62 protein-coding genes, 2 tRNA genes, 1 other RNA gene and 1 riboswitch (2 of these 66 cut by a window edge) are annotated in these 55,442 nt (G+C 48.8%); of the genes, 17 read left to right on the top strand and 48 right to left on the bottom strand.

Annotated features, from left to right (window positions below):
- From FMR86_RS13660 to FMR86_RS13645, 4 genes are all read right to left on the bottom strand, one after another.
- Positions 1–176, bottom strand: the 5' end (the start) of a protein-coding gene (locus FMR86_RS13660; protein ID WP_163351959.1) for a SpoIIE family protein phosphatase. Its footprint begins 976 nt before the window's first position; only the first 176 of its 1,152 coding nucleotides appear in the window; it begins with the start codon at positions 174–176; its stop codon lies off the left edge, out of view.
- Between the two features lie 167 nt (positions 177–343).
- Positions 344–2,797 (bottom strand): PAS domain S-box protein, encoded by a 2,454-nt coding sequence (locus FMR86_RS13655; protein WP_163351958.1) that lies wholly within the window; start codon positions 2,795–2,797, stop codon positions 344–346.
- A gap of 11 nt (positions 2,798–2,808) precedes the next feature.
- Complete coding sequence (locus FMR86_RS13650; RefSeq protein ID WP_163351957.1) at positions 2,809–3,156, bottom strand: PAS domain-containing protein; 348 nt, start codon at positions 3,154–3,156, stop codon at positions 2,809–2,811.
- Between the two features lie 282 nt (positions 3,157–3,438).
- Entirely contained in the window at positions 3,439–3,741 is a 303-nt protein-coding gene (locus tag FMR86_RS13645) for a Nif11-like leader peptide family natural product precursor (protein ID WP_163351956.1), read from the bottom strand.
- Between the two features lie 181 nt (positions 3,742–3,922).
- Between FMR86_RS13645 and FMR86_RS13640 the strand changes: the two genes are divergently transcribed.
- From FMR86_RS13640 to FMR86_RS13615, 6 genes are all read left to right on the top strand, one after another.
- Positions 3,923–5,701 carry a sulfatase-like hydrolase/transferase gene (locus tag FMR86_RS13640; protein WP_163351955.1) on the top strand — a complete coding sequence of 593 codons (1,779 nt, stop codon included), beginning with the start codon at positions 3,923–3,925 and terminating at the stop codon, positions 5,699–5,701.
- Positions 5,701–6,858 carry an anaerobic sulfatase maturase gene (locus FMR86_RS13635; protein ID WP_163351954.1) on the top strand — a complete coding sequence of 386 codons (1,158 nt, stop codon included), beginning with the start codon at positions 5,701–5,703 and terminating at the stop codon, positions 6,856–6,858. The genes FMR86_RS13640 and FMR86_RS13635 overlap by 1 nt, the downstream gene beginning before the upstream one ends.
- Positions 6,859–6,964: 106 nt before the next feature.
- Positions 6,965–7,291, top strand: a complete 327-nt coding sequence (locus FMR86_RS13630) for a Nif11-like leader peptide family RiPP precursor (protein ID WP_163351953.1) — start codon at positions 6,965–6,967, stop codon at positions 7,289–7,291.
- Between the two features lie 22 nt (positions 7,292–7,313).
- Positions 7,314–7,640, top strand: coding sequence for a Nif11-like leader peptide family RiPP precursor (locus FMR86_RS13625; protein ID WP_163351952.1), 327 nt, complete (start codon positions 7,314–7,316; stop codon positions 7,638–7,640).
- A gap of 100 nt (positions 7,641–7,740) precedes the next feature.
- Entirely contained in the window at positions 7,741–8,037 is a 297-nt protein-coding gene (locus FMR86_RS13620) for a Nif11-like leader peptide family RiPP precursor (RefSeq protein WP_163351951.1), read from the top strand.
- Between the two features lie 12 nt (positions 8,038–8,049).
- Positions 8,050–9,888: a mechanosensitive ion channel family protein gene (locus tag FMR86_RS13615; protein ID WP_163351950.1), complete on the top strand. Its 1,839-nt coding sequence runs from the start codon at positions 8,050–8,052 to the stop codon at positions 9,886–9,888.
- Between the two features lie 88 nt (positions 9,889–9,976).
- Here the strand turns inward: FMR86_RS13615 and FMR86_RS13610 are convergent, their stop codons facing one another.
- The 28 genes from FMR86_RS13610 to FMR86_RS13485 all read right to left on the bottom strand — a co-directional run bounded on the left by FMR86_RS13610 (position 9,977) and on the right by FMR86_RS13485 (position 37,138).
- Positions 9,977–10,267: a Nif11-like leader peptide family RiPP precursor gene (locus FMR86_RS13610; RefSeq protein ID WP_163351949.1), complete on the bottom strand. Its 291-nt coding sequence runs from the start codon at positions 10,265–10,267 to the stop codon at positions 9,977–9,979.
- 36 nt (positions 10,268–10,303) lie between these two features.
- On the bottom strand, positions 10,304–11,677 hold the full coding sequence (locus FMR86_RS13605) for a TfuA-like protein (RefSeq protein ID WP_163351948.1): 1,374 nt from the start codon (positions 11,675–11,677) through the stop codon (positions 10,304–10,306).
- The gene (locus FMR86_RS13600) at positions 11,674–12,918 is read right to left on the bottom strand and encodes a YcaO-like family protein (RefSeq protein WP_163351947.1); all 1,245 of its coding nucleotides are present in this window, start codon (positions 12,916–12,918) and stop codon (positions 11,674–11,676) included. The genes FMR86_RS13605 and FMR86_RS13600 overlap by 4 nt, the downstream gene beginning before the upstream one ends.
- A gap of 32 nt (positions 12,919–12,950) precedes the next feature.
- Positions 12,951–13,283, bottom strand: a complete 333-nt coding sequence (locus FMR86_RS13595; protein WP_163351946.1) for a Nif11-like leader peptide family RiPP precursor — start codon at positions 13,281–13,283, stop codon at positions 12,951–12,953.
- Between the two features lie 12 nt (positions 13,284–13,295).
- The gene (locus FMR86_RS13590) at positions 13,296–14,510 is read right to left on the bottom strand and encodes an ABC transporter substrate-binding protein (protein ID WP_163351945.1); all 1,215 of its coding nucleotides are present in this window, start codon (positions 14,508–14,510) and stop codon (positions 13,296–13,298) included.
- Positions 14,482–16,674 (bottom strand): NHLP bacteriocin export ABC transporter permease/ATPase subunit, encoded by a 2,193-nt coding sequence (locus FMR86_RS13585; protein ID WP_163351944.1) that lies wholly within the window; start codon positions 16,672–16,674, stop codon positions 14,482–14,484. Before FMR86_RS13585 ends, FMR86_RS13590 begins: the two co-directional genes overlap by 29 nt.
- Positions 16,675–16,682: 8 nt before the next feature.
- Positions 16,683–18,866: an NHLP family bacteriocin export ABC transporter peptidase/permease/ATPase subunit gene (locus FMR86_RS13580; RefSeq protein WP_163351943.1), complete on the bottom strand. Its 2,184-nt coding sequence runs from the start codon at positions 18,864–18,866 to the stop codon at positions 16,683–16,685.
- A gap of 3 nt (positions 18,867–18,869) precedes the next feature.
- The gene (locus FMR86_RS13575; RefSeq protein ID WP_163351942.1) at positions 18,870–20,156 is read right to left on the bottom strand and encodes an NHLP bacteriocin system secretion protein; all 1,287 of its coding nucleotides are present in this window, start codon (positions 20,154–20,156) and stop codon (positions 18,870–18,872) included.
- Between the two features lie 658 nt (positions 20,157–20,814).
- Positions 20,815–21,036 carry an HD domain-containing phosphohydrolase gene (locus tag FMR86_RS13570; protein ID WP_239057243.1) on the bottom strand — a complete coding sequence of 74 codons (222 nt, stop codon included), beginning with the start codon at positions 21,034–21,036 and terminating at the stop codon, positions 20,815–20,817.
- 277 nt (positions 21,037–21,313) lie between these two features.
- Entirely contained in the window at positions 21,314–21,481 is a 168-nt protein-coding gene (locus FMR86_RS20430; protein WP_203544899.1) for a hypothetical protein, read from the bottom strand.
- A complete protein-coding gene (gene rhuM / locus FMR86_RS20855) occupies positions 21,478–21,564 on the bottom strand; it encodes a RhuM family protein (RefSeq protein WP_373682483.1) in 87 nt (28 codons plus the stop codon). Before rhuM ends, FMR86_RS20430 begins: the two co-directional genes overlap by 4 nt.
- 43 nt (positions 21,565–21,607) lie before the next feature.
- A complete protein-coding gene (locus FMR86_RS20420; protein ID WP_203544893.1) occupies positions 21,608–21,844 on the bottom strand; it encodes a hypothetical protein in 237 nt (78 codons plus the stop codon).
- Positions 21,845–21,849: 5 nt separating this feature from the next.
- Positions 21,850–22,701, bottom strand: a complete 852-nt coding sequence (locus tag FMR86_RS13560; RefSeq protein WP_163351940.1) for a Fic family protein — start codon at positions 22,699–22,701, stop codon at positions 21,850–21,852.
- Positions 22,702–22,899: 198 nt separating this feature from the next.
- A complete protein-coding gene (locus FMR86_RS13555; protein WP_163351939.1) occupies positions 22,900–23,721 on the bottom strand; it encodes a thioredoxin domain-containing protein in 822 nt (273 codons plus the stop codon).
- Between the two features lie 73 nt (positions 23,722–23,794).
- A complete protein-coding gene (locus tag FMR86_RS13550) occupies positions 23,795–25,108 on the bottom strand; it encodes a protein-tyrosine phosphatase family protein (RefSeq protein WP_163351938.1) in 1,314 nt (437 codons plus the stop codon).
- Positions 25,109–25,141: 33 nt separating this feature from the next.
- Positions 25,142–26,368, bottom strand: coding sequence for a type II secretion system F family protein (locus FMR86_RS13545; protein WP_163351937.1), 1,227 nt, complete (start codon positions 26,366–26,368; stop codon positions 25,142–25,144).
- A gap of 23 nt (positions 26,369–26,391) precedes the next feature.
- Entirely contained in the window at positions 26,392–27,984 is a 1,593-nt protein-coding gene (locus FMR86_RS13540) for a GspE/PulE family protein (protein WP_163351936.1), read from the bottom strand.
- Between the two features lie 14 nt (positions 27,985–27,998).
- Positions 27,999–29,600 carry a secretin N-terminal domain-containing protein gene (locus FMR86_RS13535; RefSeq protein WP_163351935.1) on the bottom strand — a complete coding sequence of 534 codons (1,602 nt, stop codon included), beginning with the start codon at positions 29,598–29,600 and terminating at the stop codon, positions 27,999–28,001.
- A 39-nt stretch (positions 29,601–29,639) separates the two neighbouring features.
- The gene (locus tag FMR86_RS13530) at positions 29,640–30,536 is read right to left on the bottom strand and encodes a PDZ domain-containing protein (RefSeq protein WP_163351934.1); all 897 of its coding nucleotides are present in this window, start codon (positions 30,534–30,536) and stop codon (positions 29,640–29,642) included.
- A gap of 3 nt (positions 30,537–30,539) precedes the next feature.
- A complete protein-coding gene (gene pilO / locus FMR86_RS13525) occupies positions 30,540–32,132 on the bottom strand; it encodes a type 4a pilus biogenesis protein PilO (protein WP_163351933.1) in 1,593 nt (530 codons plus the stop codon).
- Positions 32,129–33,472 (bottom strand): PilN domain-containing protein, encoded by a 1,344-nt coding sequence (locus tag FMR86_RS13520; RefSeq protein ID WP_163351932.1) that lies wholly within the window; start codon positions 33,470–33,472, stop codon positions 32,129–32,131. Before FMR86_RS13520 ends, pilO begins: the two co-directional genes overlap by 4 nt.
- 13 nt (positions 33,473–33,485) lie before the next feature.
- Complete coding sequence (locus FMR86_RS13515; protein ID WP_163351931.1) at positions 33,486–34,478, bottom strand: general secretion pathway protein GspK; 993 nt, start codon at positions 34,476–34,478, stop codon at positions 33,486–33,488.
- A 5-nt stretch (positions 34,479–34,483) separates the two neighbouring features.
- A complete protein-coding gene (locus tag FMR86_RS13510) occupies positions 34,484–35,083 on the bottom strand; it encodes a prepilin-type N-terminal cleavage/methylation domain-containing protein (RefSeq protein WP_163351930.1) in 600 nt (199 codons plus the stop codon).
- Positions 35,055–35,480, bottom strand: a complete 426-nt coding sequence (gspG, locus tag FMR86_RS13505) for a type II secretion system major pseudopilin GspG (RefSeq protein WP_163352044.1) — start codon at positions 35,478–35,480, stop codon at positions 35,055–35,057. The genes FMR86_RS13510 and gspG overlap by 29 nt, the downstream gene beginning before the upstream one ends.
- Positions 35,480–35,956: a PDZ domain-containing protein gene (locus FMR86_RS13500; protein ID WP_163351929.1), complete on the bottom strand. Its 477-nt coding sequence runs from the start codon at positions 35,954–35,956 to the stop codon at positions 35,480–35,482. Before FMR86_RS13500 ends, gspG begins: the two co-directional genes overlap by 1 nt.
- Positions 35,953–36,369, bottom strand: a complete 417-nt coding sequence (locus FMR86_RS13495; RefSeq protein WP_163351928.1) for a prepilin-type N-terminal cleavage/methylation domain-containing protein — start codon at positions 36,367–36,369, stop codon at positions 35,953–35,955. The genes FMR86_RS13500 and FMR86_RS13495 overlap by 4 nt, the downstream gene beginning before the upstream one ends.
- Entirely contained in the window at positions 36,359–36,847 is a 489-nt protein-coding gene (locus FMR86_RS13490) for a prepilin-type N-terminal cleavage/methylation domain-containing protein (protein WP_163351927.1), read from the bottom strand. The genes FMR86_RS13495 and FMR86_RS13490 overlap by 11 nt, the downstream gene beginning before the upstream one ends.
- A gap of 15 nt (positions 36,848–36,862) precedes the next feature.
- Positions 36,863–37,138: a hypothetical protein gene (locus FMR86_RS13485; protein WP_163351926.1), complete on the bottom strand. Its 276-nt coding sequence runs from the start codon at positions 37,136–37,138 to the stop codon at positions 36,863–36,865.
- 436 nt (positions 37,139–37,574) lie between these two features.
- Between FMR86_RS13485 and FMR86_RS13480 the strand changes: the two genes are divergently transcribed.
- Together FMR86_RS13480 and FMR86_RS13475 are read left to right on the top strand one after the other, a co-directional pair.
- Positions 37,575–39,887 carry a thaumatin family protein gene (locus FMR86_RS13480; protein ID WP_163351925.1) on the top strand — a complete coding sequence of 771 codons (2,313 nt, stop codon included), beginning with the start codon at positions 37,575–37,577 and terminating at the stop codon, positions 39,885–39,887.
- Positions 39,888–40,097: 210 nt separating this feature from the next.
- Complete coding sequence (locus tag FMR86_RS13475; protein WP_163351924.1) at positions 40,098–40,319, top strand: Nif11-like leader peptide family natural product precursor; 222 nt, start codon at positions 40,098–40,100, stop codon at positions 40,317–40,319.
- Positions 40,320–40,432: 113 nt separating this feature from the next.
- On the opposite strand, the gene FMR86_RS13470 is transcribed toward FMR86_RS13475, so the two are convergent.
- The 3 genes from FMR86_RS13470 to ffs form a co-directional block, all read right to left on the bottom strand.
- A complete protein-coding gene (locus FMR86_RS13470; protein WP_163351923.1) occupies positions 40,433–40,846 on the bottom strand; it encodes a MauE/DoxX family redox-associated membrane protein in 414 nt (137 codons plus the stop codon).
- Positions 40,846–41,316, bottom strand: coding sequence for a rhodanese-like domain-containing protein (locus tag FMR86_RS13465; protein ID WP_163351922.1), 471 nt, complete (start codon positions 41,314–41,316; stop codon positions 40,846–40,848). Before FMR86_RS13465 ends, FMR86_RS13470 begins: the two co-directional genes overlap by 1 nt.
- Before the next feature lie 148 nt (positions 41,317–41,464).
- An RNA gene (gene ffs / locus FMR86_RS13460) (signal recognition particle sRNA small type) lies at positions 41,465–41,560 on the bottom strand.
- A gap of 225 nt (positions 41,561–41,785) precedes the next feature.
- Here ffs and FMR86_RS13455 point away from each other — a divergent pair.
- Entirely contained in the window at positions 41,786–42,187 is a 402-nt protein-coding gene (locus tag FMR86_RS13455; protein WP_163351921.1) for a cupin domain-containing protein, read from the top strand.
- A gap of 126 nt (positions 42,188–42,313) precedes the next feature.
- On the opposite strand, the gene ribB is transcribed toward FMR86_RS13455, so the two are convergent.
- Both ribB and FMR86_RS13445 read right to left on the bottom strand, forming a co-directional pair.
- Entirely contained in the window at positions 42,314–42,967 is a 654-nt protein-coding gene (ribB, locus tag FMR86_RS13450; RefSeq protein WP_163351920.1) for a 3,4-dihydroxy-2-butanone-4-phosphate synthase, read from the bottom strand.
- Positions 42,968–43,070: 103 nt separating this feature from the next.
- A riboswitch (FMN riboswitch) is annotated at positions 43,071–43,225 on the bottom strand.
- Between the two features lie 111 nt (positions 43,226–43,336).
- On the bottom strand, positions 43,337–43,888 hold the full coding sequence (locus FMR86_RS13445) for a hypothetical protein (RefSeq protein WP_163351919.1): 552 nt from the start codon (positions 43,886–43,888) through the stop codon (positions 43,337–43,339).
- Positions 43,889–44,427: 539 nt separating this feature from the next.
- Here FMR86_RS13445 and FMR86_RS20415 point away from each other — a divergent pair.
- Positions 44,428–44,601 (top strand): hypothetical protein, encoded by a 174-nt coding sequence (locus FMR86_RS20415; RefSeq protein WP_203544891.1) that lies wholly within the window; start codon positions 44,428–44,430, stop codon positions 44,599–44,601.
- 73 nt (positions 44,602–44,674) lie between these two features.
- Here FMR86_RS20415 and FMR86_RS13440 read toward each other — a convergent pair whose 3' ends face one another.
- Complete coding sequence (locus tag FMR86_RS13440; protein WP_163351918.1) at positions 44,675–45,007, bottom strand: hypothetical protein; 333 nt, start codon at positions 45,005–45,007, stop codon at positions 44,675–44,677.
- Complete coding sequence (locus tag FMR86_RS13435; RefSeq protein ID WP_163351917.1) at positions 44,982–45,824, bottom strand: hypothetical protein; 843 nt, start codon at positions 45,822–45,824, stop codon at positions 44,982–44,984. The genes FMR86_RS13440 and FMR86_RS13435 overlap by 26 nt, the downstream gene beginning before the upstream one ends.
- A gap of 200 nt (positions 45,825–46,024) precedes the next feature.
- Here FMR86_RS13435 and FMR86_RS13430 point away from each other — a divergent pair.
- From FMR86_RS13430 to FMR86_RS13420, 3 genes are all read left to right on the top strand, one after another.
- Positions 46,025–46,101, top strand: a tRNA-Pro gene (locus tag FMR86_RS13430).
- A 117-nt stretch (positions 46,102–46,218) separates the two neighbouring features.
- Complete coding sequence (locus FMR86_RS13425) at positions 46,219–46,476, top strand: type II toxin-antitoxin system Phd/YefM family antitoxin (protein ID WP_163351916.1); 258 nt, start codon at positions 46,219–46,221, stop codon at positions 46,474–46,476.
- Positions 46,476–46,739 (top strand): Txe/YoeB family addiction module toxin, encoded by a 264-nt coding sequence (locus FMR86_RS13420; RefSeq protein ID WP_163351915.1) that lies wholly within the window; start codon positions 46,476–46,478, stop codon positions 46,737–46,739. Before FMR86_RS13425 ends, FMR86_RS13420 begins: the two co-directional genes overlap by 1 nt.
- Positions 46,740–46,799: 60 nt before the next feature.
- On the opposite strand, the gene FMR86_RS13415 is transcribed toward FMR86_RS13420, so the two are convergent.
- Together FMR86_RS13415 and FMR86_RS13410 are read right to left on the bottom strand one after the other, a co-directional pair.
- Entirely contained in the window at positions 46,800–47,069 is a 270-nt protein-coding gene (locus tag FMR86_RS13415) for a hypothetical protein (RefSeq protein WP_163351914.1), read from the bottom strand.
- A 155-nt stretch (positions 47,070–47,224) separates the two neighbouring features.
- Positions 47,225–47,314: transfer RNA gene (locus FMR86_RS13410), tRNA-Ser, on the bottom strand.
- A 198-nt stretch (positions 47,315–47,512) separates the two neighbouring features.
- Between FMR86_RS13410 and FMR86_RS13405 the strand changes: the two genes are divergently transcribed.
- The 3 genes from FMR86_RS13405 (at position 47,513) to FMR86_RS13395 (ending at position 49,027) form a co-directional block, all read left to right on the top strand.
- Positions 47,513–47,941 (top strand): hypothetical protein, encoded by a 429-nt coding sequence (locus tag FMR86_RS13405; RefSeq protein ID WP_163351913.1) that lies wholly within the window; start codon positions 47,513–47,515, stop codon positions 47,939–47,941.
- A 1-nt stretch (position 47,942) separates the two neighbouring features.
- Positions 47,943–48,299, top strand: coding sequence for a hypothetical protein (locus FMR86_RS13400; RefSeq protein WP_163351912.1), 357 nt, complete (start codon positions 47,943–47,945; stop codon positions 48,297–48,299).
- A 161-nt stretch (positions 48,300–48,460) separates the two neighbouring features.
- The gene (locus tag FMR86_RS13395; RefSeq protein ID WP_163351911.1) at positions 48,461–49,027 is read left to right on the top strand and encodes a flavodoxin family protein; all 567 of its coding nucleotides are present in this window, start codon (positions 48,461–48,463) and stop codon (positions 49,025–49,027) included.
- An 83-nt stretch (positions 49,028–49,110) separates the two neighbouring features.
- On the opposite strand, the gene FMR86_RS13390 is transcribed toward FMR86_RS13395, so the two are convergent.
- Entirely contained in the window at positions 49,111–49,776 is a 666-nt protein-coding gene (locus tag FMR86_RS13390; protein ID WP_163351910.1) for a Fic family protein, read from the bottom strand.
- Positions 49,777–50,051: 275 nt separating this feature from the next.
- On the opposite strand from FMR86_RS13390, the gene FMR86_RS13385 reads away from it, so the two are divergent.
- The gene (locus tag FMR86_RS13385; RefSeq protein ID WP_163351909.1) at positions 50,052–51,470 is read left to right on the top strand and encodes a carbon starvation protein A; all 1,419 of its coding nucleotides are present in this window, start codon (positions 50,052–50,054) and stop codon (positions 51,468–51,470) included.
- A 100-nt stretch (positions 51,471–51,570) separates the two neighbouring features.
- Here FMR86_RS13385 and FMR86_RS13380 read toward each other — a convergent pair whose 3' ends face one another.
- The 6 genes from FMR86_RS13380 to FMR86_RS13355 all read right to left on the bottom strand — a co-directional run.
- Positions 51,571–52,023: a helix-turn-helix transcriptional regulator gene (locus tag FMR86_RS13380; protein WP_163351908.1), complete on the bottom strand. Its 453-nt coding sequence runs from the start codon at positions 52,021–52,023 to the stop codon at positions 51,571–51,573.
- Positions 52,024–52,025: 2 nt separating this feature from the next.
- Positions 52,026–52,256 (bottom strand): DUF4160 domain-containing protein, encoded by a 231-nt coding sequence (locus FMR86_RS13375; RefSeq protein WP_163351907.1) that lies wholly within the window; start codon positions 52,254–52,256, stop codon positions 52,026–52,028.
- 146 nt (positions 52,257–52,402) lie between these two features.
- A complete protein-coding gene (locus FMR86_RS13370; RefSeq protein WP_163351906.1) occupies positions 52,403–52,912 on the bottom strand; it encodes a hypothetical protein in 510 nt (169 codons plus the stop codon).
- A 1-nt stretch (position 52,913) separates the two neighbouring features.
- Complete coding sequence (locus FMR86_RS13365; protein ID WP_163351905.1) at positions 52,914–54,107, bottom strand: AAA family ATPase; 1,194 nt, start codon at positions 54,105–54,107, stop codon at positions 52,914–52,916.
- 94 nt (positions 54,108–54,201) lie between these two features.
- Positions 54,202–55,083, bottom strand: coding sequence for a F0F1 ATP synthase subunit gamma (locus tag FMR86_RS13360; protein WP_163351904.1), 882 nt, complete (start codon positions 55,081–55,083; stop codon positions 54,202–54,204).
- Positions 55,070–55,442 carry the 3' portion of a F0F1 ATP synthase subunit alpha gene (locus tag FMR86_RS13355; protein WP_163351903.1) on the bottom strand. The gene runs 1,154 nt beyond the window's last position, so 373 of the gene's 1,527 nt are visible here — the last part of the coding sequence; its start codon lies off the right edge, out of view; the stop codon is at positions 55,070–55,072. Before FMR86_RS13355 ends, FMR86_RS13360 begins: the two co-directional genes overlap by 14 nt.

Raw genomic sequence — 55,442 nt, 5'->3', positions numbered from 1 at the left:
ATGTCCGGCATTTTGAGGTCTGAAACAACTACGGGGTAAGGCCCTTTTTCCCGGAACAGCTGCAACCCTTTCTCCGGGTGATCGGCCACATCAATTTTGAACTCTTTCCGTAAAAGAGAACGAAAAGAATTCAAAATATTTACGTCGTCATCCACAAAAAGAATTTTCGGTTTCATCGCTGTAGACCCCGGTAAGGAAAATATTATGAAGCTTGGTCATGATATTAATACAAACAGGCCGGAAAGGTCTATTAAATAAATGTTTTTTTAGATCTAAGTCGATATTCAAAACAACACATGAAAAACATCAAAAATCGATAATTAAATATATCAGTCAATTATGTTCATTGGGCCAGCGGCAGATTGATTAAAAATGTGGTTCCCATTCCGGGAGTGGATTCAATATCTATTGTCCCGCCATGTTTAACGGTAACAATATCGTGAACAATAGCGAGCCCTTGCCCGCTGCCCTCTCCCACTTTTTTGGTCGTATAAAAAGGCTCAAATACTTTATCCCGGATTTCTTCAGGTATTCCGGTTCCGTCATCAGTTATACTGATATTGACCATATCTTCCGTCACATATGTGGAGATTGTTATTTTCCCTGTTTTTCCGGTCCCTTCATATTTATCCCGGATGGCATGGGCCGCATTGACTATCATGTTCAGCAAAACCTGATTGATGCTGCCTTGAAAACAACTCACCAGCGGGATATCCTGCAGTTGGAAATCCATCTGCGCATAATATTTCCATTCATTGCGGCAGACGGTGGCAGTGGTTTTGATAAGCTGGTTGATGTCGGCAGGCTTTTTGGCATCCTGCCCGGGATGAGCGAAATTTTTCATGGCCTGAACAATATCAGCTACCCGGCTGACTCCTTCCTGCGCACGGTCACAGGATTCAGGAATTTCTTCGATGAGATAATCAAGATCGTCGTCTTCTGCGGCTTCATCCCGAGCCCCCAATAACTCCGGAAAGAGTGCGGCCTTACGGCATTCTTCAAGAATGCGGCTGTCCAGCTCATGGATTTTCAGAAAATCAACAAAAGCTTCTTTTTGAAAAAGCACAGAATTGCCCACATACTGGATGGGAGTGTTTATTTCATGGGCGATACCGGAAGCCAGCCTGCCGATGGATTCTAATTTGCGGGCCATTTCCAGCTTACTCTCAAGGGCCTTGCGTTCGCTGATATCGAAGAGAATTACTGCGAGATGGGGACGACTTTTGATGGTTATGGGCAGCACATGCCGAGTAACGGGGATAGGGCTGCCGTCCGGCCCGACGATAACAGTTTCAATGGTCGCATCCCCCTCGTAAGAACGGGGGCAGACTTCATCAAGGTGCTCTCCCTGTGATGAGAAAATGTCATCGCAATTACCACCCAGAATTTCATGACGCAAAAATCCGAACATGGTTTCAGCAATTTCATTGGTCTCGGCAATGGTCCTCTGCTCAATATCAATAATCAGGAAAGCTGCGGAAATACCATCAAGCAACGAACGCAGCAGCTCTCGGCTCTGCCTGATCTCCGCTTCGGCCTTTTTGCGTTCGGCAACCTCCGTGGTTAATTCTTCGGTCTTGCGGGTCAGGTCGGCAGTGCGTTCATCCACCAGCTGCTCCAACTGCTCATTGAGCATATGCAGCCTTCTTTCCTGTTCCTTGCGCTCGGAAATGTCACGCACAATGGCAGTGAACATTACCGCATCCTGGGTGCGGATTTCATTGATTGACAGATCGATGGGAAAACGCGAGCCGTCCTTGCGCACGGCCTCAATCTCCCTGCCAATGCCGATAACTTTGGCAACACCTGTTTTCAGATATTTTCGGATAAAGCTGTCATGGTTGGGTCGAAGTTCCGGGGGAACCAAAACCCGAACATTCAGTCCGTTCAGTTCACCGGAATTATAGCCGAAAATCTTTTCAGCCGCAGGATTCACGGACAATATCCGTCCCTTGGAATCTGCGGTGACAATGGCATCAATCACACCGTTAAACAGGGCGGAAAGCTTGGCTTCACGATCTTCAAGTGATTTTTGAGCAAGTTTTTTTTCGGTGATGTCGCTTTTGATGGCAATAAAATTACTGACCCTGCCCTGCACATCCAGCACCGGAGTTATGCTCTGTTCTTCGTAATATATTTCACCGTTTTTACGACGATTGATAAGCTCTCCGGCCCATGATTTCCCGGAAAGTATCGTAGACCACAACTCTTGGTAAAACGCCGGAGATTGTTTGCCTGATTTGAGGATTTTCAAAGTCTTGCCGTAAACTTCATCAAAGCTGTATCCGGTCATGGAACTGAAAGCTTTGTTAGTCCAGTGCACACGGCCCAGATTGTCCAGAATAACAATGGCATCGGCTGCGGCGGCAAGAGCAGCACCTTGGATACGGTATTCAGATAATTCCTTTTCCTGCGAGGAATCACGGGCAATGATAATAGTTGTGGGCGGGCCGTCAACGGTCTCCAAATACTGGACTTTGACTACAAACGGCGTTTTCTCCGATCCAAAGGTATAATTGCCCTGCTGCGAAATACGGTTGCGCAGGGCCACAGATAGAGGATGGGCCTCAGTCGGCAGTTCCTGACCGCGCTGGCAGAGAGGGAAAAGATCGGTCACGTCCTTGCCCATGATAAAAATACGCTTCAACCCGATCAGGCTGGCAAAACTGTCATTGCACCATTTGGCCTTGCCTTTTTCATCAGTCCAGAGAATAGCTTCATCAATGGAACTTAAAACAGCTTCCAGCCTGCCGATGACCGAACGGAGTTCCGCAATTAGCTGATCCCTTCCTTTCATAAACGCCGACCTTAACTGCGCGGGACAATACGGGCTGCAAAACGTTGCTTACCTTCGATCAGGCCGCTGAGGATAAAATGTTCGGCAAGTGTAGCTGATCCGTCCTTATGTTCGATTTCAAGGTCAAGAGTCTGACCCAGCAAAGAAGCCTTCCCGGTGGACAGGAAGGCCGAAAAGCCCAGTTGGTGGGCATCGCGCAGGGCTGAAGGAATAATTGCGGTAAGCGGTCTTCCGGCCAGATCCGCTTCCTGCCAGCCGAACTCTCTGCTGAAAGGAGTGTTTATCTTCACAATGATCCCGTCTGATCCGGCAATGACTACCGGTTGCTCTGTAATGGCGATCAGTTCTTCGAAGGTCATGACTGACTCCAATTATGAGAATGTTTTATAATTGAATTAAACATGCCACAAAGACGAGATTCATGACAAGGGGATAAATATTTAATCAAGCAGAATGGGCTAAACAAGCTGTTTTATAATTAGCATCCCACTTTAATGAATCAGTTGAGCTAACACTCAAAAAAACAGCTAACTCAACCTTTGCATCAAATAAATAAAGACTGCCGAAAACTACCTAAAACTACCGAATTTTGTACGCAGATTTGCGTACACTTTGCGGGCAGACTAAAATGTCTCGCTTTATCAATAAACGGCATTAGCATAAGCCATTGCCACAGAATTTCCTATTGTCCTGTATCGAGGATCCTCACATAGAGGATTCTTAGTAAGATCTTCTCCCCCGGAGATCAGGTCAAGGTCATCGTCAGACAACTCATCTGTTAAAGATTTTGCCGCTTCATGCAGTTCATTTTCATTGAACTCAAAACCATGCTCTGCTGCCATTTTCTGCCATGGGATAAAATCGGTTATGGCCTTGGCCTTCTTTGCCAGCTCCTTATTTTCGCGCAGCATCTCAAGCCATTTTCTAGCAGAATCAACACTCATATTTTCTTCTCCTTCAAGTTTATTTTTGTCTTTAGACAAGAAGGTAACACAACTTCAAAATGAAGCTTGAATATTTTTTTCCTCAAAAGGCCCTGCACATTAAAAAAATTCCCCTTGAACTGACTCAGCATACGGACTAAAAAAAAGAATCCTGAAAAATTCAATTTAACGGGGATAAACCATGGGAAACAAAAAATCAGAAGCATCCAGACGAAATTTCATAAAGATGGCCGGAGTCGGTCTGCTAGCATCCACCCTGCACGCATCAGCCGGAAAAGCCCATGCCGAGCCGGTCTCTGCTCCAAAGCAGCCGGACTCTCCTCATAAGATTGCCGGAAAAGGATATAACGTTGTTCTGATCGTCACTGATCAGGAACGGCACTTCAAGCAGTGGCCGCAAAGCGCGGAACTGAGTACCCGTGAAAAAATCAAAAGCGCAGGTGTCAGCTTCGAGAATCATTACAACTGCTCTAACATGTGCACTTCCTCGCGCTCGGTCATGTATACCGGACAGCACGTGCAGCATACAGGCATGTTTGACAATACCAACCTGCCCTGGCAGCCGGACATGTCCACGGAACTCCCCACCATCGGGGATATGATGCGCAAGCTCGGTTACTACACCGCCTACAAGGGCAAGGTCCATCTTTCCGAAGCAATCACCCCGGAAGCAAACAAAGAGCACAAACTGATGACCGATGCCATGGAGCCGTACGGTTTTTCCGATTTCAATCCCACCGGAGACCACTATGGAAAGACTCTGGGCGGTTACACCCATGACATGAATTTTGCCGGGGATGCCGCAAACTGGCTGCGCTCAAAAGGTGCGCCCCTGAACGAAAAGGGACAGCCGTTTTTTCTGGCCGTAAACATGATCAACCCCCATGATGTGATGTATTTCGATACCGACGCAGCAGGGCAGGACGAACAGCTGACCAGTAACGGCAAGCTGGTTGATCCCATCAACAGAGCACCGGAGAACTCGGTATACCAGGAAAAACATAAGGACTTTCCGCTGCCGAATAACCTTTACCAACCCGTCAGGGAAAAGGGACGACCCAACGCGCATTACGAATATCATTACGGATGGGACTATCTGGTGGGGACGATCCCGGATACGGACGCCCACTGGACCCGTTACCGGGATTACTACCTGAACTGCCTCAAGGACGTGGACATGCAGATCGGCACCGTCATTGATGAACTGGAAAGGCAGGGTATGAGGGAGAATACGGTTATAATCTTTACTGCCGATCACGGGGAAATGGGCGGCAACCACAACCTGCGCGGCAAGGGACCGTTTTCCTACGAAGAAAACATCCATGTGCCCATGTTCATCATCCACCCGGAAATCAGGGGCGGGCAATCCACTGACGCTATCACATCACATCTGGATCTGGCTCCCACCATTCTCAATCTGACCGGAGCCAAGGAAAAGGAAATAGATAAAATAACCTCTTCTCTTCCGGGCGAAGACATGACCCCGGTGCTTGCCGATCCGGGCAAAGCCAAAATCGACAGCGTCCGTTCCGGGGCATTGCATTGCTTTAACATGATCCTGACCGTGGACGGTAATTTCATTCGGAAAACCGCAGAATGCTATGATAAAGGCATCAATTGGATGCGTGAAAAGAACATCAAACCCGATCTGACAAAACGGGGCAATATCCGCATAATCTTTGACGGCAGGTACAAATTTGCCCGCTACTTTTCACCCCTTAAGCGCAACACTCCGCAGACATGGGCAGAACTGACCGGGCTCAATGACCTAGAACTTTACGACCTCAAGAACGACCCGCAGGAAATGCACAATCTGGCAACCGTTCCGGAAAAGAACAAAAGCCTTATCCTGCGCATGAATAAAAAATTAAATGACCTGATTGCGAAAGAGGTCGGGAAAGACGCCGGCCCGGAACTTAAAGATTACGAAAACTGGGCTGTGACCGACTTAAACCACTGATGCCGTATTCCATAATTGCCAAACCTGTCGGGCCGCGCTGCAATCTGCGCTGTACCTACTGCTATTATCTGGAAAAGGACGTTCTTTTTGCGGAATCATCCGCCGGTCCCAACTCCCGGATCATGTCCGGTGAAATACTTGAAAATTACATCCGGCAGATGTTTGAATCTCCGGGCAACCACCCGATAGAATTTGTCTGGCAGGGGGGCGAGCCGCTGCTGGCTGGAATCCCCTTTTATGAAAACGTGATCCGTATTCAGTGCCGCTATGCCGGGACTCGGCCATTCTCTAATGTAATCCAGACCAACGGCACGTTGCTTGATGATGAGTGGGGGAACTTCATGGCCCGGCACAGGATTCTGGCCGGAGTAAGCCTTGACGGGCCGGAAGAGATTCATGACACCTACCGGGTGGATACGCAGGGGAACGGTTCATTCAAGCGGGTCATGAACGGGCTGGATGTACTGCGCAAGCATGGTGTGGATTACAACATCCTCGCCACCATCAACAGCGCAAACGCTCCCCATCCTCTGAAGACGTATCAATTTTTGAAGGATCAAAGTCAGGGATTCCTGCAATTTGTGCCTGTGGTCAAAGAGGATAAGAATTCCTCGTCCGGGGTGACTCCATGGAGTGTCACAGCACAGCAGTTCGGAGAGTTCTACGTGGCGATTTATGATGAATGGGTTCGCAATGATGTGGGAAATATTTTCGTACAGCTCTTTGATGCCACCCTCGGCAATCATTTGAATGCCCCGCCCCCGGTTTGCTACTACGCGGAGAATTGTCCCAAGACCGGACTGCTGGAACACACCGGGGATGTCTACGCTTGCGATCACTTTGTTTCCCTGGAATTCAAACGGGGCAACATACTTCGACAATCCCTCGCTGAAATGCTGGGTTCTGAAGAACAAACAGCATTCAGGTGCATGAAATCAGAACTACTTCCGCAGGAATGCCGGGATTGTTCCATACTCTTTGCCTGCAAGGGAGAATGCCCCAAGAACCGCTTCCTTCCTGCTGAAAATGGGACCAAAAACTATCTTTGTGCCGGGTATAAAAGTTTCTTTGAACACAGCGCGCCCACCATGCGTAAAATGGCAGGACTGGTGCGATCTGGCAGGTTGGCTCAGGAAATTATGAAGTCGCACCTTTAATAAACTTTTCCAACAACTTAATAAACTTATAATAAAAAGTACTTCCTTTTGTGCGTTTTTTTGATAACAGTGGAGAGACTAAAACTTCTCAACTGGAGGGACATCTATGTCTATAGAAGCAGCCAACGGCTGGATAATCAAAATAAATGAAGATGACGTACTTCGCCAGCAGGCTGATAAAATTGAAAATTTTGATGACTGGCAAAAGCTGGCCCGTGAGCAGGGCTTTGAATTCAGCAAGGAAGAAATGGAAAAAGCCATTGCTAACGCTTCAGGAGAACTGGCTGATGATGATCTGGATAATATCTCCGGCGGCGAGACTAAATATACTCCGGGAATAAACATCAGTAATTTTCATGCACCCGGAATATCCATCGGTGGTGGCGGGTCCGGCATGGATATGAATATGGATATGGGCGACTTGGATAAATAATTAAAAATAAAAGGATAAATCTATGTCTACTGAATCTGCAGCACAATGGCTGGCGAAACTTCACGAAAATAATGATCTGCTTGAAAAAGCGAAATCAGCAACAAATGCTGACGCATGGATTGCGTTGGCAAAAGATAACGGATTTGAATTCAACATTGCTGAAATAAATAGCATCGTCTCGGCCTTGCAGGATGAACTTTCTGATAATGATCTCGATTCCGTGGCCGGGGGTAATTACGCACCAGTTGTTATTGGCGGCAGCATTAACGTCAATGGCAAAAAGATTGCAGGTTCTGATGTTAAAAATTCGGTATTTACAAACAGCACATTCAACCCGTTTGATTGCTAGCGACTTCCCCCGAGGGCCAGCTTTGCAGGCTCTCGGGAAGCGGGCTGGATACTCGATGTATGAGTTCAATTGAAACTTTTGAATTAAAGGAGAATTTACCATGTCACAGGAGAACGCAAAAGCATGGATTTTAAAAGTCCAGAAAGACGAAGAACTGAAATGTAAAATCGAAACGATTCAAGAATTTGAGGCACTGCCGAAAGTCGCCCGCGAACACGGTTTTGAATTCAGTCTGGAAGAGTTCAAAAGTGCTGCGGCTGAGTGCATGGGCGAACTTTCTGATGAAGATCTTGATTCGGTTTCCGGTGGAAAACAACCGGAAATAATGTGGCAGGCAGCGCATGTACAAGGAATCAATGCATTGATGAATACAGGAGAGTCCGTGGGAGACGACTAAACGAGAAATATCATGAAAAAATATTTTCCTGCCATAATTCTGTTTTCTCTTTTGATTTGCGCTGTGCCCGCGCTCAGTAAGTCCACTCCAGTGCAGTCCATACAGGATTCACTGAGCGCACTGGAAAATTCCAAAAAATCCATTCTCGCAGGAAATGATAAGGAAAAAGCCGACGCAATCATATTGAAGCACCGGGCCATACTGAAAAAAATATTTGATACAATAAAAAGCGAACAGCAGCTTCACGCTGATCAGTTCAGCCGTGTAGATTCGATCAAGCATCTTGAAGACAAAATCCATATTCATGAGATGCGCGAAGAGAGCGCGGCAATAAATCATGATAAAATTAAACTCGCCACAGACAGGATTCATGACCGGATCTGGAGTTTCCTTTCATTTCTGGTCAATGCGAGAAATACGTATGTCTGCCAAGAACAGATCCTCAATAATATTGAAGGACAGCGGCAGTGGCTTAAAAAAATAAATGTTCCCGCAAACCCTGACTCTGCATCTGACCGGGAATTAAACAATTCCCTCCTAAATTATAAATCTGTGGCGGATACTTTTTCGACTATCCTGAAATACACGCAAGACAATATTGACGGACTGGCGACCACCAGTTGGACCCACTATTTTAACATAAAAACACTACTGAAAAGCATCAACACTTCCTCGGATCAGATAAAAAACATCAACAACCTCATGACTCCCGTCAATTTAAGTGTTGGGAAGATGGTTCTTGCTGCTTTGGTCTTTCTGTTATGCCTGCTCTTATCACTTTTTCTTAAAAAAATGGAAAACAGAGTTGAGGAATATATCATTAGCAATGACCGCTCATTTGAGCGAAACCATATTTTCTTTAAAAAAATACACAAGCCATCCAAGCATATAGTTTTTTTCTTCATCAGCCACATGATCTTTCTGGTGCTGTTCTTTGACACCCCTTTTGAAAAATATATCAATATAGCCTGCTATACTGTTTACTCTGCCCTATTTCTCTATCTCATTTCCAACGTAATCGATGTCATGGCCATTATGCACATTGACCGGCTGGACCGTTCTGACAAGGGACTCCGGGAAGAATTCATCAATCTGACCATCAGGGCCGTAAAGGTCATCGCATTAATCGCCGTAGTCATTACCGGCCTTGATCAGTACGGGATTAAGGTCACCACCATCCTTTCCACCCTCGGTATCGGCGGATTGGCTGTGGCTCTTGCGGCCAAAGATTCTCTGGCCAATTTTTTTGGCGGGCTGGTCATTCTTATGGACGATGTTTACCGGCAGGGGGATTGGATTGAAGCGGGCGATGTGGACGGAACCGTCGTGGAACTGGGAGTGCGCAGCACCACCGTGCGCAGCTTTTCCAACGCCTTGATCACCGTGCCCAACTCCAGCATCGCGGGGCAGCATGTGATCAACTGGAGCAGGCGGGAAGTTGGCCGCCGTATCAAAATAATCATCGGAGTCGGCTGTGACAGCGATATGGCCGACATGAAAAATGCTATTGAAGACATCCGCTGCCTGCTTAAGGTACATCCGGGCATAGCCCAGCCAGCAGACGGAGCACAGTGCGAAAACCCGAAAATGGCCAAGCTGCTTACCCATACCGACCTGAAAGGAGTAAAAAACAGCCAGATGGTCTATTTCGACAGCTTCGGCAACTATACTTTCAACATCCTTGTTTATTGCTTCACCAAAACAACTGACTGGAATGAATGGCTGAATATTAAGCAGGATCTTCTTTACAAGATCAATGATGTCGTGGGTGAAAACAACCTGACCATGCCCTATCCGACACAGGTTGTTTTGAAACAGGAGATTGAAGCAGCGGGCGGAGGCGGTGAATAGACTTGGAGCAAAAAAGATTAACTTTCAGGACTGACTCAACCATAAAATTTTATTCCGCCGGAGCTAACTCCGGCGGCCAGGTTCCCCCCTACATTGCAGCAGCAACAGAACTGGCAGCAGCAATGAAGGCTTCTGTCTTGGCCCTTTTATTTGCCTCTTTCATGGCGATACTTCCCCCGGCTACGGCATCCAGATCATCATCAGACAGTTCGTCATCAGCTTTAAATGCGTCCTCGATTTCTTCTTTGCAGAACTCAAAGCCATGCTGCCTGGCCAGGGCCTGACGGTCTTCAAATGACCCTGCTGCTTCGGCTTCCCTGCGCAATTCCTCGTTTTCATGAAGTTTTAAAACCCATTGTGTAGCTGCTTCTGCGGACATAATTTTCTCCATCCGGCCCGAAACCGGCGTTAAAATTTAGGAATCATTTCCAGTGTCTTTGCCATCGCCCAATACAAGCTCACGCATATATTCCCGCGCAAACCGGGACTTATATAATTCCATGCTGAAGGACGAACCTGAAAGCCCGTACTCCTGAATCTGCACCCGATAATCATATTCCCACGGAATCCCTGTCTGCACAAGGTGCTCGCGGAATAAACTTCCTGTCTCGATCTGTTCTATCTTATCAGGCAGTTTTACTTTCTCTTCGATCAATCTGTTCCTTAACGCTACTTTATCCGCTATTTGCGGATAGTCCCCGCGCATTTTCAATTCTTCCAATACCGCTCTGGTATTCCGACTGGCCGGTTGCTTGACCTGCATCAACCAGCGGTGAAGCTGATGACACACAGCCCGCTCGGCCATCATTTCGCTGAACTGCTCTACGGTAAGGTCGTTTTTCTTCATCCATTCAGCAAAATCCTGATCATCATTAAGCTTTCTACGTCTGCGAAAACGTTCTTCCTCAATGCTTTCAAGTTCGGAATCACTTTCAACACCCAGCTCATGGGCAAACAGCATGACCAGCTTCCTGTTCAGTGCGTTGAAATTGATTTCGTTAAATCCGGGATGATGCAAAGCGGCATAATCGACAATTTCAGAACGGCTGACCCGGCCTTTGGCTTTTGGCAGCAGGGTAAAACGATCCTGCACACATTGAGTCAATCCTGCTCCCTTCCACTGCCGGTCAGTCCCCTTTTCAACCGGCAGCGGATTGCGCAGGCTTTCAACCAGCTTCAATGCATCCAAAGCCTGCTGATCCACATACCCCTGCCCAAGCCACGCATTGAATCTATCAGAAAATTCAGCCTCTGAAATCCGGGCAAAATCATGAAGAACCCTGTCCCATGTGCGATCCTGATAAAAAATGGATGCCGCGGCTGCTTCCATATCAGCACGGTTGCCCTCATCAATAATACCGTCATGCACTGCCGCCGCAAGTGTTGCGCGAACATTCACCATGGGTTCGCCCAGACGGATGTATTGTTCTGCATCACATTTCCAGCTACAGGCAGCCTCCCCGTAATCAAGGAAATCCTGCTCTTTCAGCGTTTCGTAAATTCTGCCGACCCCGCGCATACCGCAGGCAGCAAGCTCCACTGCCCGCACAGCTCCAATGTGGGATGATCCGTAAACAGGAATTCCGGCATCAAGGGCCAGCATTATTTCGCGATACCAGACAACCTGCCCGTCCCAGACACCGTCAATCAATCCTATGGCGCTGGGCTTTAAATTCTCAATTACTCCCAGAATGTCGCCTTGTCCGGCAGGAGGGAGATAAACAGCGTCCAGAATTTTCGCGGCCTCCTGAACATTCAGGCTTGGACCGCAGAAGATTACCGGTTTCATGCCGACACCTCCCGCACATATTCATAAGCCCGTTTTCCGAAGCAGGAATATGTCATGTCATGACAGCCCTCCAGTCCGGGCACAATGACCCTGACCACCGGCACATCGGACTCGGACGGGGTCATATCCAGAACAATAACCTGCTCAAACCCTTTGGCCTTCAGAATATTGACCATTGTTTCAATGTCCCCGTGAAAGGACTCCCCGGAACGATCAGCATACATGTTGCCGTCAGTCGTCGGCTCAATGTTTAGATATTCTTCCTTACGTTCCAGTGAGTCTGAAATTTTATTGAACTGATAGTCGTCCGGGAAAAAATTTTCGCGTACCCCCTGCATGGCTTCCGAGCGTCCCAGCACGGATTCGGTCATTGACCTGAGCATGGCTGTTTCCGGGTTCAGGTTGGCCCCGTAGCCCATGGCCATGCCTGTATGGGTTTGCTTTTTATCAAATATCTGGCAGGTGTATGTGGGGATTTTCAAATCATGGGCAGTGCAGTCAAAAAGCATGCACTCCACCCCGGCAGTCCGGAATTTCTCCAAAACATCCCGAACCAGCGGATAAGGGATGGTCTTGAGATCAACCCTGTACAGAGGATGTTTCACGCCCCGCAATGCGGAGAGCAGCCCGTGGCAGGCCAGGGCGTCACGTTCTATTACCTCGGTCAATCCCTGGGCCACGGTCTCGGCAAAATGCACCCCGGCGGCAAGGCCGTTGGAACTGGACTGGAAAACATACATGGAACTTTCGTTGATCCGGCCCGTAAGCAGGGTCGCCTGTGACAATGGAACCGCTACTTCCTGTTTGGAAACAATATCCCAGCCAAGGGTCCAGCGCAGTTTCAGGTCTTTATGAAAAAAGGACTCCCGGCACAAGAGCAATTGATCTTCGGGGATGACCGTATGTTCAGCTTCCACTTCCCTGTAGGTTCCGTAAAACCAGTCCAGTTGGGTTTCAGTTCCGGCGTAGCGTTCGATGTTCTCCATGGCAGCCGAAACCATAGCCTGTTTTTTGCTAAGCCCCTTGCCGAAGGAAACGGAAAGCAATGTTGACGCGGGTCGCACCGCTATGGCCACCGGTATGCCGATGCGGTCCATATTCGTGAAATTCGACAGGCTGGTCACACCGATGCGTTTAAGCGTCGGGCGGATCAGCTCCAGCACCTGTTCGGTCTCCATGTATCGGGGAGTTTCCCGCCCGGAGTTTTTCCGGGCGGAATACTCCTTTCCTCTATAATTCATTAAAAAATTTCTCCTGCCGAGGATGCGTTTTTCTACAATGCCGCGACAATCACTTCAGCTGCATCGGGAGCAAAGCCGGCAAGCTTTCGCGCGATGCTGCCTCCATGATGGTGTACGTTTATTATCGAAGCAGGCTGCTGGTCACTGTTCGTTGCACCGCCTGAGACAGCACCCAAATCATCATCCGACAATTGCCCCAGACATGCGGATATGGCGTACTCGATATCTTCCCTGCTGAATTCAAAACCATGTTTTGCTGCGAGATTCTGCCTGGACTCAAAGTTTCCCGCAGCTTCGGCCTCTTTGCGCAATTCTTCATCTTCATGCAGCTTCAAAATCCAATTCATTGCGTTTTCTTTAGACATGATCCCTCCTGCTTAATTGATGTTGTGGACCAAGTACTCGGTCCGGTTCCCGGATTGTTTCCTGAAATATATCTTTGACGGACTGAAATTGCCGTGGCGGTCAAACCTGAATTTACCGGCCAATCCCGTAAAATGTTCATCTCCGTGCAGAAGCCGGGCAAGTTTTTCAGGATCGGTGGTCCCGGCTTTTGCAGCGGCCCATGAAAATAGTTTCACCGCGTCATATCCGATTCCGGCCTGCGAAGTTGGCGGTGTACCGTTTTTCCTTGTATAGTCCTGCACGAACTTTTTCACCAATCCGGTTTGTGACTGTGGATTGAAATAAGTACGCACATAAATGGTTTCATCGCCTGCGGCTTTGAAAATTTCCGGTTCATCAAGGGCCGAAGTTCCCAGCACCGGAGCCTTGAGATTCATTTCATCAATCAATCGCAGCACCGGCTGGGCGTACTGCGGTACGCCGAGCAGCAGTATGGCTCCCTCCTTGACCTGGTCCCGCCAGAGTTCAAGGTCGCGTTTGATCTCATTTTCAGTGTTGACCACGTTGTAAATCATGCGCTCAAGAATCGTTACGCCCGCATTCTTGGCTGCGTTCTCAAACCTGTTGGCCATATCCCGGCCATATTCATCATCGCTTTGCAGGATGATGATGTTTTTGAAATGCTTCTTGGCGCAGAAACGGGCAAGGAATTCAACCGTTCTCAAGTCGTCAGGGACAATTTTAAAGGCCTTGTCGAACCCCTGCCGGGTGATCCGGGTATGGCTTGATACGGTGCAAAAATGGAGCAGTCCGTAATATTGCAGCAGCACAGCGGAAGGCATGCCTACCTCCGGGGTAAAGCGACTTACAGCTGCGCTGACCAAAGTGTTGTCGGCAACTGATTGCGAGGCTTCAAGAGCATCTTTGGCAGTATTTTTGATGTCGTTTTTTTGCAGCATTATTTTGCGGCCCAACAGCCCTTTGCCGGAATTGATTTCTTCCAGCGCGAGGCCCATTCCCTTGAGCATGGGACCGCCCGGACCGCTGAAGTCGCCGATCATGGACAGTTGGATGGGACCGTTATCCTGCGCCAGTTTTTGCGCCCGTTCACGGGCCGGATCGGAATCCGAGCAACCGGAGGCTACAAGCAGCACCGCACAGCTGAGGATCGCCGCGCACAGGCTTAAAATTTGATTTATGGAAACGGCTATGAAAAAATCAAGCGATTTGTCGTTTAACCAGTTCATAATAGGCCCCTTTTCGGCTCATGAGTTCATCGTGTGTCCCAACTTCAACAATCACGCCTTTATCCAGCACTGCTATGCGGTCCGCTTCCCGGATGGTGGAAAGCCTGTGGGCTATGACCAGCCGTGTGACATCAAGTCCGGCAAGGCTGTCGGAAACAATCTGCTGGGTTTCATTGTCCAGCGCGCTGGTGGCCTCGTCCATGAACAGGATGGACGGCTTCTTGACCAGAGCCTTGGCGATGAGGATTCGCTGCCGCTGACCGCCGGACAAAGTCCCCGCACCGGGGGACACCGCAGTATGGATGCCCATGGGCATGGCTTCAAGATCCTTGCTTAGGCCGACCATTGTGACGGCCTGTTCAGCCTGTTCCAGCCCCAGTCCGCTTGAACCGACAATATTTTCATAGATGCTGCCCTGCATGAGCGAACCGTCCTGCAGCACCACCCCGATCTGACGTCTGACTTCGCGCAAGTCCAGTGTGTCGAGGTCCTTGCCGTCGTAGAAAACAACTCCGGCTTCAGGCTTTTCAAACCCCAGCAGTATACGCAGCAGGGTTGATTTACCGGACCCTGATCCACCCACCACAGCGAGAAATTCACCGGGATGGATTTTGAGATCCAGCTCCTTGAGCACCAGCGGACTTTCCGGTTCATACCTGAAAGAAATCTTGCTGACTTCAATTGAGCCGGACAGGAGGCCGGGATCATTCTTGGATTCATCAATTTCGGGCAATGCTTCAAGGATGGGCTTGGCCCTTTCGTAAAGGGGAACAACATCCATAAGCGAAGGCAGGCTCGAGGCAAGGTGCAGCATGGCCCCCAGCAGAGAACCGAATGCGGCATGGAAGGCCAGAAAATCGCCGGGAGGCATGGTTTTCAAATCTTTTGTAAAATACCACCAGAAAATCACCGCCCAGATCAGCAGCGGAAAGGCCGCATTGAAGCAGGCCAGAAGAGCACCCACAAATCCGGCCCGGTAATCCATACGCGAGTCTTCGGCATAGATTTCTGCCCACTTGGCAAAGGCCCGGTCTTCGGCTCCGGTGACTTTGAGTTTGGCCACCCCGGTGATGAATTGCAGGACCAGTCCGGTCATTTTGCCGGAAAGATCATATCTCTCACGCTGGTAACGAATCGTGTAGACTCCTGCCACAGCGCAGACCGCAGAACCTAAAAGGACCATGACCAAGGCCACCAGAGCGAGTTTGGGGCTATAGTAGAGCATGAGCCCGAAGCTGAAAATGGAAAAGAACCCGGACAGCAGGGAGTTGACCGCCACCCCGGACAATATCTGCCTGATGGAGTTGATGCTCATGCTGCGGTTGGCAAGGTCCCCGGCGGTGTATTTCCTGAAAAAGGGCACCGGCAGGGCCGGGATACGGTCCCAGATTCCGGCCTGGGTGGCGATATCCATACGCCCTTCCAACCGGACCAGCGCTACGGCTCTGGTCATCTTGAAAAATCCCATGCACAGGGCACAGCAGGCGAGGATTAAACCGATCTGAAGAAGCTGACTGCGTGATGTTTCCGGGATGACCGTGCTGACTATATATCCAGTCATGACCGGGGTCAGCAGGCCGAATATGGCTGAAAGGCATCCGGCGGTAATGACCATGCCCAGATCGCCTACACAGCCCTTGATTGCATAGGAAAACAGGGAATAAATATTAAGCGGCTTATGCGGAAAAGGACGGTAAAACATGTAGGCCGGACCGGAGAGGGACGCGGCGATCTCTTTTGAAACCCTGACCCTTTCCCCTGAATCAGGATGAACAAGCTCATAACTGCGTCGGGACAGCGGCAACAGGGTCACAGGTTTGTTGCCGTCTTCCAGAAAAGCCAAAAGCGGACCGTTGTCCTTTGTCCACCAGTTCCCTTTCAAAATAACGTGCCGATAACGGAAACCGCCGCAACGAGCCAAATCATCCAGCCGCACATCATCGGTAATTTTCTCAGCAGGATATTCAAAATTAATCCCGGCAGCTTCTGCGGTCATGGTGGCGGCTTTGACCAAAGGGGGAGCAGACTCATCCATGACCCGACCGGACTTTTTCCCGCCCTTTAGAACCGAAGCAAGTTCCCCCACAGCAGAGTCCAGCCTGCTGCGGTCCTGCGCTTTTCTGTGAGCCAGCCTTTCTTCGCGATTTTTGTTGTCAAAATTCATATCCGACCTCAACTCCTGTTCACCAGTCGGGCGAAGAAGCCGTCCCTGTCCATTAATTCCGCATAGGTTCCCCGTTCCATTTCCCTACCGCCCTGCAAAGCGACAATCAGGTCCGCATCGCGGATTGTAGAGAGACGGTGGGCTATAATCAGGCAGGTACAACCCCGCTTGCGGATATTTTGGTCGACTAGCTTTTCCGTCTCAGCATCAAGCGCGCTGGTGGCCTCGTCCATGATCAGCAGCTTGGGATTGCCCACCAGAGCCCGCGCGATTTCAAGGCGTTGTTTCTGGCCGCCGCTTAAATTGCTTCCGCCCTCTGAAAGCTTGGCCGCATAGCCGCCCGGCCTTGCGGTAATCACCTCATGAATACACCCGTCCTTGGCCGCGCGGACCATCTGTTCTTCGGGAACGCTGGCATCCCACATGGTCAGGTTATCGCGCACCGTTCCTTCGAACATTGAAATATCCTGATCCACAAGGGCCACACTGTCCGTGAAAACGTCCCGTCCGTACTCTTCAATGGGTATCCCGTCGAGCAGGATTTGCCCGGACCACGGACTTTCAAGCCCGGTGACCAGCTTGGCAAGGGTGGATTTGCCGGATCCGGAACCGCCCACAAGGGCAATCCTTGAGCCCGCAGGCACATCAAGGCTGAAATTTGTGATCAGCGGCGGTCCAAGTTTGGAATAGCCGAAAGTGATATCCTTGAACTCCAGCCGTCCGCGCACATCCGAGACACCGGGGCCTTCCGGTTTCTCCTCATTGGCAAGCTGTTTGCTCAAAAATGGATCGCATGGATTGGAGAACACATCTTTCAAACGGGTCAGGTCCGCACCTACGCTTTGCAGCTGCCCCCCAAGGCCGACCATGCTTTGTACCGGCCCCATGAAACCGTGCATCAGAGCCTGAAAAGCCACCAGCATACCCACGGTCATCTGCCCGTCCATGACCAGCAGGGCACCGACTCCAAGGATTGCCGCGCTGTTGATATAGCCCAGCACGCTTGGAATCACTGAAATCAGCTGGCTGGTCAGGGCCAGTTTTTGGGAACTGTTGACTGTTTTGGCCTGATATCCGGCCCATTGGTTGAAAAAGTCGTTCTCCTGTCCCGAAGCCTTCAGGGTTTCAATCTGCTGCAATCCGCTCATGGAAATACCCATGAGCTTGCCGCTGTCCTGACTGAGCCGCAAACTTAAATCCTTGCGCTTGCGGGATACGATTTTCAGCAGGATCAGGTTGAAAGCGGCAATGACCATACCCAGCAGGGTCAGCGGAACACTGTAAAAAAGCATTACCAGCAGGAAAAATGAAGCGGTCATCATTCCAAGCACAGTGCTGCCCAGTTGTCCGCCCAGCAAACCGGAAAGTTTTGTGTACAGGCTGAATCTGCTTTGAATATCGCCGGGCATGCGCTGATGGAAAAAATCCATGGGCAACCGCAGAATATGACGGAAAAGCTTTGCCGAACCGCTTAAGGCCAGTTTGGTTTCAAGCTTGAGCATGGACATCTGTTGCAGCCAGGTAAGCCCGGTTTGCAGCATGGCGGCAAGGAACATGCCCAGCAGCAAGGGCGGCAGCCAGTCCTTGGAAATTCCCATCAGGATTTTATCCACAAAGACCTTCAGAAATATGGGCATGAGCAATCCGGGAACAACCATAAACAGTGCGGCCAGCAGAATATAAAGCGCAGCTTTGCGGCTTCCTTCCAGAAGCTTGGACAATCCCTGAATCACGCTGGGGCTACTGCCCCCCTTTTTAAAAGAATCAGTGGGATTAAATGTCAGCACCACCCCGGTGAATGACTGGTCCAATTCCTCGCGGGTAACAGTACGAGGACCGCTGGCCGGATCATTCAGAAAGACCGTATCGCCCTTGATGCCTTCAAGAACTAGAAAATGGTTGAAATTCCAGAACAGAATCATGGGCAGGGACATATCAGTCAACCCGTCCACCCCTTTTTTAAAACCACGGGCCTCCAATCCATAAGTGCGGGCCGCCTTAAGCACATTAGAGGCCTTGCTGCCGTCCCGTGAAACCCCGCAGGCCGTGCGCAATTCTTCAAGAGGCACGATCCTGCCGTAAGCCCCGAGGATTATTCCCAGTGCGGCGGCTCCGCATTCCACGGCCTCCATTTGGATTACTGTTGGGGTCTTTACTCTGGCCTTTTCCCACGGCCCTTCAATTAAAGCCATGGCTTAAATGGAACTCCCAATGCTGTAATCCTCACCAAGAACATATTTCCTGAACATGGGGATGAGCAGTTCAGCCGGAGGCGTGCGTTCCACCACAACCTGCCCGGCGCAGATGGTTCCGGCATCAAATTTACGCAGCGGTCCTTTTGAGGAAGTCCATTTGAAACCGGAATAGGTGTCAGGGTCGGGCACCAGTGCCATGTGAACTTCCACGGGAGCATCTTTTTTGGAAAGTTTTTCGGTCAATTCATTGTTCTGCAATACGCTCTGTATCTGGGAATGGGAGACCGGGAACTGGGATACATAAGTGATAATGCCGATGATGTTGCCGTACTTTTCCGCCTGAACCGAAGAAGGGGAAAGCATGGCTTTCATGCCCACTTTGATACGGCTTCCCAGTGCGGGAGGAAAGAAAGTCACTGCCTCAAGGTAACTGACGTTGGAACTCAAAACTTCAAGGGTCATGATCTTGGAACCGGGATCTACCAGCTGTCCGGTCTGCACTTCCACCCCAATAACCCGTCCGGCATAGGGACTGACCGCCACATTGGTCTCACGGAGTTTCCCGGTCAGGGAGACAAGGTCGCCTCTGGCCTGCGCCAACTGCTGCTCAATGTTCAGGCTGTCGGATTTGTTGGTGTTTTTCAGCTTGAGTAATTCGATATCCAGTTGTTTGAGCTTGTTGATATTTTTACGGATACTTTCGCGGGCCTGACTGAGCTTCTCTCTTGCATCCTCAACTTTTACAGAAACGATAAGCCCTTGCCGCTCCAGATTTTCAAGTGAGTCCAACCGTTCCTCAAACCACTTGACCTGCTTTCGCAGGTAATTGTTGGTTTGGCGCAAATTTTTGCGCTGCTGGCTCAAGGATTTGGTATTCAGGGAAAGGTCTTCGGCTCCAAAATTCAAGGATTGTTCGTAACGCCTTTCAAGCAAAGTGATCTTTTCTTTGACCGAGTGAATGCGGTCCAGAAGTTCCGGCTGCCTTATGCTGGCCACCACCTGCCCCATGTCCACGATATCGTTTTCCCGGAAGAAAAGATCCTGCACCTCGCCCTTGCCCTGCGATTCAATAGTGAAGGCCCCGCCCTGACGGATCAGGATGCCTTGCCCGACCACCTTGGTCTCAATAGTCCCGGTAAAACCCCAGACCACGGCACAGATAACCAGCACCCCAAGGGCCAGTAGACTCAACCAGCCTGCAGGGGAGGTCACAGTCAAAAGCTGGTCCAACCGTTCCGGTGAGGAAAGTCGTTCCAGTGCTACTTTGCGGAATATTTCTTTACTCATAAAATTATTAACCTAAATAGTTCAACTTGGAATTTTCCATCCTGCTTATTGCTTACCAAAAAAAAACATAAAAGGAAGTATTTTTATTATAAATTATTAAGTTACAGGAGACTGAACGACCTCTTCTTATACAGCGTTTTTCCCAGCACGAATATGCGTACACTTTGCGGACAACTCTCAGCTAAGATTTAGGCGTCACGAACAGCACCGAACTTCCCATTGAGCAACGGAAGCAGAGTTATCCAAAAATTTCGTTCTTTTTTGACTAAAATATATTTGCGAGATAATTAAAAACGATAGCCCTTATGCGTAAATGCCCGTGAAGACCATCTTGATATCATGGGCCCGACTGAGCGCGATGTGGCCTTGGCTCTAAAGGATAAGGAAGAATGGAACAGTCCCGTGGACACTAACCGAGCCACAAGAGCCTCACAATGCGATAACACACTGTAAGGCTTAACTTTTTACTGAAGACAACGATCGGAATTGAACCCACGCCCTACTGGTTACGAATTGTCCGGTGGAAAATATTTTAAAAGCAATTCGTTCCTTCTTTGCATCAAGTAACAATTATTTACTATAACCATTGATCCACCAATTGTACCGGATTCAATTGCATATCCTTCGGAGCTGAAAGCCAGAGCTAAACTTCTTGCACCTACGCGAATCCGTTCATTTCCAATTCCCGAATATCTTCTTCACAAGCCAAAAACGCATTCTTATATACACGTTTATGGGTTAAGGCGTCATAAACATCAGCCACAGCCACTATTCTGGCGCAGATGGGGATATCTTTCACGGAAATGCCGTTGGGATAGCCGGTTCCATCATATTTTTCATGATGGTTAAGCGCGATATCGGCAGCTGTAAACCTGCTCATTTTTTGTACTGTAGTGCTTGCATTCATAAGAAATGTTATTTTCTAAATTTGCAGACTTGCCATCAATTCCAAATTGCAAACCGCTTGCAGCGAGCCTCATTGGCATATTAACTAACGAGCTAAGTACAACCCCGGTAAGTCCTTCAAAACCTTTTTCACCCGTCGGCTTTATCAACTCTAATATTTTTTTTATAGTTCTTATGTCATTCATTTCTAAAATGTTAACCATTTAAAAAAATAACAAAACTGCAATGAAAAGAATATCCTTCTCCGCAACCTACCCCTTATCCAAATCCCTAAGCAATCGATCAAAGTCCGAAACAAAAAGTCTGTCCTGAATGATGCGGTATTTCTCAAATTCCGTTTCAGCATGGACTTTGCCGTCTGGACTCTTGGCCCACGAGGTCAGCCCCATATGCTCTTTCTCACTGTCGGCCCTATTCATATAATCAATTCTGTGGCAGTATGGCCGTGAATGGCGAAATGGAGCTTATTCTGAACCTTGGCAAAAAAGGCCGTGGTGGTCATTGTAGAAAGCCACATCGCGGCCAACGTTACGGTTTCCCTCAGTTTAAACTATCCGGAATTTCCGGATAGTTGCCTCTTCACTAAGTTCATTGGAAGAATAGATATTTTTCAAGTGCTCGTTGACGGTGCGCACATCCACGTCGAAAAGCTGCGCCATAAGCTTCTGGCTAAGCCAGATTGATTCATTCTCAAAACGGACTTCAATGCTGTCTTCGCCTGCTTGGGTGGTGAAGATCAGAAATTCTGCGGTGCTGTTTCTTATCTGTAATGATTTAGGCATCGCTCTTACTTATTGCCATTCTCTTCCAAAATTTTTACTACCGATTCCTGAGTTTCCCGCAAGGATTGTGAAACGAACAAGCAGAAAGATGCCAGCCCTCCCTTGTCTGCCTGTTGCAGGCACTCAATATAATCCTGACGGTTTTCATTGTTGATAACGGCAGGAAGATAGCCGTTTTTCATGAGCAGCAGGTTCATTAAAAGCCTTGCCCCGCGTCCATTTCCATCATCAAATGGATGGATACGTACAAAATGATAGTGCGCGATAGTGGCCGTAATCAGCGGATGAGTTCCGTTTCGCTCCTGCGCGGCAATCCATTCAAAAAGCTGATCCATTTCAGCCGCAACCTGTTCCGGCGCAACATAAGTATGAATCTCGCCGCTTGGCGTCAAAACATGATTGGGATGCTTTTTATATTCCCCGGCATGGGCTTTTTTCTTGGAACTCTGCCCGTCAGGTGTCTGCGCTGCTGTGTAGCTGACTCCATTCAGGATCAGGGCATTAATTTCCTTCATAAACCCGGTAGAAAGCGGCCTACCATTTTTGATGGTGTCCTGAAACAGATCAACGGCCTCAGAATGATTTCTGGCGTCCAGAAAATCCTTAAGCGGCTTGCCTTTAACCGTAAGGCCTTCGCGCAGAAAGAAAAGCGTTTCGCTAGGGCTCAAAGTGCTGCCTTCAATGGCGTTAGAATTGTAAGTCCAGTCCACCTTCAGCTTGAACTGGATCACATTCCACAAGTCACCTTCTAAGGGGCGTTTATCGTCGATGACTTTCTGTAGACGATCATTCTCGGCAAGGCTGGCCGTTAAGTCTGCGGAGTTGGGAATTATATATGTGGGAATATTCTGCAGCATTTCATGCTCCTGTTTTGTCTACTTTTATCGTAGCGGAGATAGGAGTCAAGGGTTAGAATTTTTGACAAAATAAAAGGGCATAGCTTACTGAAAAAATACGGAGCCTAGAAGTGGATGAAACGAAAAGCCCCGCATGGGGGCATACCACACTGTGGGGCTTTACTTTTCTTGGGCCAATGATCGGACCCACCGCAGACACTACATCTGATTCAAGCAATCTTCACAGATTTCACCATCCGGTGCTTCTGCACTCTTTGGATTGGCCTTCTCCAGAATGTAGTCAACGGTCTCTTCGAACCTCTCCACAGGGACATAGCCGCGTATGGCAACGCCGTTGACAAGAAATGTAGGTGTCCCGTTTATCTTGAAATTTTTGGCTTCCTGTTCATCTGAAATCAGAAATGCCCTGACCTGCTCAGAATTGATGCTCTTCTGGAGTTGCCCACGATCAATACTGATTTCTGCCAGAATGTTATTCAGTACTGTACCGGATTTATCTTCATAAAGAGCTTTCTGACGTGCAAAGGCCAGATCATGAAACCTGTGAGCCTTATCTTTATCAAGCCGGGCGATGGCTTCAAAAAACATCGCCAGTTCGCGGGAATTTTTGTGCAGGGGCAGATGTTTGAAAATAAGTCTGTACTTTTCAGGCTGCTCGGTTGCCAACTTGCTGGCCACGTTTGCACCTTTGCTGCAATAAGGGCAAAGAAAATCCGAATACTCAACAATGGTTACCGGGGCATCAGCATTGCCCAGCATTATTCTTTCAGCCTGAATTTCGGGCTGCATGGGATTTTTGATTTCAGATTCGAATTTCGCCAGCCGTTCATTTTTTTTCTGCTCCTGAACGCCCTTATCCACAATTGCCAGCATGGCAACACTGTTTTCATCCAAAACATCAAGTACTATCTGAGGATCTTCGCGAAGGGCTTCCCGAAGCTGATCCTTAAAATTCTGCTTATTAGCACAACCGGAAAACAGGACCACAACCGACAAAATCAAAATGACTTGTTTCAGCATAAAACCCTCTTCAAAATATTACTCACTCATACGGCCCGCCATGCTCAAGCGGACCGTATGAGTGAGAATAAGGTTAATAAGATTTTCCGTTATTTGGACAATCGCACTTTGTACTGTTCCAAGGATAATAGTTAAGCGGAGGAAACTTTGAGGGAGCCGGAAAATCACACCCTGTCCGGCAAGCATTATCGCCTGATTTAGTAGTGTCATTGCAGAATTTAATCAATGGCAGCAGCCAGGCACCATGCGGGTCTTGCGTGGAGCCATGCGGAGTAAGGCGATGCTGTTTCCCCTGATTATCAAAAACAGTTGTCCCATAATTATATGCATCCGTAGGATTCATTTTTCTGTAATCAAGCAAATGAGAGATCGCGACATCCCCGGTGCGGTCGCAACCTGAAATGCAATGTATATAAATCAGGTAAGGGATCTTGTTCTTGCTATCCAGCATGGTTGCTATTTTAGAGACCAACTCTTTTAATCTTTGGGAATCTTCGACTACAGGCCGAATATTCCACCATAAAAGCGACCCGGTGATGGTTGTTCCATTCCCGCCGGGAAGTGGAATGTTCTTACGGGTGATAAGAGTATCCGCCTTTGGAATTGCCGTGGAGTTGCTGACCGTAGAATTGAAAAACCTGTACTCGGCATTTAGAACATATCCGTTGCTGGGATTGCCGCTTGCAGGATCTTGGCTCAAAACAGAATTGATAAGGCTTATGTCAACAAATACAAATTCTTTCGGAAAATTACCATCGCCCACCTGAGTTTTGTAGCGTTCTTTAAGAACAGCTAAAAGTCCCGGAAAATCAAAATGCTCCTCATTATCCTTAACTACAGTCGGATTGGGCCCACGGAAAAGAAGATTGGGATTGGTTGCATTTCCGGTCTTGTCCAACAGGTAGGCCTGCCAATAATTCTGCTCTTCAGGGTTAACGTGGGTAATAGGCAGGGCATGGAAATAATTATCAGATGGAGTCTGAAGATACTGGCACCCCATACATGGTGCTGCAGTATAAGGTGATGTGCATGCAGAATCTATTTTCCATAAATAATCACTATATGTATTCACGGTACAATTAAAATTCTGCCCCATATTTCCACTTGTAAGCATGATGCGATATGTTGCATTCAGCACCATATTGGTAGCATTATCGGATGGGGGCTGATTTCCTCCGAAATATTCCCTGGTATTCGGAACAATTGCTCCGTTCTCCAACTTCCAGATAGTCACATCCGTGTAATCTTTATAAGTACCGTTTGAGACTCCCGGCAGGGTAACACGATAAGATTCAGCAACAGATTGCGGCACATTGCAGATCAAAATGCTTGCACATAAGACCATTAAAAATAAGGCGAATTTTCCACTGTTCTGACAACTAATCATTCTCCCCTCCTGAACCTTACAATTTGTAAAAATTTATCCCGCCATAAGCTGCATCTGAAAAACCGGCAGCAGGATTGCCATAACAATAAAACCGACCACCGCGCCCATTACCAGAATCATGACCGGTTCGAGCATAGAGGTGAGATTCTTGACCAGTTGGTCTACTTCTCGTTCGTAGTGCTCCGCTATCTTTCCCAACATTGTATCCAGTGAACCGGATTCTTCACCCATAGAAATCATCTCGGTAACGTATGGCGGAATAACTCCGCTTTCCTTGAGCGGGGTGGCCAGCTTACTGCCCTCACGGACTTCGGATGTCGCCTTTTCAACAATTTTTGATATGGCAACATTCCCGGTTACCCCGGCACTGGACTGCAGCGCGGACAGGAGTGGAACGCCTGAACCGAGTAAAGTTCCCAATGTGCGGCACCAGCGGGCCATGCTGACCTGAATGACCAGCGGACCGAAGGCCGGGATCCGCAATTTTCCCGTATCAATACGCATCCGGCCGTTGGGTGTGGAACCTATCTTTTTCCATGTGGGAATAATTATTACCAGAGCAAGCGGCAGCATCCACCATGTCTGTTGCAGGACATCGGAAATATCAATAAGTATGCGGGTGGCAACGGGCAGCTTCTGGCCCATGCTGGAAAACATCTGGGCAAAACGAGGAACAACCAGCAGCATCATGGTAATAATGGCACCAACCATGGCCACAAGCATAATCACCGGATAGATCATGGCCCCGGAAACTTTGGAACGCAGGTCCTCCTGCGCCTCACGCATGAAGGCCAACCGGTCCATAGCCTGATCAAGCATACCCCCGGCCTCCCCTGCCGCCACAAGTGAAATATAGAGTGTATCGAAATATTTAGGAAAATCAGCTAAGGCCCGCGACAAGGGCATACCCTCTCGCACGCGGGAGTTTATGGTTGTGATGACCTCTCCCAACAAGGTCCCTGCATTCTGGTCCTGCAAAAAAGATAAGGCCCGTACAAGGGGAAGACTGGACCCGAGCAAAGTGGCAAACTGGCGGGTAAAAGAAGTTACCTGCTTATAGCTGATCCTACCGCCGAAAATGGACTGCCCCTTGGGACTTGCCTGCGATGACTTGCCCGGTGCACTGTCCTTGCGTTCCACCCGCAATACTTTCACTCCCTGTCCGGCAAGTTCGCGCTGCACAGCAGAACCATCAGCAGCTTCCACTTCCCCGGAAAGCTGTTTGCCGTCTTTGACCGCCGTATAAATGAACGTTGCCATGGGTGCTCCAGTTAACGGTTTTCCTAATTATCCTGAGCCATGCGATAGACTTCCTCTTCCGTAGTCAGTCCCCTTGCGGCTTTGGCAAGGCCGTCCTGAAGCAGGGTGCGCATGCCCTCCTTCTGGGCCTGCGCACCGATTTCAGCAGCACTGGCTTCATTTTGAATCAGGGTCTGGATGGCCGGGGTATTGACCAGAATTTCAAAAATGCCCAGCCGGCCCTTGTATCCGGAACCGTCACAGATTTCGCAGCCCACGGCCTGCCATTTGCCGTCCGCTCCCTGTTTCTTGCAATTAGCGCACAACCGACGCAGAAGACGCTGAGCCATAGCCCCGGCAAGGGTCGGTGCCACAAGATAAGGAGCAATGCCCATCTCCACCATACGGGTAACTGCCGTCGGGGCATCATTGGTATGCAGGGTGGACAGAACAAGGTGTCCGGTCAAAGAAGACTGCACCGCGATTTCAGCGGTTTCCAGATCACGGATCTCCCCGACCATAATGATATCCGGGTCCTGACGCAGGATAGACCTCAGGGCGGCGGCAAAAGTCAGCCCCACCTTGGAGTTGACCTGAATCTGGTCAATGCCGCGCAACTGGTATTCCACCGGGTCTTCCGTGGTAATAATCTTTAGTTCCGGTGATTTGATGTAATTCAGCGAGGCGTATAGTGTGGTTGTCTTACCGGACCCGGTAGGCCCGGTGACCAGTATGGCCCCGTGGGGCCTGTGCACAAGGGATTTCCATGTTTCAAGCATCTCCGGTTCAAAACCCACATCGGCAATATCAACCTTGATGGAAGATTTATCCAGAATACGCATGACCACACCTTCGCCGAACACTGTGGGGGTTGAAGCTACACGAATATCGTAATCTGACTGCTCCATTTTCAGGCGGATACGTCCATCCTGCGGAATACGCCGCTCGGCAATATCCAGATTGGACATGATTTTGATACGGGAAATGATTGCGGCCTGATATTTTCTCTGAACGGTATTAACCACGTGCAGAATGCCGTCCACCCGGAAACGGATTTCCAAGCCGTCTTCATAAGGTGAAATATGGATATCCGATGCTCCCTGTGAGATAGCGTCGCGAAAGGTGTTGTTGACCAGCCGGATAACGGGCGCGGCCTGCGCCATATCGCGCAGGTCTTCAACATCATCCATGGAATCTAGGTCATCGTCCAGACTGGTGAAAACACCTTCCATGCCCTCGCCCGAGTAGGCTCGCTCCAAGGCATCCACAAGGTTATCCGCAGGTGCAAAGACCATGTGGACCTCCATCTCCAGAGCCTGTTCCATCTCGGATATGGCCGTACCCATAAAAGGCGTTGCTACGGCAACCCGGACCTTTCCGTCTTCTTCCCTGGCCAGCGGCAGCAGCAGATGATTCTTGGCGAAACCTTCCGGCACCAGCTGAACCAACCCCGGCTCGGCCAAATAGGTTTTATCCAGCTCCATCCATTCCATGCTGAGGAACTCCGCCGTACTCCTGAGCGCGTCCTGCTCCGATTCACCGGCCTGCCGGACCCGCTGCCACCATCCCCTGATCCTGTCCGGAGAAGACAGGTCATGCGGTGTAGCCGGAAGGAGATTTATTTCATTTTCCTGCATAAAACTTTCCGGGGCTAAAGGTCGAAAACAAGACCGAATTCATCCACAGCCATAGGACTCTGGGAGGTGCGCATCCCGGTCATGGCATCAGCCTCGTCCGGGGAGGCGATCACGTATGGAGTAAGAAACAGCAAAAGTTCAGACTTTTCAATTTTATCTTCCTGAGCACCGAACAGAGGGCCTAATATAGGCATATCCTTCAGGTAGGGTGCTCCCTTTTTGGTTAAGTCGCCGTCGGCAGCCATAAGCCCGCCGATAACCAGAGTCTGGGCATCTTTGACCAGTACTGTTGTGGAAGCCGCACGGTCGGTTGATTTCCACTGATCCGGATCGGTATCATCCGTTTGCAGACTGGATAGGGTCTGGTCAATTTTAAGGGTTACATCGCGGTTTTCAGCGATGGTGGGTGTGATATCCAGCTGCATGCCGAATTTACGGTGGTCATAAGTTTTAATAACATTCTGCTGCGAAGTCATTGAGGTCTGGGTCAACTTAAGAATGGGAATTTCCGTACCTACTGAAATACTTGCCTTCTGGTTATCAAGGGCGACTATATGGGGCGCAGAAACAACACGGGCGTTCTCATTCGAGGCAAAAAAATTCATCATCGCCTGAAAATTATCCCCATTGACGATGGAAAAATTCAGTGCTTCCTGTGTGCCGCCAAGCATGGCAGAGCTAAAAGCCCTCCCGAAATCAAGAGAGCCACCGGCGGATGTCCCTTGTGAATTGACGTTGAACATCCACTCAAAACCGAGCTTGGTGTCATCCGTCAAAGAAACTTCTACAAGATAAGCTTTGATGGAAACCTGCATGGTACGCACATCAAGCTTGCCCACGATTTTAGTGATATCCTTATGGATGCTTTCCGGGGCAAGTACAATCAATGAATTTGTCTCGGTCATTGCCAGAATTTCCACTGTGCCCTGCCCGTTTTTTGCAGCCTGCTGTGTATAAAGCTTGGTCAGCATGGGGGCCACGGTTTTGGCTTCAATGTATTGCAGTGAATAAGTCTTCGAGGTCGGCAGAGAGCCGGGCTTATCGATCTGCCTGATCAACATTTTGAGCTTGCGCACATTGGCAGCTGTATCGGTAAATACAATATAATTATTTGATTTACCGGAAAAAATCGAACCCTCAGGGGATAATATCTGTTTAAAATCTGCAATTACATCCGCAGCCTGCAAATACTCAAGCGTAAGCACTTCCGTGACCATCTGGTCACCGCCCACAGATATGGCATCCACATTCAAACCTTCATGCACTGCCTCGCTTAAAGACACGACCTTATAATAACCTCCCTGCTGCACAAGGGTATATCCTTTCATATTCAAAACAGAATACAGCAGACGCAAAGCCTCAAGTCTGGTTACCGGCTTCGGGGAAATGACCGTCACCGGTCCGGTGAGCTGATGATTAGGGATAAAAGTTTTACCCATCAGATGAGAATAAAATTCCAATACGGCCATGATATCCGTCTGCCTGAAGTTAATCTCGATCTTCTTGGCAGGCGCGGCAACAGCCGCTCCTCCCGGCAGCCCGGAAGCAGACAAGGAAAAAACGCATATCATTATCAGAACGACAAAACATCGTATGCAGTATTCTGGTCTAATCATAAATTCTCTCATCTGGTATTTACCTGAATGTGTCCCCCATCAGGGAACCTTGAAGTCCACATTCATGGGTTTTCCTTTACGAATGATTGTAAGGTACACGTCCTTGCCGATCTTATTTTTCAGAAGCGCACCAACCTGCGCGATTGAACTGACAGGTTTTCCGGAGACTGACAGCAACAGATCCCCCCGCTGCAACCCTGTATTCTTGCGCACCACACGGGTCACAGTGAGGCCGCTTGATGATGAAATCCCCAAATCCTTGCGCTCTTCACCGGTGAGAGGAACCAAATTAACTCCCAAACCGTTTGCAGTCGCACTCCCGCCCTTGTCTCCAGCATCCCCGGGAACTGAAAGCGCATAGGACAGGCCTTTTTTTTCAATAATGCCGGACTCGCTCATCAAATTTTCGGCCTGCGCTTCCCATGCACTGCTCATGCTCAGGGTGGCATTCTGGTCATTGCGGACCAGAACAACATGGCTGGAACCAATCTCCACAAGTATGCTCTGCCGGATAGTCTGCCCGAGGGTGACCAGTGAACTTGCACCGCCGTTGATTCCGGTGATGATTGCATATGATTTGCCCGCCCCGGGCATGGTTGCTTTCAGGACAAGGCCGGAAAGATTCGGCCCGGATGGCAGCGACGGGGGCGGAGCCTTGACCTTGGGCTTTTTCTTATAAGAGCGGTGCACCAGATGAAGCTGTCCGAACTGGAAAATATGATGCCGTTTGGTGCTGTAAAAAGAATAGTGGGGGTAGGCCAATGGATCAGCCGGAGGATGTTCACGGGTGGCGTCCACATAATTCACTGCCTTGGGGTGCGGTGCGGGCAGGGAAAGAATAAGCACAGCTCCGGTCACGGTCAGGGCTGCGATTATTAGCGTGATCCTGAAAAAACTGTTTGCCGCGCTTTTATGTAAATATTTATCCATGCCCATGACTTATCCCCCTTCCCTGCGGGTAGCGTTCATGTGCGTACCGTTTACATGCGTAGCATTTGTGTGCACGGGTTTTCCATGCGCAGTGCAGTTGTATACCTTGCGGGCATATTGCCAATCAAGAATGTCAGCCTTGGGTACCACCACTTCGTATCCAAGCTCCTGCTTGAAAAAAGATTCATATTTTCCAAAATACTCATCCATGCTGTTCTGGGCTTCCGGTCCATTGCAGAAGTATACCTTTGCCTCATCCGGGGTCAGGAAACGGACACTCTTCATAATCTCTTCAATGGTCCGGCGGGAGACTCCCTGCGGGTTATCGGAAGCCAGAAACTGCTCTGCCTGTTCCGGGTTCTTCTGCCACCAGCTGACAGCACGGGCAAAACCCTTGATAAGGGATTCAACCGCATGGCCGTTACCCGACAGGGCGTCTTCGCGCATAACCAGAAACTGCAAGGTCCAATTATCAATGGCTTCCGGCCCGGCCAGCGGTCTGGCAATACGTTCTCTATGCAATCTTCCGACATAGGGTTCAAAGGTGACCCCGGCTTCAATCAGCCCGGCCCGCAGGCTTTGGGCCACCATTTCGCGAGACATGTTGCTGACTCTAACATCTGAAAGCGACATGCCGTTATGTTTGAGGACCTCATAGAGGAAATAATGTGCTGCCCCGCCGGTTTCCACAAACACAGTTTTCCCGCGCAGGTGCTTCAGGGACTTGATGGGCGAACTGCCCGCCACCATTAAAGTATCCCCGGACTTGAACTGCGCAAGGGGGGCCACTATGCGCAGGTCCACCCCTTTGGCCAGCAGCTGGATCAGCTCAAGAGCATGAGTGGCAGTGCCGTCGATTTCCCCGGTGTACAACTTCTCAAAATTGGTTTTTTCGTGCTCGGAAAAGTAGCACTCAATACGAGTACCATTGGCATGCAGCCAGCCCTTGTGACGGGCAATTTCAAAAGGCGCGAACCCGATCCACGGCGGCACGGCAAGTACAAGCTTGACCGCATGTTCCGGCATTTTGGAATCCGCCTTGGCAGGAATGGAATATTTGCTGACTACCAGACCACCCTGCATGGCTCCGCTCTTTCCGGTAAGCGTAATCTCCGAAACAACAAAAACCTGCGGCGAGGTCTCCAGATAATAAATAAATTTCTCTATGGCAGTGAAAGAACCGCTGAAAGTCACATCCATGGGCTGACTCTGCAGAAACCCCTCCTGTTTCTGGCTCAAGGGACGTATTTCTTTAATGGTCACCCCGGTGACCGATGCATAATCCCGGATCTCATTGTAAATATCCGAGGCTGCCCAATCCCTGCGGTCGATGAGATCCAGCTGTCGTTTCAGGGATTCATATTCATCCTTCACCTGCCGCAGCTTGGCTTCCCGGTCCGGCAGGACCATAGCCTTGGGAGTGTTCAATTGAATTTGATTCTTTAAATTGAACTGTTCCTGAACCGTGGCTTCATACATATCGCCAAGCGGGGCCAGCACACCCATATACAAAGTTACACAGATGAGAAAAACAATGCAGATGCCGAGGGCACGACGATCCTGCGGGGCAAGCTTGTTCCAGGAGGCCAGCAAAGCGTTCATTGCACTGCCCCCTGTTTCTTCGGTTTGAAGAATTCTTCCCACTCCGGGAACTCAAGCTCCACCACAAAACGAAATCCCTGCCCGTGTTCCAGCTTGGTCATGGAAGAAAGGACCGCATTGGTAAAAATCTCCGTACTGCTCAAGTTCTCCAGCAGGGACATGAGACTGATCTCGCTTTTAGCTTCCCCCTGCAGGGTAATTCGCCCGGACTGCCCCAAACGCATGGTATTGAGTTTCACCTGAGCCGGAACCGCGTCGCCCAGATCACGAAAAACATGGGAAACAAAGGGCTTTTTAACAGTGTACTTGAGAATATCCCGGTTGCGGCGTACAAATTCGCGCACTTCCATGGTTACCAGATCAGTGCGTTTAGCCAGAAACATAATCTTGTGCGCCTCTCCCTTAAGGACCGCGGCATCTTGATTATTCAAATGAATCACGGAAAAAAAAAGCAGCAGACAACCGGCTACAGCCGCCACAAAGCCCAGCCCCGGCCTGATATAATCTTTCGGGGTCAGCGGGATGCGCTCCCACTCTTCAAGAGATTCATGGAAAGAACCTTTGATGTGGTTTAAACGCAAAGAAGCAAGAAGCTCTTCATGGGAACTGATTTTTTGCAATGGTATTTCCGGCAACAGCTTCTCAATGGCCTTGTCAAAACCTTCCGGCTTTCCGCCGTTTCCGGGAGAACTCCAGAGTACAATTTTTTCCGGTTTAGGCTTCCGTTCCGACTCAAGCTCGGCAAGAACAACACCCAACGCACTTTCAAATGACGGTCCGCCTTCCGGTAAGACCTGCCAATTAAGGGGGACATGTTTATGCATGCAGCAAATACGGATTTCGCCATCTTCACAGGAAACTAATAAAGTCGGTTTAGATGTTTTTAAATCAAGCTCCGGCTGAACTATGGATGCAACCTGAAAACCCATTTCCTTGGCTGTCTCCAGACATTGGTGGAGATATTCATTGGAGACCCAGCAGAGGGTGCCGTCAATCCCTTGACCCCCGCCATAAAACCTGATTTCCCTTCCCCCGGTTTCCGGAGAGCGAAACAGCTTTTGCCCGGCTTCCACATCCAAAGCTGCCGCTGCGTCTTTTTGTTCTTTGTTTGGAGTTTGCGTACGGCAGAGTGCAATCATGGCTGACGGGAGTACCATGATGCAGGGGCGTGGGAGATCGGGATCAGGCTGATCAGTTGAAGGCTGCCAGAGATTCTCTTTGGAAACATATTCGTAAGAAACCGCCCTGCGTCCATGCACATCAAACACCAAAGCTGCCGGAACCTTTTTTCCAAGGGAACCGGGTAATGACATGGCGGGGAGCAGCTTCTTTAAATTCATAAAACAACTCCGTTCAAATTCGCGGCAGGGATTCGGATTCCCAGCGGGTAAAACGTAATTGATCCTTGCCTGCACTTACCCTTGCTGTAATGCGCTCCACCGGCTTTCCCGGCTCGAACCCGGCTAAACAGACCATTTTAAAATTTTTGGACTGCACCCCCAGTAGATGTGCCATGCGTGATTTCTGTGAAGCAGCCCCCAGAACGCTGAACGCCGCATCCACAGATGCGAACCCTTTCCACCCGGAAAGACGGTAGGCCAGCAGGGCCTCCACCTGCCTGGTCGTAAAGCCCACGGCGTGAAGCACTTCTTTCCCGGCGGTATTGATATTGACCTTGCCCGAGGAATAGCAGGTCAAATAAGGCGCGATGCCCTTTTTTCCCTCAGGGGTGCCATATAAAATTTCAGTGGTCATACCCTTTACCTGCAGCAGTTCGTCAACGGTCCGGATCGGCCCGTCCACCAGCCCTTTGGCAAGAGCTACAGACGCGGTGGTTTTGCGGGAGCTTTTGCTCTTCTTCTTGGTCCGGTAAAGGATAATGTTTGAAGCCAGCACATTGGAGACATTCGGGAACCCCTGCAGCTGGTCCATGGTGGCCACATTGATATTCAGCCGCGATTCCTCATCCACAAGACCGTATTCCAAAGGAACATTTTTGCTTTTCTTTGAATCCTTAGTGCCCGGACGGACGATTGAATAATAACCCGGCCCGAACTTCACTTCTCTATAAAAAGATTCCCCGGAAAACCATTTGTCGGTAATGCTGTGTACGGAATCACGGGCATGTTTACGGATAAGTCCCGCCGTCCTGTGGATACCCCCGCGAGCCAGATTATAAGCCCGACTGTCCTGACTGCTCCAACTTTCCACCTTTGTTTCGCACAGGGCCTCATAGGTAAAGGAAGCAGCCATAACCCCGAGAATAGCCATAATCCACAGCGTGACCACCAGAACAAAGCCCCGCTGTTTCGCTATCTGTTTGTGTCCGGCCACATCCTTGTGCATACTTATCAACTTGCCTTCTGTTGCGGTGTTACTTCCAATAAAATCTTTGAACGATAGACTTCCCTCCGCGAAGGGCCTTCCTTGAAATCCAGAACCATCCCGATCATCCCCGGACCGGAACCGGTCGCAGTGTTGAGCTCCCCGGTTACCCCTCCGCCATGCCCCCTTGCAATGAGCTTGAAACGGGTTTCCAGCACCCCGGAGCAAAGCTCAATCTTTGAAAGCGGCTTTCCTTTTTCAAGTTTTCCATTTTTATCCCTGCGCTCTTCCCGCCAGAGAATGTTCTCTTCCAGAACATAGCGCACCCAAATCCGCTTTCCTTTTTTATCTAAAATAGGGAACTGGCATTTACTGTCATGGCAGACAATATCTGAGTTCCGGCACAAAGGGTCCAGATTGCGTACATCCCGGCCCAACATGCTGAAAGCATAGGAAGCGGAACGCATGGGAGTGAGAACCGCCTGAGCCCTCTGCTCAACCTTGGTGGCGGTGACAAAGATCGAATAAACCGCAGTCAGCACCACCGAGCCGATGGTAATCGCCACCAGCAGCTCAAGAAGAGTAAATCCACCTTCATCAGTAGTTGGTGATGTCCGCGTTTTCACCGCTTCCTCCGGCCTTGCCGTCCTTGCCGTAGCTGAGCAGGTCAAAATCCGGACTATGCTTGCCGGGAGAAGTGTACACGTAAGCATTGTTCCACGGGTCCTTGGGAATGGCATTCTTACTCATATACGGGCCATGCCAGTTCTCAGGCACAGGTGCAGTGGAAGGCTTTTTCACCAGAGCTTCAAGCCCCTGCTGGGTGGAAGGAAAGTTTCCTGTGTCCAGCTGGTAGCTCTGCAGGGCCATGGAAAAATCCTCAATCTGCGCCTTGGCCGCCGCAACCTTGGCTTCATCGGTCTTGCCGAAGAACCTCGGGGCTACAATTGCCGCCAGCACGCCGATAATCACGATGACCACCAGCATCTCAATAAGTGTAAAACCGTTTTTCCCTTTATGCATCATGAAGCCCCTCCGAGAGGTGAGTTGGTTGACTTGGTGACCGGGACGTCAGCAGGCAGGTGAATCCCCAGTTTGATGATCTTGCCGATTCTATATAGAGTCAGGGCGACATCATTGCCCGGACGCTTGCGTTGCATGACAAATGTTGAATCACGAACTCCCTGCACCGGAACTCCGTCTATTTCCAGAAGAATATCTCCGGGCAGCACACCGCCTTTCTGCGCCGGGCTGTCCGGCTTGCATGCCACCACAAGCAGGGCGCGATTCTGGTCTTTATTGGTTTTTTCCTGCGCTTCCTTTTCAATAACATGGTGTTCTTTATGAACAACTTTCAGTCTCAACCCCAATAAAGGCCGGGACAGATTCTGGAAACCTACGTCAATGGGTTCAGCATTCAGCTGGCATCCGGCCAAAACTATGCCCAGCAAAAATAAAAGCAGTATCCGTGGGAAGCAGTACCGTGAAGCTGATTTCATTTCTTGGCATCCTTTGTCTGGGTTTTGCTCCGGGCAGGCAGATTCCGGTCAACTTCAGCTGTTTCCAGAATATACTCATGTTCCCTGCCCTCTGTGAAAAACAACACTGTAATCTCAACCCGGCTTACACCGGGATAATCATCCTCGTTTCTACTGACTATTTTCCATCTGCCGCCGGGCAGGGTTTCGCAATTACCGGAAGTCTCCCCCGGTTTGATATCACCCGCGTTTAAAAAAGCGGCCAGCCGCATCCGGGCTTCCATTCCGGCCCGCTCGTACCCCTCCACCTGCGAGAGCGATGAAGCAGCTTGAGAGTAGACACCAGCAACTGAGACCAGCCCAATGGACAAAATAGCCATGGCGACCATCACTTCCATAAGCGAAAACCCGGAACTGCCGGATTTAACGAACATAGACACCTCCGTTAGCCCCGGCTACAAACACATGCATGCTTTCACGCTTTTCGGAAACCAGCTTAAGCCGCGCGGGAGAGGCTGTTCCACGGGGGTAGAAAACTATCTGCATCTCAGGACCGGAAACAGTTTTGCCCAGAAGCTCCATATTTCCCACCGCCACCTTCTCCGGCAGTTGTGTGCTGCTTAAAACCTTGCTCCTGTTTCCGCTAAGCAGCTTCAAATCCCCTGTTTTACGGCTGATGACCAGCACATGCTCTTTACCGGTATCCGCAGCCCTGAAGCGGGCCGAGGTAGCAATACTGCTCAAATCGGAAACAGCGGCCTGCAAACTGTTACCCATAAGTTGTCCGCTTAATCGTGGCAGAAGCACAGCCATGACAACGGACATGATGACCATGACCACAATGAGTTCCAGTAATGTAAAACCACTTTGCGCACGCTCATATCTGCTGTCTTTTGCCGGCTGCTTACTCATCCCTGCTCCCGAACCTTAAGGTTTAGGCATAACCCTGCGCTTTAGGATATATCCCACATCCGGTGAGTAGGTAATAAGCTCCCAACCTTCCGCACCCAAAGGTCCGAGTGCGGACTTGTGACGATCATGGTCGTAGTCTCCCAAAACATTGGGAACAAGAATCTTGTATTCCCACTTGGCATTGGCAAACGCATCCAGCTTGGCCTCAATTCGGACAAGGTCGTCGTGCAACTCCTGCAACGGCGTAAGCAGTTCACTTATATTCTCACTACTACCTGAGGAATTATTCAAGGATTGAGCAAAAGCAGGCCCTGAAACAATGCACAACGAATATAATGAAATCAAAACAGACCTTACTACAGTTACCGAAAAACATAACCTAAGACTGCACCTACGCTCCACTGCTTCCCCTCCTTTTTATACTCCTGTAATTATTTATAGATGCTTAAGGATATTTTGTCCACAAACATTTAAATTTTAATAAGTACTTCCCACATTTGTTACATTTAAAAAAACTTGAAACAGCCAAAAACAATTTTCACCTTGACATAGAGACCACTACAATGTCTTATGATATCAATAATGTTTTTTTCATAAACAACTTCATAAACAGGGGGGGGGCATGAAAACAGGTGGCGTGAAAAAACACAGGGCTCTGACAGCCTTTTTTTTGTTAGTGATCACTTGCTTTACGAGTTCGGCGTGGGCGGACAATCCGTATTACTCCATGTCACCCAAGAGTGGATATACAGGCATAGTCATGGCTTTAGGTGCCTGTAGTCCCTCAGCAACCAACACAGTCACCTACTACTTTGTAAACGGCACGACTGCATCTGAAGCTTTCAAAGTAGACAATACAGGCAATGCAGGCGCAAAGACCTACTATATGAAAAAGGGCTTATGGAAAGTAGGTATGGTCAACTCCAACTATAATCAAACACTGACCGCGTACATCAATATAACCGACACGGGGTGGACATTTGCGAAAGGATGCAGCCAAACCGATCCGCATCCGATGCCCTATTGTTCTGCTGCCAATCTTTTTCCCAGCCCGGGAAATAACCTCAGCCCCAGTTGCCAGGGACAAAAATATACCCCCCCTCCGGCCCCTTCGGGGACTCCAAGCCAGTACTGGTCCATGACAAAATTTAGCAATTCCACGGGCATAACCATGGCTGCTGGTGGATGTTCTGTAAATAGTACTGATGCGACCATTACGGCGACCTATTCCGTGGTAAATGGAAATTCCACCGCACAACAATTTACCATAAACAATAAAGACAACCGCTCAATGATGGTCTACATGAAGCAAAACGTGCTTTGGAAAGTAGACATTGAAAACAATTATTTTAAACAAAAACTAAGCACTTATGTAAAAACAACCTCAAGCGGCTGGGAGTACGCGAACAACTGCACCGCAAATTCCAAAACCCCCCGTTGCTCTGCATCCACGCTGTTGAGCCCCACAAGTACGACTCCGCCGACAATCAATCCGGGCTGCCAGAAAAACAAATACACCCCGCCCCCGCCGCCTCCGGTCATTTGCGGCGACAATACCACGAAGACCGGGTGGGACGCGAAGCGCATCACCATCACCAACAATTGTGCTGACGATGCCTATATTGTAATCACTCCTCCCACTGCCAAAAAAGATTACGAGAAGCCTAACCTTAAACTCTGGAAAATGGTCGCCCAAAACGCCTCCATGCAGGAAATGTATGCCAACCCCAACGACCTGAGCTCAGCACTCATGTTCCGCAAAAAGCTCGATTCGGGAAAAACCATGTATCTGGCCGCTCCCAAAGGCGGCATTGCTTCGGGCAACATAGGAGTTCTGCTCAACTGCCAGCAGGATCCGACCGGCATAGGCTGGCCCGGGAACTGCACAATGGGAGCGGTTCCGGGAACACCGAGCACAGGAGTCGGCACCATACTTGAATACTCAGCCGGCTGCACATACACGTCTGAAAAAGACAGAAAAGACAAATGCACGATTAACCCCTCCTCCAAGCTAAACCAATGTCTGGATGGATCAGACTACTATGACCTAAGTATGGTGAACGGTTACAGCGTTCCCATGTCTGTAAAAATATCAACCGATAAGAAATACGAGTGCAATGTCACGGAAATCAATGGTGTTGCGGACTTGTACGACTGCCCGAGAGAAAGCGATAAGACAATCTCGGCTAATGGTACTTATGTTAAGCCATACAACAACCCTCAATTGACACAACCGAACGGCATCGGCCTGCATATCAGCAACAATGCAGCAGTTGAAGGCAGGGCGGCCTGCATTACTCCGGCCCAATGGCTTAATGCCGGAGGACAACACCCCAAAAACACTCAAACCGTAGCTCTCGGGAAAAACCCGGTAGAATTAAACGAGCTTACTATTGCAGACTGGTATGCATGCAACGGAATTCCCAAAGGACAGGACTCAGGAATACCTGCAGAATGCCAAGGCCCCGGCTGCGGAGGACCGCAGTGCTCAGTCGGCCCCGATGGAGAAATCGCAAGCTATAACGAAGACAACCTGATACGGGGGAAGGGCATTCCTTACACCAACTATGTTAAGTATCTGAAACATATTGGAGTAGATGCATATGCATGGCAGTTCAATGACGATGCATCCACCCTGCTCTGCAAAAAGGCAGGCGTACCTATCCACCTGACACTCTGCCCCGGCCCCGAAGGGATTAAGCCGTATCAAAAACCATACAAAAAGCAGACTTGGACATTTTACGACAATCAATGCCTGCCGGCAAAGGACAAATCAGGAAAATACAAGACTCTCCTTGACTGCATGCAGCAGCATTACTCCTACACCTGCCAGCAGGAAGAAGTGAAAAAGATCGGCCCCAAAGGCACGGTCTATTCCGCCAAACTCAACTACTGCAAACCGTACCGGGTGCTAAATACTCAAGGCCAGAACGGGTTGTTGGGTGATCAAAGTCCGGAAGAAGAGGGCGTTGTCCCCATGAGTTATCAGGACTGCATCAAGCAAGAAGCCCAGTGCCAGCAATTCGGACCGGCAAATTAAGCTGACTGCATAAAATAAACCATAAAAGAGGCTGTCGGGAATCATAATCTCCCGGCAGCCTCTTTTCTTTTTTTATCTTCTGGAATCGAAAACCAATCAGCGAACCCGGCACAAAATTAGCAGCACCCAGCCCATGATGCCCGTACCAGTCAGTAATTAAACATAGTTGTCAAAAGAGCACTATATTTTTACCAAAAAAGGAGTATTACCATGGCTAAGAAAGAAGTAGAGCGTTTGCTGATCGCAGGTGGAGAGAACAAGGATGTTAAGCTGAAGTATAATGCCATTCGAACCAAAGAAGAATTTGTCTCCACCGCCAACGAGGAAGGATACGACTTCACAAGCGATGAGTTAGATGCGGTGCTCCATGAATCCGGAGACGACTTCACTACATTCGGCAATCCCCCAGCACGTTCAATCTGGTGGGCGTAGTTTTGATTTCCACCTGCGCGACTTTACAGTTAAAACAAGAAAAGCCCTGTCATCTGACAGGACTTTTCTTGTTTACTCACACAAACTTTAAATTTTAACGCGCTTATAAGAGACTACCCGACCTCATCCTTCCGCCACCACAAAGTCAGCCCTGCAACTACCAGCAGGACAACGTCCCGCACAATGGTCATCTGCATGTCGGATGCGCTGGATGTGTCTGTAGAAAAACAGCCGCAGGCCACATCTATGCCCCGGTACAGGTTAGCGGAGAGTGCAGCGATGAAGACCAGCAGCATTGCCACCAGAATCGCGACAGCTGTGTCGATAAACACTCCGCAGACCAGCATGGCTCCGCAGACAAATTCCAACCATGGCAGGAAGAAGGCCACCGGACCGATCATCATTTCAGGCAGAATCTGGTAATTTTTGATTATTTCGGCAAAGGCCAGCGGATCGATGATCTTGTCCAGACTGGCAATAATAAATACAATCCCAAGAACTATGCGGGGTAATGATCTGAATTCCATCAGTTAGCCTCCAAATCCATTCCGGCACTGATCCAGCCGTCGATTCCTTCATTATATACAGATACATTCCTGAATCCGTTCTCCAGCAGTTTTTTAGCCACTATCAGACTCTTGCCGCAGGTAAGACCGTCACAATAAACAACTATCGCAATATTCGGGTCAATCTGCGCAAGCAGTGCTGTGAATTCCTCCCCTTCTTTTTCAGATGGAAGATTCACTGCACCGGGCACGTGGCCCATGGCAAATTCCATTTCACCGCGCGCATCTATAAAAAAGAACTTCCCTTCATTATAACTCTCTACCAGATCGGCAGTTGTGATCTCCAGCACTTCCGCCGGTTGGGCATGACTTAACTCCGCAAGAGTATACGGCTTTGGACGGGCGGTGTTGAAAGCTACCGCCAGCCCGCCGGAAAGAGCACATATCAAAACAGCTTTGACCAGAAATCCGGTCATTTTGCCAAACTTCATTATGTTCGCCTGAGTTTGAAATTAATAATTATCCCACAGGATTTATAAATAAGATTTTGAAAAGATTGCACGCTTTCACCTTGAATTGCAAGGTTTGTGCTGAAGTGCAGGCAATAAAAAAGGGTGTGTTCATGTAGAACACACCCTTCTTTCAGCGAGACCGGACACCCGGGATAAACCGTTACCGCTGCTTCCTTTCGGACCTGACGGGGTTCACAGCGCACCCGCCATCCGGCCTCTCTGTCAAAGACTTCGTCATTGCGACGAGGAGAAATACCTATTGATTCCAGCTGAAATTGTCAAGCCTTATCGATTAAAATTCAAACTTATTTTAAAAATTCTTTAAAAAAAAGATCCATGGCTTTCCAAGCCGTCCCTACACCTCAAACTTGCCCCTTTATCTCAGCTTCTGTTTCTGCTTAACTGAACAGACTCAACCGCACAAACAGAATCAAGCATGGAGATAAACATGGACGCAAAAAATGTTAAAGATGTGGAAGGCATCAAGGTTCAGCAGATCGGCTACAAAGGCGGGAATCATGAAGTAAAGGGCGTGACCATCCGCTGGCTCTCCAAATCAGGCAAAGACGAAAACGGCCAGCCTGAATACGGGCTGCGCCACTTCACTGTTGAGCCCGGCGGTGAAATCCCGGCCCACAACCATTTTTATCTCCAGACCGTGTACGTGGAAAAAGGCCAGTTCGAATGCTTTGCCTACGATCCGGAGACCGACAAGGTTGTTGAGAGCAAAATCTGCAGCCCCGGAGACTTCGTATACTCCGAATGCATGGAACCGCACGGCATGCGCAACATCAGTGACACCGAAGAAGCTACTTTCCTCTGCTGTATCGGCTGCGTTTACGAGAAATAAATAAAAGAGGCCCCGCTCAGTATCATGACGGGGCCTCTTTCATTAATGTCGGTGTTGATCCAAATTGCCGGTTTGAATCACTGGTTAGAGTGTCAATTCTAGAAAAGTGCTTGCCTTAATTATACATTATGATGCTTTTTTAGCAATCTGAATTCTATAATTAATTATGTCATCTACGGTCAGTACAGGCATGTCGTACTTCTGTCCGAACTCGACAATTTCCGGCAGTCTGGCCATGGTGCCGTCCGGGTTGGTCAGTTCGCAAAGCACGCCACAGGGATTCAGGCCCGCAAGGGTCATCATGTCCACGGTTGCTTCGGTGTGGCCTTCTCTTTCCAGAACACCGCCCGCACGCGCACGCAAGGGGAAGACATGCCCGGGCTTGTGCAGGTCCGCAGGTGCGGCATCATCCGCAATGGCAGCCTTCACGGTGGTCACGCGGTCAGCGGCAGAAACCCCGGTGGTTACGCCCTCGGCGGCTTCGATGGTAACGGTGAATCCGGTCTGGTAACGGCTGGAATTAGCCTCGACCATCATGGGCAGGTTAAGCTGCTCGATCTTTTCCTCGGTCAGGCAGAGACAGACAATACCGCTGCATTCGCGGATCATCATAGCCATCTGCTCATCACTGAGCTTTTCCGCAGAGAAAATAAGGTCCCCCTCATTCTCGCGGCCTTCATTGTCAGTGACAAGGATTCCTCGACCTTCACGCAATGCCTGAAGGCCTTTCTCCACCCTCTCTACAGGGTTTCCATACTGGGATAACAGATTCTGATTCATGGTAAATCTCCAATTTAGAGACCAGAATCAGGGCGATAGAATAGACATCTGTTCACAACGGAACAGCGCGCAAGTGTAGGGAAGGCCACCTGCGGTAAGACTGTCTCACTCTCTTTCATCCGGACTTTAACCGTCGGCTCCGGAATCACACCGGATCTGCTGACCCTTTTCACCAATTGAAAAGGCGCTCGCGGGCTGTCTTTAAAACTTTAAAGAATCACCGCCGGTGGGGAATTTCACCCCGCCCTGAGAATTAAGATGTCTTTTTCTACTGATAAAACCGATTGTTAGTCAAGTGCAAAATTTCCCAAAATAAAACCCCGCTCCAAACGGAACGGGGTTTGTAATTTCAGATCTCAAAAAGCTGATCTATTTGAAACTGTCTTCAAAAAGCTTTTCAATGGCTTTCTTGCCGGAATCTTCCAGAAAACGGGTTCCGGTTGCTGTGAAATGCCTGTGGGAAATTTTAGGATCAGGACACTCAACCCAATTTTCTTTTTCCCAGCTGTACCAGCAGCCTTTGTCCTGGGAAAATACGTAGAGGGGCTTGTTGCAGATTTTTGCGAACTCGGCACCCCAGCCGGTTCCGCCTTTAACGGTACCGTCTTCAAGGATATTACCAATGATGAAAATCTCGTGCCCGCTGTTAACCTGCCAGCAGATAGACTGCAGCACCTTGCGGAAAATAGGTGCGCGGGTGAAGCTGCGGTTCATCAGCTTGGAAACATAAGTAAGGCTGACGTCCTTGCTTTCCAGCTCTTTTTCGGTGAGCACACGCAGCCCCCGGGTACGGGCATTCTGGTGGCCTTCAAAACTGTAGTTGACTTCCTGAAGACCGTACTTCTCAGCATTTACACCAAATTCGCTTTCTGTGCCGGAAGCACCGCCGCTATATAAGATGAACTCTTTAGGATTACTCATTTCTTCCTCCAGTGTTGAGCTTGTCTAGTTTCGTGAAAACGACTGATACATAAAAATGTCCCAGTCCACAATCAGGATTCTCGGTTGAACTACAATTTGCACCTGATTTGTTGCATACGACAAAATTTAGAACTTATCTACATAAAACAATGATTTTCAGGGATTAAGAAATTCACGTCTATTTTAACAGCAACAATCTATTAAAAAAAAGATGTACAGAAGCAAATTCTCTTTTGTGCCATGTTCAAATAATATAATTCTGCCATTTCCATTTTTGTAATGAGCTTAATGCATTAAATTTGACTGTATTAACATAAAAACGGATCTTGTCACAAAAATCACATAGTCAAAAGCAATCATTATACACCTACAAAGACAGAACAATCCCCTCCAGTACCACATAAGCAGACAGTGTGATTTTTTTTCTCAGCAACACGACCTAGACAAGACTGAAAAATAGTGTATTATGCTCTTGTTGATTCGGGCTGGAAAATCTCAAAGACGAAAGTAGCTGCGGCCAAACCGTACAGGAGGTTTTTATGAACAAACACAGCACTATAGAAGAGACCCCGGAAGCTTTTAAAAAATTGGAGAAAAGAAATCCCCAAAAATACCGTTCGGTAAGCAAGCACATTACCGCTATGGTGAAGTCTCTGGATGAACAGGAAAAGAACAGCTCTTCCGATTCTGAAGCGGAAGACGATCAGGACTAAGTCCTGCGCCTCTATCTCTGACTCTATCTCAATCAAGCAGTTTTTACATTCCGCAATTTAACAATGCGTCTGACTAGTTTGAATCAAGCCAGGCGGAAATACTGCTTACAAAATCGCCGGATAAGCAATCGATCCACTCTTGGTCTGTCCCCATCCCTTCCACAGCGGAAGGGGTATCATCAATCATGACGATTTGATGGGGGGCAGACTGGAATCCGGTCTGCGTTATCTGCATCCCCTCTTCCAGTCGCCGCTGACACACCGAAAGCCGAAAAAAGTCGGCCCCCGTCAGCAAGAACAGACGCAAGCCTTTCTGGATATAGCCCCCATCAGGATGGACTATACTCAGAATGAAAAACTTAAAAAGCCCCGCAGCCAAGTCAAAAGACAGGCCCATGCGGGGCATTTTTTTTATCCCGATCCTTCACCGGATACTCAGCAGTTCCATCTTCAGGCATCCACATAAAACGGTGGATCCAATGCCCATCGCCCGGCAAAAAAACGACAGACCCTTCAATCGGTTCATCCTCATCAAATGACGGCCCGTATGTGTAAATAAAATCACCGAATTCAGACTTCTTCAACTTACGCATCAAACCGCTTTGATGGTCGTGTAAAATCAAACGCCCATGCTCGGCCCGGCCGTCAATTATGACCACCTGCCGCCCGGCGAAAGTCTCGTAATGCCCGCGAAAATCATCTTCACCAAATTCATAAGCCGCCAATCCGGAAAGGGAACGGGCCTCGGAGCCGCGCTTAAGCACCATGGTAGAATTACCCACAGTTATCCCTTTGCCCTGCCGCAGCACCACAGCATCCGGATTAGAGGAAGAGCCGGACTCAATATGCGGATAATTTTTTACCGGGCGGGTGCACTGACCCTTACCCTGAACAGTTTCAGCAGGCTCAACCTGCCGGACCTGTTCAGGCTTTTTCTCAACTTTAGTACGAACTTTATTCTGTTTGATCCTGACAGATTTGCGTTCAAGGTCAGGTTTTAACTTCTTTGCCGGCTTAACGACTTCCGGCCGTGGTTCTTTATTTGACCGGACAGAATCCTTATCAATTGGTACAGCTTTCAGATCAGGCTTTTCTTTTGGAAGGGTAACAAGCTCAATACCGAAAGAATTCTGCTGCTCATATTCCGGCACCACAAAATCCACCAGAATAAACACACTCAGAATGTGCAGCAGAATTGAAAGTAAGGCGGCAATATAACGCAAAATTCCTCCGGTCTCTTAAAACCACATTATTCCTGAATAAGGATTTTTTCAATACCAGAAACAATTTTTTATTTCATTCCAAGATGATATAGATATATTTCGTTTTTAACTGAACAGCCGATCAATAAATATAAAAACAATAATTCAATTTAATGGTTGACACTTACGGGGATTCCACATAGACACTTCTTCACTTGAGTCGGGATGTAGCGCAGCCTGGGAGCGCACTTGAATGGGGTTCAAGGGGTCGGAGGTTCAAATCCTCTCATCCCGACCACAAGAAGGAACCCCGAAAAGCCACTGAGAAATCAGTGGCTTTTTTCTTTTCTAGCTACGACCTTATTGACCATTCTACAAACATGTACTATTTATTGTACATATAGGAGAAGTCAAAATGCCCGAAGCAATCACCTACACAGAAGCACGAAAAAAACTCGCATCCACCATGGACGCAGTGTGCGATTCCCACGAACCGGTTATCATCACCCGCCGCAAAGCTGAAGCCGTGGTCATGATGTCTCTGGCGGACTACAACAGCATTGCCGAAACCGCCTACCTGCTCAAAAGTCCCGAGAATGCCCGAAGACTAAGAGAAAGCATCCGGCAAGCAGAATCCGGCAAAACTAAACCACACCCACTGCTGGAAGACTGATGCCGCAAATTTCATGGACAGAACTGGCATGGGACGACTATCTCTACTGGCAAAAAAACGACAAAAAAGCCCTTAAACGTATAAACGCACTGATCAAAAATTCTCTACGCTCACCATTTGAAGGCATGGGCAAACCTGAAGCTTTACGATTTGATCTTACTGGCTATTGGTCACGGCGAATTAACCGCGAACATAGGCTGGTATATAAATATGACGACAAAAGCGACGCCTTGATCATCATTCAATGCCGCCATCATTATTAAAAAACAAAAAAGCCGTGGACGAATCCACGGCTTTTTTACATTCAAATATCTAAATCCCAGCTATTCAGGCACAGCAACCTTACGCACGGTAATCTGATAATTCTCAGGAATACCATCCTTTGCACTGTTCAGAACAGGATCAAGCAGAAGATAGGCTTCCTGCTCGCCATCTGCACACTGCTTGATCATCATGTCCTTCGGTTCAATCTCAATATCAGTATGAAAAGTCACGATCCTGCGCAGGGTAACAACAGCCTTCAACCCTTCTATGCGTTCGCCGCCTGCCTTCACCAGAGTCACATCGTCTTTAGCCATTCCGGGTAAAATCATTATATTTTCCTCACTTTTGATATGTATAAGAACGGCGTCATCATAGGCTTGTGGCTTGGAAAGTCAAATTACAACCTTAAAGGGTATGGATTCAGCACAACAGCAACGAAAAAACCCCTCGCAACAACGTTGCAAGGGGCTTACTAAATTCAAGCTGGCGGAGAGGAGAGGATTTGAACCTCCGATAGCGTTAACTATACACGCTTTCCAGGCGTGCTCCTTAAGCCGGACTCGGACACCTCTCCGCTTGGGAGAAATGTATTTAGCTAAATCATCCACGCTTGGCAAGAACTTTTTTCAGTTATTTGGGATTAAACTTAAATTTTGGCTGGTTATATAAAAGCGAACCAAAATCGGCGGCTTTAAATTTCATGACCAACTTGATTAAAATCCCCGGCTACTTTAAATTAAGTTCCGTAAATCCAACAAGCAAGGCCGCAATTATGAACAAATGTTCCTGCAATACCCGCATATTCGATTCCTTTGCCAAACGAATCCAGACCCTGCACGAAACAGTGCATGCAAAATCCACCACGGGCATCAAGCTGTACAGCACCATCAGGACCCTTTTCGTAATCAAAAGCCTCAGTAGGATAGTCATCCGCAATTTTTCCAAAGACTGGCAGGAAGCATCATGCCACATCAATGCCGGGGACGACTGCGCGGCAGTTCTTGATAAAGCCGTTCAGCTTAAAGAACAGCTTACAGAATCCCATCTGCGACTGCTTACTCTACCCTCACCCTTTGCGCGCTGGGCAGGCCGCAGACTCACCGGCCCGCTAATGGACTGGAATGACCTTGTGCTTGATCTTTCCATTGCCTCGGACCCCGATATCCAGCATTCCCTCTGCGAACTTGAGGAGGTGCTCTAGCATGACCATGCTTCAAGAAACAGACGCCTATCTGCGCTACGAAAAAAGTCTGCTCAAAAAATATCCACAGGCCCAAAGAGACATCAAACGCGCCAAAAAGAAAATCATAAAACGACCTGCACGCGGTGTTGTCTACCGGGGCCAGAATAAAATAGCCCTGCGCAAAATCCGGGTTTCCATCCGCATCCTGCGTATCTCCCCCCGCAAGGGCTTACGTCTCTTCTATTTTTACTCCGAAAAGAAAAATAAAGCCGTACCCATTTTCATCTTCAAAAAAGGCCGCCCCCAGACCGAAGGACAGGTCATGAAGCTTTTCAACCGTGCGGTTAATGAAGTAGTTGAAGAGTTAAAAACTTAAGCATCCCGTTACGAAATCATACTTTTGGCCGTTGCACTTCCTGTCGATCTTGATTAGCTTTTCCCGACAATATTTCCGCCTGCCGTCCACGCAGGCAACGCACAATTCCAAAAATTAAATTCATACAATCGCTACGCGAACCAACAAATCAGGAGCAGAGAATGAAAGTTTTATGCCTTCAGGGCAGTGCCAGAAAGAAGGGTCATACCGCAAAAATGATCGAATGGGTTGAAGCCGAGCTCAAAGCAATGGGTCACGAAGCTGAGTCTGTTTACCTCAACGACAAAGAGTTGAAAGGCTGTATGGCCTGTATGAAATGCAAGGAAAAGCCGGAAGAAATCGGCTGCGTGCTTAAGGATGACATCCCGGCGATTCTGGAGCAGATGGTTCAGGCCGATGCGGTTGTCTTCGCTTCCCCGCTCTACTTCTGGGGAGTTTCCGCACAGCTCAAGGCCGTAATCGACAGAACCTACAGCCTGTACGTCGATTACCACATGCCGACCCACGATTCCCTGATCAAAGGCCAGCGGCACGGTATTCTGATCACCGGCGGCGGCCCCATGGAAAACAATGCCGAAGAAACCTTCACCGGACTTTCCAGAATGCAGAAACCGCACATGACCAAACACACCGCAACCCTGTTCCTCGGCGGCTGTAAGAACCCCGAAGCCCTCGGGGATGAAGCAAAACAAAAAGCTGTAGAGTTTGCGCGGGATCTGGTTAAATAAAATCTGCAAAAAGATTTAATGAAAAAGCCTGACGTGATTTTGGTCGCGTCAGGCTTTATTAATGCTGGATATTATTTACAAACCTAAAATTCAAATTTCGCTGCCAGCTTTTCATGACACCTTTTAATAAAAACAAGCATATCTGCGGGATCACCGCTTTCATAAAACTCTATCATTCCAGTGTTGTACTCTGCCAGAAACTTAGCAGGTATGGACATGGGAGGATAACCGTTCGATAAAAGATGCCCGTTCATCATCAGCAGGCCCGTACGCTTATTACCATCATAAAAAAACTGGCTGCGGGCAAAAAGCAAATGCAAAAGATATCCCTGAACCGGAATTGATTCTTCAGCCGCTACGGTTTCCATCACCTTTTGAAATACACCGTCTAGTTCTTCCGGCTTGGGTGGACAATAATCAGTTCCGGCAATCCCCACCTTCCCGGACCTGAATCGTCCGATTTCCAAGGCTTCATCTTTTGCAATCACGGCTTGAAGTTCACACGCGATATTTTTACTCAACTCAAACTTGCCCGATTCAGCCAGACCGAGCAATGCTTCCCAGCCAAGTACCTGCTGCCTAAGCTTTTCAGCATCTGAAATTTTATGGCCGCCCACAGTAATTCCCTGAATAAAGGTCTGAACCTCCGGAAAGGTAAAAGGCATCCCTTCCAGTTTCTGGGTATCAAAAACCAGTTCTGTAAAAATCTTGCGGGCAACGAATAGGGCTTTTTTCTTATCAGGGCGCATGAACTACCTCAACATTGAATAGGGAACTGCGTCCTGAACGCAGCACTTAAGAATTTCATAAAAGACTATTTTCATTTACTTGAACTGTCAATTTTCAAGAAAATATCCACATGCAGCCGCGGCACTACGCAGATTACAACAACCCCATATTCTCCCTCATAAGTCATTTCAAACACCGAAAACGGCATTTCAAACACAAAGCATAGAATTATCCGACTCCTTCATGCAGAAGAAGCTCACCATTTTTATTCGCAAAAAGGACGGAGGAACTTTTTATGCTATTTTTCTTTGCCTGTGTGGCATCCCTGATTGTCGGCTATCTTATTTACGGTAAATTTGTGGACAACGTGTTCACCCCGGATCCGAACCGCACCACTCCCGCATACGCCATGCGTGATGATGTGGACTACATGCCCATGCCCATGTGGAAGCTCATGTTCATTCAGGTTCTGGATATCGCCGGTATCGGACCCATCTTCGGACCCATCCTCGGTGCTCTGTACGGTCCCGTTGCACTTATCTGGATCGTTATCGGCTGCATCTTCGGCGGCGCAGTTCATGACTATTTCAGCGGCATGCTTTCCATCCGCAACAACGGCGCATCCGTTCCCGAGCTGGTCGGTGAATACCTCGGCATGACCGCACGTCAGGTAATGCGTGTCTTCGCTTTCGTACTGCTCATGCTGGTCGGTGTTGTATTTGTACTCGCCCCCGCAAAGCTGCTCACCGGACTGACCGGAGTAGAGACCGGAATCCTCGTAGCCTGCATCTTCGGTTACTACTTCCTCGCTACCATCCTGCCCATCGATAAACTCATCGGCAGACTCTACCCCGTATTCGGCGCACTGCTGCTGGTTATGACCGTAGCCCTCGCCATCGCACTCATGTTCAGCGGCCATACCATGCTGCCCAACCTTGATTTCGCAGTTAACACCCATCCCGGTGATAAACCCATCTGGCCCCTGCTCTTCATCACCCTGTCCTGCGGCGCAATCAGCGGCTTCCACGCTACCCAGTCTCCGCTCATGGCCCGCTGTGTAAAGAATGAAACCGAAGGCCGCCCCGTATTCTACGGCGCAATGATCATCGAAGGTATCATCGGCCTGATCTGGTGTGCACTGGGCCTCTCCTTCTACGAGTCTCCCGAAGCACTGAACGCAGTTATCGCTGCCGGTTCCCCTTCCGCAGTAGTATCTGAAGTTGCAAACTCCCTGCTCGGCCCCGTAGGCGGCATCTTCGCCATCATCGCGGTAGTAATTCTGCCCATCACCAGTGGCGATACCGCTTTCCGCTCTACCCGCCTCATAGTAGCGGAAACCTTCAAAATGGATCAGGGCCCCGCACTCAAGCGTCTGCTCATCGCAGTACCCCTGTTCGCACTGGGTTACGTAATCTCCACCCAGAACTTCTCCGCAATCTGGAGATACTTCGGATTCTCCAACCAGTGCCTGTCCATGCTGGTTCTCTGGACCTCCGCAGTATTCCTCGCCCAGCGCGCAAAACTGCACTGGATCGCATCCATCCCCGCAACCTTCATGACCGCAGTTGTCGCCACATTCATCTGCCAGGCCAAGATCGGTTTCGGACTAGACATGAACATCTCCATCATGATCGGTGCCGCAGCAGCAATCGCAGCGTTCGGTGCCTTCTTCGTGAAGTATGTTCGCCCCAACGCAGCGACCCAGACTAACTAACCCATCTTCCTACAGACAACACAGCCACCTTCCTAAATAGAACCTCCCCCGCTTGCGATGCAGGCGGGGGAGGTTTTGCTTTTGTTATAATCTTTAAATTCTAAGCTGCGACAGGCCGGACATCATACCCCCGACAAGCCAAAAGGATATACCGTGGAATAGTACGCTCCCCACTCTTATAGTAGGCAACCATACGCCTGCTGATCCCTAAAGCCTTGGCAGCCGAATCAAGTGAGAAACCATGACCTTCCATCCATGCAGCAAAATCTTTGGGATGCATTGCCTGCTCAGTCTGAAACATCCAGAGCATCCGCAAAGTGTCTGAGGTCATATCAACTTCATCAGCAATCCAATCAACAGTTCCGCCGTATTCACCAACCTGCGGATCATATTCATTCCAACCACTATCACGCAAACACGCATAGGTCTGATAGCGGTCTATATATTCGTGAACATCAACCAATGCCTGCACATTGTCTTCCCAAGTGACAAACAAGGTATAAGGAACTTCGCCCTTTTCAATTGCGATAACTCTAAAAATTCTATCAGGCATAATTATTTCCCCCTTTTCTCCCATTCCTGAAGAAGCCATTCCTGATTTTCTTTAACCCAAGTAAGAGCTTCATTAATCTGAGCAGGCCGCGCCTGCCCCTTAAAAACTTCACAAGTTCGAATGTTTATCAAAACGATAAAATCAGGAGAGACAACATGAACATGAGGAGGATTATGGTCGTTTTCGTTTAAGCTGATTTTGATCTTGTTAATTCTATGGATGGTTGGACTCATTCATTCTCTCCTGACTTAAAGATAGTGCAACTATTGCACTTGGTCAAGTATGTAAATAATATGTCCCACCCAAACCCCTCCCCCGCTTGCGATGCAGGCGGGGGAGGGGTTTGGGTGTTTTGGAATTGAAAATGAATAATGAAAATTTATTTTCGTCTACGGGGCTTTAAAACAGGCTTGGCTGGTTCATATGCTTTAAGTCCTTGATCACCTGTCAGCAACTCAACAGAACTACCCATCTTTGCATAATAATCGGCAACATCTTTAATCGTAAAATCGCCAATACTTAAAGAAGAACAATGCTCAGGCCAATCCTTCACAAGCTTTAAAAGCTGTTCGCTACTCCACAATGAACTCTGATCTGTAAACGCTGCCCAAGGAGACTTCTCATTTGCAGCTTTCTCAATCACTGTCGAAAGAGCCATAGCAAAATCATAGCAATTTCCGGTCTTAACCTGAGCAACATGGTTCCCACATTCAATCAAAGTAGCCATGGGAAGGACAAATAGCGTTCCCGCTTTCTCTTCATCTAAAAATTTCTGATCAACACGTCTGTAATCCCAATTGTCATCTTTGGGGCCACATGTTGTTTTACCGGGAACCTGCAAATAGACGCACAAAATCGAAGTATCAACAATAAGAACTTTCTGGGGCATTCTAATCTTCCCCATCATGCAGTGCTTTTTGAATCCTACCCTGCGTAACCAGATCCCCAAGCGGCCCGCTCGCCATCAATTTAGGAAGCTTCTCAATATCTTCCAGCAAAGTTATCTGACTGTTCCCGCTTGCATCCCTATGCACGACGGAAACAAAAGGAATCCCTTCAGGGCCGAGAGCATTAAGCAAAGCAGGGTTATGGGTCACCGCGAGAACATCTACACCGCGCTCTGCACCAAGTTCTTTTAAGCCCCTGAGAAGAAGTTCTGCACGGGATGGATGTAGACCGTTATCTAATTCTTCAATTGCAATCAGACTTCCCGGTTCCATTGTCAGGACCGCAACCAGAATTGCGATGAAACGCAGGGTTCCGTCAGACATGCTGTTAGCATCAACAAGAGTTTCAGAATCATTCTTTCCCCATAACTCAGTACAGTACAAATCAGCTTTACTTTTGGTTAAACCTACAGTCTGCGCCCAAACTCTTCTTATTTCTCCTTCTGGAAGTTCCGTTAAAAAACGTAAAATATTTTTTTCAACTTCTGTCTTATCTGCACGATTGGCTAAAAATCCAGCAACATTAAACCCATTATAAGACAAATACTCTGAAAGCTCTGTCGCTTCCCGCATAACCTCTGGAACTGGCTTAAAAGGAAACAACTCCACCAATTCTTTCTTAATTACCTTAACATGGTCCAAATATTTACCAAAAGTATTATCAATTGGGGCTAATGCATATATTGCAGGAAGAACATGTCCACCAATAATCCCTTCAACACCGTAAGTATCGTATGTACGACCAAAATCATCATTTGAAGCAAGATTAAAAATATTTACGTTATCAGTCTTACAAACAAGATATTCAGAAATAATTCTAGATCCGCTCTCTATGTCAACTGACACAGAATATTCATAATCAGAATCATCAATTAAAAAACTAACCCGAATAGTAAATTGCATTTTCCCAAAAAACGCTGCACGCGTCCTTCCTCCTCTAATGGGAGGAAGCCCCCGTACTCCAGCCAAAGCAGCATCAACCCCAACCCCCGAAGCAATACGCCGAATAAACTCAAGCGCATCCAAAACATTAGACTTGCCGCTTGAATTGGCACCAATCAAGACTGTGAGTGGATCAATGTAAAGAGTCGCATCAGCAAAACTCTTCCAATTAATGAGCTGAATCTTCGTTATCATTTTTTAAACCTGAGTGACTTTGGTCGAAGGTATGAATTATTCTTTAGGACTTAACTAGAACTTATCTACAATGAATACATAACGATTACAACCATCACTCCCCCCCAACAACAGCCTCCACCCCCGCAACAGCCTCCACCCCCSCAACAATATCCAGCAACTCACCGGTAATCGATCCCTGCCGGGTGGTACGATATTCTGATTCAAGGACCTCGACATGCTCGATGATGTTTTTCTCGGCAACCTGCATGGCGGCGAGGCGGGAACTGTTCTCGGCGGCTAAAGATTGAACAATTCCGCCGTATACGGAGATGTATAGATATTCCCTGAATAAACTTGAGAATAAATCTTGAACCGGAACGTTGGTCATGGGCAGGGATTTCCCATTCCATTTCGTGCTTCCGCTACGCTTATGGAGCGGTAAAATATGACGGGCAGCGACTTTGTCGCCATCGCTGACGTGCAGGTTATTCACTATGCTGAAATGATTCATCCCGCGCTTGTTACGCCACTCTTCAAGGTGCTGCTCAATATCATCTACAATGCTGTCCACTCCGCGCAGGCTGCCCGGAACCCGAAAATTCAAATCCACCTCGATTCCCGAATCCTCAAGAGCACCACGCACCCGCTCTCCGCAGGTCCAGCAGATCACGTTCTGCCCTTCCTCACGAAGTTCTTCCACCACCGCAACAGTCTGCGCCCGTGCCAGCTCATTAAACTGCCCGCACATGCCCTGATCGGAACCGATTGCCAGCACCACAGCAATTCCATCTCTCGGGCCATGGGGGAGAATTCCGGCATTGCGGAAAAACACAGTCCAGCCCTGTTCGATGACCTCTCCGTACTCGCCCACTCCCTTGGCGGCATTCTCAAAATGGCGGATGTTGACCGCAGCAAGGGCCTTCATGGTCTTGACCACCGAAAGCAGATCGCCCGAGGTTGCGATCTTTTTGCGGACCGTTTCAAGCTGCTGCATTGGCCTCCCTCCACTTCTGCATATGCTGGGTGACCGCTTTTTCAAGCTCGGCCCAGATTTCATCCTTGGGTTCGGCCTGCGCCAGACGATCCATTGCTTCAAAACTCTCCTGCATTCGGGCCAGCAAATACTGCTGAACTTCTCCGATACTCTCCAGCGGGACATCATCCAACAACCCAAGCGATACGGTCCAAAGAATGACCACCTGCTCTGCAGCACTGAGCGGCGAGAAGCGGTCCTGCTTGAGCAGTTCTCGCACCCGCATCCCGTGTTCAATACGATTTCTGGTATCCTGATCAAGCCTTGTGCCGAACCTTGCGAATGCTTCCAGCTCCTGAAACTGGGAATAGGTCAGGCGC

The organism is Desulfovibrio sp. JC010 (genome assembly GCF_010470675.1).
Lineage (GTDB): Bacteria > Desulfobacterota > Desulfovibrionia > Desulfovibrionales > Desulfovibrionaceae > Maridesulfovibrio.
This window is presented reverse-complemented; position numbering and strand designations above follow the sequence as displayed.

What these genes read in the sequence shown, in the direction of transcription:
- FMR86_RS13540 (WP_163351936.1), bottom strand. Translation starts at nt 27,984, where the DNA reads ATGCAGGAAAATGAAATAAATCTCCTTCCGGCTACACCGCATGACCTG.
- FMR86_RS13600 (WP_163351947.1), bottom strand. Translation starts at nt 12,918, where the DNA reads ATGAATTATAGAGGAAAGGAGTATTCCGCCCGGAAAAACTCCGGGCGG.
- FMR86_RS13615 (WP_163351950.1), top strand. Translation starts at nt 8,050, where the DNA reads ATGAAAAAATATTTTCCTGCCATAATTCTGTTTTCTCTTTTGATTTGC.
- FMR86_RS13375 (WP_163351907.1), bottom strand. Translation starts at nt 52,256, where the DNA reads ATGAGTCCAACCATCCATAGAATTAACAAGATCAAAATCAGCTTAAAC.
- FMR86_RS13650 (WP_163351957.1), bottom strand. Translation starts at nt 3,156, where the DNA reads ATGACCTTCGAAGAACTGATCGCCATTACAGAGCAACCGGTAGTCATT.
- FMR86_RS13475 (WP_163351924.1), top strand. Translation starts at nt 40,098, where the DNA reads ATGGCTAAGAAAGAAGTAGAGCGTTTGCTGATCGCAGGTGGAGAGAAC.
- FMR86_RS13390 (WP_163351910.1), bottom strand. Translation starts at nt 49,776, where the DNA reads ATGCGCCCTGATAAGAAAAAAGCCCTATTCGTTGCCCGCAAGATTTTT.
- FMR86_RS20420 (WP_203544893.1), bottom strand. Translation starts at nt 21,844, where the DNA reads ATGCCTAAATCATTACAGATAAGAAACAGCACCGCAGAATTTCTGATC.
- FMR86_RS13405 (WP_163351913.1), top strand. Translation starts at nt 47,513, where the DNA reads ATGAACAAATGTTCCTGCAATACCCGCATATTCGATTCCTTTGCCAAA.
- FMR86_RS13425 (WP_163351916.1), top strand. Translation starts at nt 46,219, where the DNA reads ATGCCCGAAGCAATCACCTACACAGAAGCACGAAAAAAACTCGCATCC.
- FMR86_RS13550 (WP_163351938.1), bottom strand. Translation starts at nt 25,108, where the DNA reads ATGATTAGTTGTCAGAACAGTGGAAAATTCGCCTTATTTTTAATGGTC.
- ribB (WP_163351920.1), bottom strand. Translation starts at nt 42,967, where the DNA reads ATGAATCAGAATCTGTTATCCCAGTATGGAAACCCTGTAGAGAGGGTG.
- FMR86_RS13630 (WP_163351953.1), top strand. Translation starts at nt 6,965, where the DNA reads ATGTCTATAGAAGCAGCCAACGGCTGGATAATCAAAATAAATGAAGAT.
- FMR86_RS13490 (WP_163351927.1), bottom strand. Translation starts at nt 36,847, where the DNA reads ATGAGTAAGCAGCCGGCAAAAGACAGCAGATATGAGCGTGCGCAAAGT.
- FMR86_RS13495 (WP_163351928.1), bottom strand. Translation starts at nt 36,369, where the DNA reads ATGTTCGTTAAATCCGGCAGTTCCGGGTTTTCGCTTATGGAAGTGATG.
- FMR86_RS13640 (WP_163351955.1), top strand. Translation starts at nt 3,923, where the DNA reads ATGGGAAACAAAAAATCAGAAGCATCCAGACGAAATTTCATAAAGATG.
- FMR86_RS13545 (WP_163351937.1), bottom strand. Translation starts at nt 26,368, where the DNA reads ATGGCAACGTTCATTTATACGGCGGTCAAAGACGGCAAACAGCTTTCC.
- FMR86_RS13620 (WP_163351951.1), top strand. Translation starts at nt 7,741, where the DNA reads ATGTCACAGGAGAACGCAAAAGCATGGATTTTAAAAGTCCAGAAAGAC.
- FMR86_RS13610 (WP_163351949.1), bottom strand. Translation starts at nt 10,267, where the DNA reads ATGTCCGCAGAAGCAGCTACACAATGGGTTTTAAAACTTCATGAAAAC.
- FMR86_RS13645 (WP_163351956.1), bottom strand. Translation starts at nt 3,741, where the DNA reads ATGAGTGTTGATTCTGCTAGAAAATGGCTTGAGATGCTGCGCGAAAAT.
- FMR86_RS13570 (WP_239057243.1), bottom strand. Translation starts at nt 21,036, where the DNA reads ATGAGCAGGTTTACAGCTGCCGATATCGCGCTTAACCATCATGAAAAA.
- FMR86_RS13480 (WP_163351925.1), top strand. Translation starts at nt 37,575, where the DNA reads ATGTCACCCAAGAGTGGATATACAGGCATAGTCATGGCTTTAGGTGCC.
- FMR86_RS13395 (WP_163351911.1), top strand. Translation starts at nt 48,461, where the DNA reads ATGAAAGTTTTATGCCTTCAGGGCAGTGCCAGAAAGAAGGGTCATACC.
- FMR86_RS13500 (WP_163351929.1), bottom strand. Translation starts at nt 35,956, where the DNA reads ATGAAATCAGCTTCACGGTACTGCTTCCCACGGATACTGCTTTTATTT.
- FMR86_RS13585 (WP_163351944.1), bottom strand. Translation starts at nt 16,674, where the DNA reads ATGAATTTTGACAACAAAAATCGCGAAGAAAGGCTGGCTCACAGAAAA.
- FMR86_RS13595 (WP_163351946.1), bottom strand. Translation starts at nt 13,283, where the DNA reads ATGTCTAAAGAAAACGCAATGAATTGGATTTTGAAGCTGCATGAAGAT.
- FMR86_RS13415 (WP_163351914.1), bottom strand. Translation starts at nt 47,069, where the DNA reads ATGATTTTACCCGGAATGGCTAAAGACGATGTGACTCTGGTGAAGGCA.
- FMR86_RS13465 (WP_163351922.1), bottom strand. Translation starts at nt 41,316, where the DNA reads ATGAAGTTTGGCAAAATGACCGGATTTCTGGTCAAAGCTGTTTTGATA.
- FMR86_RS13365 (WP_163351905.1), bottom strand. Translation starts at nt 54,107, where the DNA reads ATGATAACGAAGATTCAGCTCATTAATTGGAAGAGTTTTGCTGATGCG.
- FMR86_RS13445 (WP_163351919.1), bottom strand. Translation starts at nt 43,888, where the DNA reads ATGAGTAATCCTAAAGAGTTCATCTTATATAGCGGCGGTGCTTCCGGC.
- FMR86_RS13560 (WP_163351940.1), bottom strand. Translation starts at nt 22,701, where the DNA reads ATGCTGCAGAATATTCCCACATATATAATTCCCAACTCCGCAGACTTA.
- FMR86_RS13535 (WP_163351935.1), bottom strand. Translation starts at nt 29,600, where the DNA reads ATGATTAGACCAGAATACTGCATACGATGTTTTGTCGTTCTGATAATG.
- FMR86_RS13580 (WP_163351943.1), bottom strand. Translation starts at nt 18,866, where the DNA reads ATGGCTTTAATTGAAGGGCCGTGGGAAAAGGCCAGAGTAAAGACCCCA.
- FMR86_RS13400 (WP_163351912.1), top strand. Translation starts at nt 47,943, where the DNA reads ATGACCATGCTTCAAGAAACAGACGCCTATCTGCGCTACGAAAAAAGT.
- FMR86_RS13625 (WP_163351952.1), top strand. Translation starts at nt 7,314, where the DNA reads ATGTCTACTGAATCTGCAGCACAATGGCTGGCGAAACTTCACGAAAAT.
- FMR86_RS13455 (WP_163351921.1), top strand. Translation starts at nt 41,786, where the DNA reads ATGGACGCAAAAAATGTTAAAGATGTGGAAGGCATCAAGGTTCAGCAG.
- FMR86_RS13470 (WP_163351923.1), bottom strand. Translation starts at nt 40,846, where the DNA reads ATGGAATTCAGATCATTACCCCGCATAGTTCTTGGGATTGTATTTATT.
- gspG (WP_163352044.1), bottom strand. Translation starts at nt 35,480, where the DNA reads ATGCATAAAGGGAAAAACGGTTTTACACTTATTGAGATGCTGGTGGTC.
- pilO (WP_163351933.1), bottom strand. Translation starts at nt 32,132, where the DNA reads ATGAACGCTTTGCTGGCCTCCTGGAACAAGCTTGCCCCGCAGGATCGT.
- FMR86_RS13440 (WP_163351918.1), bottom strand. Translation starts at nt 45,007, where the DNA reads ATGCCCCGCATGGGCCTGTCTTTTGACTTGGCTGCGGGGCTTTTTAAG.
- FMR86_RS13420 (WP_163351915.1), top strand. Translation starts at nt 46,476, where the DNA reads ATGCCGCAAATTTCATGGACAGAACTGGCATGGGACGACTATCTCTAC.
- FMR86_RS13575 (WP_163351942.1), bottom strand. Translation starts at nt 20,156, where the DNA reads ATGAGTAAAGAAATATTCCGCAAAGTAGCACTGGAACGACTTTCCTCA.
- FMR86_RS13530 (WP_163351934.1), bottom strand. Translation starts at nt 30,536, where the DNA reads ATGGGCATGGATAAATATTTACATAAAAGCGCGGCAAACAGTTTTTTC.
- FMR86_RS13655 (WP_163351958.1), bottom strand. Translation starts at nt 2,797, where the DNA reads ATGAAAGGAAGGGATCAGCTAATTGCGGAACTCCGTTCGGTCATCGGC.
- FMR86_RS13380 (WP_163351908.1), bottom strand. Translation starts at nt 52,023, where the DNA reads ATGCCTGATAGAATTTTTAGAGTTATCGCAATTGAAAAGGGCGAAGTT.
- FMR86_RS13555 (WP_163351939.1), bottom strand. Translation starts at nt 23,721, where the DNA reads ATGCTGAAACAAGTCATTTTGATTTTGTCGGTTGTGGTCCTGTTTTCC.
- FMR86_RS20415 (WP_203544891.1), top strand. Translation starts at nt 44,428, where the DNA reads ATGAACAAACACAGCACTATAGAAGAGACCCCGGAAGCTTTTAAAAAA.
- FMR86_RS13385 (WP_163351909.1), top strand. Translation starts at nt 50,052, where the DNA reads ATGCTATTTTTCTTTGCCTGTGTGGCATCCCTGATTGTCGGCTATCTT.
- FMR86_RS13370 (WP_163351906.1), bottom strand. Translation starts at nt 52,912, where the DNA reads ATGCCCCAGAAAGTTCTTATTGTTGATACTTCGATTTTGTGCGTCTAT.
- FMR86_RS13635 (WP_163351954.1), top strand. Translation starts at nt 5,701, where the DNA reads ATGCCGTATTCCATAATTGCCAAACCTGTCGGGCCGCGCTGCAATCTG.
- FMR86_RS13515 (WP_163351931.1), bottom strand. Translation starts at nt 34,478, where the DNA reads ATGCACAAGGATGTGGCCGGACACAAACAGATAGCGAAACAGCGGGGC.
- FMR86_RS20430 (WP_203544899.1), bottom strand. Translation starts at nt 21,481, where the DNA reads ATGAATAGGGCCGACAGTGAGAAAGAGCATATGGGGCTGACCTCGTGG.
- rhuM (WP_373682483.1), bottom strand. Translation starts at nt 21,564, where the DNA reads ATGACCACCACGGCCTTTTTTGCCAAGGTTCAGAATAAGCTCCATTTC.
- FMR86_RS13520 (WP_163351932.1), bottom strand. Translation starts at nt 33,472, where the DNA reads ATGAATTTAAAGAAGCTGCTCCCCGCCATGTCATTACCCGGTTCCCTT.
- FMR86_RS13605 (WP_163351948.1), bottom strand. Translation starts at nt 11,677, where the DNA reads ATGAAACCGGTAATCTTCTGCGGTCCAAGCCTGAATGTTCAGGAGGCC.
- FMR86_RS13590 (WP_163351945.1), bottom strand. Translation starts at nt 14,510, where the DNA reads ATGAACTGGTTAAACGACAAATCGCTTGATTTTTTCATAGCCGTTTCC.